General features: G+C 37.0%; 58 protein-coding genes and 2 pseudogenes (1 of these 60 running past the window's edge). 22 read left to right on the top strand and 38 right to left on the bottom strand.

The window, feature by feature from the left end; all coding sequences use genetic code 11:
- From ACFQRG_RS03520 to ACFQRG_RS03505, 4 genes are all read right to left on the bottom strand, one after another.
- On the bottom strand, positions 1 to 186 hold the 5' portion of the coding sequence (locus ACFQRG_RS03520; RefSeq protein ID WP_380963656.1) for a metal ABC transporter permease. It extends 666 nt beyond the left edge of the window; the window shows 186 of its 852 coding nt (coding positions 1-186); the start codon lies at positions 184 to 186; its stop codon lies off the left edge, out of view.
- 18 nt (positions 187 to 204) lie between these two features.
- Positions 205 to 1089, bottom strand: coding sequence for a metal ABC transporter permease (locus tag ACFQRG_RS03515; protein ID WP_380963654.1), 885 nt, complete (start codon positions 1087 to 1089; stop codon positions 205 to 207).
- Between the two features lie 121 nt (positions 1090 to 1210).
- The gene (locus ACFQRG_RS03510) at positions 1211 to 1969 is read right to left on the bottom strand and encodes a metal ABC transporter ATP-binding protein (protein WP_380963652.1); all 759 of its coding nucleotides are present in this window, start codon (positions 1967 to 1969) and stop codon (positions 1211 to 1213) included.
- A gap of 1 nt (position 1970) precedes the next feature.
- A complete protein-coding gene (locus tag ACFQRG_RS03505) occupies positions 1971 to 2945 on the bottom strand; it encodes a metal ABC transporter substrate-binding protein (RefSeq protein WP_380963650.1) in 975 nt (324 codons plus the stop codon).
- Between the two features lie 313 nt (positions 2946 to 3258).
- Here ACFQRG_RS03505 and ACFQRG_RS03500 point away from each other — a divergent pair, with 313 nt between their 5' ends.
- Positions 3259 to 3582 carry a DUF1516 family protein gene (locus tag ACFQRG_RS03500; protein WP_380963648.1) on the top strand — a complete coding sequence of 108 codons (324 nt, stop codon included), beginning with the start codon at positions 3259 to 3261 and terminating at the stop codon, positions 3580 to 3582.
- A gap of 70 nt (positions 3583 to 3652) precedes the next feature.
- On the opposite strand, the gene ACFQRG_RS03495 is transcribed toward ACFQRG_RS03500, so the two are convergent.
- Positions 3653 to 4240, bottom strand: coding sequence for a DeoR family transcriptional regulator (locus ACFQRG_RS03495; RefSeq protein ID WP_380963646.1), 588 nt, complete (start codon positions 4238 to 4240; stop codon positions 3653 to 3655).
- A 232-nt stretch (positions 4241 to 4472) separates the two neighbouring features.
- Between ACFQRG_RS03495 and ACFQRG_RS03490 the strand changes: the two genes are divergently transcribed.
- Together ACFQRG_RS03490 and ACFQRG_RS03485 are read left to right on the top strand one after the other, a co-directional pair.
- Positions 4473 to 6065 (top strand): copper resistance CopC/CopD family protein, encoded by a 1593-nt coding sequence (locus tag ACFQRG_RS03490; protein ID WP_380963644.1) that lies wholly within the window; start codon positions 4473 to 4475, stop codon positions 6063 to 6065.
- An 18-nt stretch (positions 6066 to 6083) separates the two neighbouring features.
- Complete coding sequence (locus ACFQRG_RS03485; protein ID WP_380963642.1) at positions 6084 to 6704, top strand: YcnI family copper-binding membrane protein; 621 nt, start codon at positions 6084 to 6086, stop codon at positions 6702 to 6704.
- A 165-nt stretch (positions 6705 to 6869) separates the two neighbouring features.
- On the opposite strand, the gene ACFQRG_RS03480 is transcribed toward ACFQRG_RS03485, so the two are convergent.
- From ACFQRG_RS03480 to ACFQRG_RS03460, 5 genes are all read right to left on the bottom strand, one after another.
- The gene (locus ACFQRG_RS03480; protein WP_380963640.1) at positions 6870 to 7787 is read right to left on the bottom strand and encodes a ketopantoate reductase family protein; all 918 of its coding nucleotides are present in this window, start codon (positions 7785 to 7787) and stop codon (positions 6870 to 6872) included.
- A 116-nt stretch (positions 7788 to 7903) separates the two neighbouring features.
- Positions 7904 to 8590, bottom strand: a complete 687-nt coding sequence (locus ACFQRG_RS03475) for an aspartate/glutamate racemase family protein (protein ID WP_380963638.1) — start codon at positions 8588 to 8590, stop codon at positions 7904 to 7906.
- A 305-nt stretch (positions 8591 to 8895) separates the two neighbouring features.
- On the bottom strand, positions 8896 to 9795 hold the full coding sequence (locus ACFQRG_RS03470; RefSeq protein ID WP_380963636.1) for an SDR family oxidoreductase: 900 nt from the start codon (positions 9793 to 9795) through the stop codon (positions 8896 to 8898).
- 192 nt (positions 9796 to 9987) lie between these two features.
- A complete protein-coding gene (cuyA, locus tag ACFQRG_RS03465) occupies positions 9988 to 11013 on the bottom strand; it encodes a D-cysteate sulfo-lyase (protein WP_380963634.1) in 1026 nt (341 codons plus the stop codon).
- A gap of 33 nt (positions 11014 to 11046) precedes the next feature.
- Positions 11047 to 12534 carry an amino acid permease gene (locus ACFQRG_RS03460; RefSeq protein WP_380963632.1) on the bottom strand — a complete coding sequence of 496 codons (1488 nt, stop codon included), beginning with the start codon at positions 12532 to 12534 and terminating at the stop codon, positions 11047 to 11049.
- A 331-nt stretch (positions 12535 to 12865) separates the two neighbouring features.
- Here ACFQRG_RS03460 and ACFQRG_RS03455 point away from each other — a divergent pair, with 331 nt between their 5' ends.
- The 5 genes from ACFQRG_RS03455 (at position 12866) to ACFQRG_RS03435 (ending at position 17525) form a co-directional block, all read left to right on the top strand.
- Positions 12866 to 13426 carry a TetR/AcrR family transcriptional regulator gene (locus tag ACFQRG_RS03455; RefSeq protein ID WP_380963630.1) on the top strand — a complete coding sequence of 187 codons (561 nt, stop codon included), beginning with the start codon at positions 12866 to 12868 and terminating at the stop codon, positions 13424 to 13426.
- Between the two features lie 75 nt (positions 13427 to 13501).
- Entirely contained in the window at positions 13502 to 14689 is a 1188-nt protein-coding gene (locus ACFQRG_RS03450; RefSeq protein ID WP_380963628.1) for an MFS transporter, read from the top strand.
- 79 nt (positions 14690 to 14768) lie between these two features.
- Positions 14769 to 15206 carry a GNAT family N-acetyltransferase gene (locus ACFQRG_RS03445; protein ID WP_380963626.1) on the top strand — a complete coding sequence of 146 codons (438 nt, stop codon included), beginning with the start codon at positions 14769 to 14771 and terminating at the stop codon, positions 15204 to 15206.
- Positions 15207 to 16045: 839 nt separating this feature from the next.
- On the top strand, positions 16046 to 16693 hold the full coding sequence (locus tag ACFQRG_RS03440; protein ID WP_380963624.1) for a hypothetical protein: 648 nt from the start codon (positions 16046 to 16048) through the stop codon (positions 16691 to 16693).
- A gap of 19 nt (positions 16694 to 16712) precedes the next feature.
- Positions 16713 to 17525 carry a hypothetical protein gene (locus ACFQRG_RS03435; RefSeq protein ID WP_380963622.1) on the top strand — a complete coding sequence of 271 codons (813 nt, stop codon included), beginning with the start codon at positions 16713 to 16715 and terminating at the stop codon, positions 17523 to 17525.
- A gap of 54 nt (positions 17526 to 17579) precedes the next feature.
- Here ACFQRG_RS03435 and ACFQRG_RS03430 read toward each other — a convergent pair whose 3' ends face one another.
- Positions 17580 to 17894 carry an ATP-binding cassette domain-containing protein gene (locus ACFQRG_RS03430; RefSeq protein ID WP_380963620.1) on the bottom strand — a complete coding sequence of 105 codons (315 nt, stop codon included), beginning with the start codon at positions 17892 to 17894 and terminating at the stop codon, positions 17580 to 17582.
- A 349-nt stretch (positions 17895 to 18243) separates the two neighbouring features.
- On the opposite strand from ACFQRG_RS03430, the pseudogene ACFQRG_RS03425 reads away from it, so the two are divergent.
- A pseudogene (locus tag ACFQRG_RS03425) lies at positions 18244 to 19148 on the top strand (aldo/keto reductase).
- Positions 19149 to 19192: 44 nt separating this feature from the next.
- Here ACFQRG_RS03425 and ACFQRG_RS03420 read toward each other — a convergent pair.
- Positions 19193 to 19741, bottom strand: coding sequence for a helix-turn-helix domain-containing protein (locus tag ACFQRG_RS03420; RefSeq protein WP_380963618.1), 549 nt, complete (start codon positions 19739 to 19741; stop codon positions 19193 to 19195).
- Between the two features lie 99 nt (positions 19742 to 19840).
- Between ACFQRG_RS03420 and ACFQRG_RS03415 the strand changes: the two genes are divergently transcribed.
- Entirely contained in the window at positions 19841 to 20566 is a 726-nt protein-coding gene (locus ACFQRG_RS03415) for an AzlC family ABC transporter permease (RefSeq protein ID WP_380963616.1), read from the top strand.
- On the top strand, positions 20563 to 20886 hold the full coding sequence (locus ACFQRG_RS03410) for an AzlD domain-containing protein (RefSeq protein ID WP_380963614.1): 324 nt from the start codon (positions 20563 to 20565) through the stop codon (positions 20884 to 20886). Before ACFQRG_RS03415 ends, ACFQRG_RS03410 begins: the two co-directional genes overlap by 4 nt.
- Positions 20887 to 20976: 90 nt before the next feature.
- Here the strand turns inward: ACFQRG_RS03410 and ACFQRG_RS03405 are convergent, their stop codons facing one another.
- The 3 genes from ACFQRG_RS03405 to ACFQRG_RS03395 form a co-directional block, all read right to left on the bottom strand.
- Entirely contained in the window at positions 20977 to 22482 is a 1506-nt protein-coding gene (locus ACFQRG_RS03405; protein WP_380963612.1) for an MDR family MFS transporter, read from the bottom strand.
- Between the two features lie 181 nt (positions 22483 to 22663).
- The gene (ilvA, locus tag ACFQRG_RS03400) at positions 22664 to 23923 is read right to left on the bottom strand and encodes a threonine ammonia-lyase IlvA (protein WP_380963610.1); all 1260 of its coding nucleotides are present in this window, start codon (positions 23921 to 23923) and stop codon (positions 22664 to 22666) included.
- Between the two features lie 426 nt (positions 23924 to 24349).
- Positions 24350 to 24601 (bottom strand): hypothetical protein, encoded by a 252-nt coding sequence (locus tag ACFQRG_RS03395; RefSeq protein WP_380963608.1) that lies wholly within the window; start codon positions 24599 to 24601, stop codon positions 24350 to 24352.
- A gap of 448 nt (positions 24602 to 25049) precedes the next feature.
- Here ACFQRG_RS03395 and ACFQRG_RS03390 point away from each other — a divergent pair, with 448 nt between their 5' ends.
- The gene (locus ACFQRG_RS03390; RefSeq protein ID WP_380963606.1) at positions 25050 to 25268 is read left to right on the top strand and encodes a YjcZ family sporulation protein; all 219 of its coding nucleotides are present in this window, start codon (positions 25050 to 25052) and stop codon (positions 25266 to 25268) included.
- Between the two features lie 294 nt (positions 25269 to 25562).
- Here ACFQRG_RS03390 and ACFQRG_RS03385 read toward each other — a convergent pair whose 3' ends face one another.
- The 5 genes from ACFQRG_RS03385 to ACFQRG_RS03365 all read right to left on the bottom strand — a co-directional run bounded on the left by ACFQRG_RS03385 (position 25563) and on the right by ACFQRG_RS03365 (position 30393).
- Positions 25563 to 26876, bottom strand: a complete 1314-nt coding sequence (locus ACFQRG_RS03385; RefSeq protein WP_380963604.1) for an amidohydrolase family protein — start codon at positions 26874 to 26876, stop codon at positions 25563 to 25565.
- A gap of 117 nt (positions 26877 to 26993) precedes the next feature.
- Positions 26994 to 27917, bottom strand: coding sequence for a type I pantothenate kinase (coaA, locus tag ACFQRG_RS03380; protein WP_380963602.1), 924 nt, complete (start codon positions 27915 to 27917; stop codon positions 26994 to 26996).
- Positions 27918 to 28057: 140 nt separating this feature from the next.
- Positions 28058 to 28324 carry a hypothetical protein gene (locus tag ACFQRG_RS03375; protein WP_380963600.1) on the bottom strand — a complete coding sequence of 89 codons (267 nt, stop codon included), beginning with the start codon at positions 28322 to 28324 and terminating at the stop codon, positions 28058 to 28060.
- 173 nt (positions 28325 to 28497) lie between these two features.
- Positions 28498 to 29655, bottom strand: coding sequence for an SGNH/GDSL hydrolase family protein (locus tag ACFQRG_RS03370; RefSeq protein ID WP_380963598.1), 1158 nt, complete (start codon positions 29653 to 29655; stop codon positions 28498 to 28500).
- Positions 29656 to 29958: 303 nt separating this feature from the next.
- Complete coding sequence (locus tag ACFQRG_RS03365; RefSeq protein ID WP_380963596.1) at positions 29959 to 30393, bottom strand: hypothetical protein; 435 nt, start codon at positions 30391 to 30393, stop codon at positions 29959 to 29961.
- A gap of 216 nt (positions 30394 to 30609) precedes the next feature.
- Between ACFQRG_RS03365 and ACFQRG_RS03360 the strand changes: the two genes are divergently transcribed.
- Positions 30610 to 30726 carry a YjcZ family sporulation protein gene (locus ACFQRG_RS03360; protein ID WP_380963594.1) on the top strand — a complete coding sequence of 39 codons (117 nt, stop codon included), beginning with the start codon at positions 30610 to 30612 and terminating at the stop codon, positions 30724 to 30726.
- 75 nt (positions 30727 to 30801) lie between these two features.
- Here ACFQRG_RS03360 and ACFQRG_RS03355 read toward each other — a convergent pair whose 3' ends face one another.
- From ACFQRG_RS03355 to ACFQRG_RS03335, 5 genes are all read right to left on the bottom strand, one after another.
- Entirely contained in the window at positions 30802 to 32004 is a 1203-nt protein-coding gene (locus ACFQRG_RS03355) for a prolyl oligopeptidase family serine peptidase (RefSeq protein ID WP_380963592.1), read from the bottom strand.
- 159 nt (positions 32005 to 32163) lie between these two features.
- Positions 32164 to 32958: a PepSY domain-containing protein gene (locus ACFQRG_RS03350; protein ID WP_380963590.1), complete on the bottom strand. Its 795-nt coding sequence runs from the start codon at positions 32956 to 32958 to the stop codon at positions 32164 to 32166.
- Between the two features lie 104 nt (positions 32959 to 33062).
- Positions 33063 to 34421, bottom strand: a complete 1359-nt coding sequence (locus ACFQRG_RS03345) for a sensor histidine kinase (RefSeq protein WP_380963588.1) — start codon at positions 34419 to 34421, stop codon at positions 33063 to 33065.
- Positions 34422 to 34423: 2 nt separating this feature from the next.
- Positions 34424 to 35113: a response regulator transcription factor gene (locus ACFQRG_RS03340; RefSeq protein ID WP_380963586.1), complete on the bottom strand. Its 690-nt coding sequence runs from the start codon at positions 35111 to 35113 to the stop codon at positions 34424 to 34426.
- A gap of 116 nt (positions 35114 to 35229) precedes the next feature.
- Positions 35230 to 36537, bottom strand: a complete 1308-nt coding sequence (locus tag ACFQRG_RS03335) for a hemolysin family protein (protein ID WP_380963584.1) — start codon at positions 36535 to 36537, stop codon at positions 35230 to 35232.
- 201 nt (positions 36538 to 36738) lie between these two features.
- Between ACFQRG_RS03335 and ACFQRG_RS03330 the strand changes: the two genes are divergently transcribed.
- A complete protein-coding gene (locus ACFQRG_RS03330; RefSeq protein WP_380963582.1) occupies positions 36739 to 37323 on the top strand; it encodes a YitT family protein in 585 nt (194 codons plus the stop codon).
- Between the two features lie 30 nt (positions 37324 to 37353).
- Here ACFQRG_RS03330 and ACFQRG_RS03325 read toward each other — a convergent pair whose 3' ends face one another.
- Entirely contained in the window at positions 37354 to 37965 is a 612-nt protein-coding gene (locus ACFQRG_RS03325) for a lysozyme family protein (RefSeq protein ID WP_380963580.1), read from the bottom strand.
- A gap of 40 nt (positions 37966 to 38005) precedes the next feature.
- Positions 38006 to 38203, bottom strand: coding sequence for a WYL domain-containing protein (locus ACFQRG_RS03320; RefSeq protein WP_380963578.1), 198 nt, complete (start codon positions 38201 to 38203; stop codon positions 38006 to 38008).
- Between the two features lie 321 nt (positions 38204 to 38524).
- Here ACFQRG_RS03320 and ACFQRG_RS03315 point away from each other — a divergent pair, with 321 nt between their 5' ends.
- On the top strand, positions 38525 to 38722 hold the full coding sequence (locus tag ACFQRG_RS03315) for a hypothetical protein (protein ID WP_380963576.1): 198 nt from the start codon (positions 38525 to 38527) through the stop codon (positions 38720 to 38722).
- A gap of 252 nt (positions 38723 to 38974) precedes the next feature.
- On the opposite strand, the gene ACFQRG_RS03310 is transcribed toward ACFQRG_RS03315, so the two are convergent.
- A complete protein-coding gene (locus ACFQRG_RS03310) occupies positions 38975 to 39262 on the bottom strand; it encodes a hypothetical protein (RefSeq protein ID WP_380963574.1) in 288 nt (95 codons plus the stop codon).
- Between the two features lie 247 nt (positions 39263 to 39509).
- The gene (locus tag ACFQRG_RS03305; protein ID WP_380963572.1) at positions 39510 to 42227 is read right to left on the bottom strand and encodes a calcium-translocating P-type ATPase, SERCA-type; all 2718 of its coding nucleotides are present in this window, start codon (positions 42225 to 42227) and stop codon (positions 39510 to 39512) included.
- 169 nt (positions 42228 to 42396) lie between these two features.
- Here ACFQRG_RS03305 and ACFQRG_RS03300 point away from each other — a divergent pair, with 169 nt between their 5' ends.
- Positions 42397 to 42627 carry a hypothetical protein gene (locus ACFQRG_RS03300; protein ID WP_380963570.1) on the top strand — a complete coding sequence of 77 codons (231 nt, stop codon included), beginning with the start codon at positions 42397 to 42399 and terminating at the stop codon, positions 42625 to 42627.
- A 182-nt stretch (positions 42628 to 42809) separates the two neighbouring features.
- On the opposite strand, the gene ACFQRG_RS03295 is transcribed toward ACFQRG_RS03300, so the two are convergent.
- The 4 genes from ACFQRG_RS03295 to ACFQRG_RS03280 all read right to left on the bottom strand — a co-directional run bounded on the left by ACFQRG_RS03295 (position 42810) and on the right by ACFQRG_RS03280 (position 46524).
- Positions 42810 to 44315 (bottom strand): spore germination protein, encoded by a 1506-nt coding sequence (locus ACFQRG_RS03295; RefSeq protein ID WP_380963568.1) that lies wholly within the window; start codon positions 44313 to 44315, stop codon positions 42810 to 42812.
- A 285-nt stretch (positions 44316 to 44600) separates the two neighbouring features.
- Entirely contained in the window at positions 44601 to 45626 is a 1026-nt protein-coding gene (locus ACFQRG_RS03290; RefSeq protein WP_380963566.1) for an NADP-dependent oxidoreductase, read from the bottom strand.
- 119 nt (positions 45627 to 45745) lie between these two features.
- Complete coding sequence (locus ACFQRG_RS03285) at positions 45746 to 46042, bottom strand: ArsR/SmtB family transcription factor (RefSeq protein WP_380963564.1); 297 nt, start codon at positions 46040 to 46042, stop codon at positions 45746 to 45748.
- Positions 46043 to 46104: 62 nt separating this feature from the next.
- Entirely contained in the window at positions 46105 to 46524 is a 420-nt protein-coding gene (locus ACFQRG_RS03280) for a GNAT family N-acetyltransferase (protein WP_380963562.1), read from the bottom strand.
- 341 nt (positions 46525 to 46865) lie between these two features.
- On the opposite strand from ACFQRG_RS03280, the gene cyoE reads away from it, so the two are divergent.
- The gene (gene cyoE, locus ACFQRG_RS03275) at positions 46866 to 47759 is read left to right on the top strand and encodes a heme o synthase (RefSeq protein ID WP_380964940.1); all 894 of its coding nucleotides are present in this window, start codon (positions 46866 to 46868) and stop codon (positions 47757 to 47759) included.
- A 216-nt stretch (positions 47760 to 47975) separates the two neighbouring features.
- Here the strand turns inward: cyoE and ACFQRG_RS03270 are convergent, their stop codons facing one another.
- From ACFQRG_RS03270 to ACFQRG_RS03260, 3 genes are all read right to left on the bottom strand, one after another.
- Positions 47976 to 48440, bottom strand: a complete 465-nt coding sequence (locus ACFQRG_RS03270) for a GNAT family N-acetyltransferase (RefSeq protein ID WP_380963559.1) — start codon at positions 48438 to 48440, stop codon at positions 47976 to 47978.
- A 297-nt stretch (positions 48441 to 48737) separates the two neighbouring features.
- The gene (locus tag ACFQRG_RS03265) at positions 48738 to 49532 is read right to left on the bottom strand and encodes an ABC transporter permease (RefSeq protein WP_380963557.1); all 795 of its coding nucleotides are present in this window, start codon (positions 49530 to 49532) and stop codon (positions 48738 to 48740) included.
- Positions 49525 to 50163: an ABC transporter ATP-binding protein gene (locus tag ACFQRG_RS03260; protein WP_380963555.1), complete on the bottom strand. Its 639-nt coding sequence runs from the start codon at positions 50161 to 50163 to the stop codon at positions 49525 to 49527. Before ACFQRG_RS03260 ends, ACFQRG_RS03265 begins: the two co-directional genes overlap by 8 nt.
- A 363-nt stretch (positions 50164 to 50526) precedes the next feature.
- Here ACFQRG_RS03260 and ACFQRG_RS03255 point away from each other — a divergent pair.
- Both ACFQRG_RS03255 and ACFQRG_RS03250 read left to right on the top strand, forming a co-directional pair.
- Positions 50527 to 51287, top strand: a pseudogene (locus ACFQRG_RS03255) (MerR family transcriptional regulator).
- Positions 51288 to 51450: 163 nt separating this feature from the next.
- Complete coding sequence (locus tag ACFQRG_RS03250) at positions 51451 to 52578, top strand: MFS transporter (protein WP_380963553.1); 1128 nt, start codon at positions 51451 to 51453, stop codon at positions 52576 to 52578.
- A gap of 236 nt (positions 52579 to 52814) precedes the next feature.
- On the opposite strand, the gene ACFQRG_RS03245 is transcribed toward ACFQRG_RS03250, so the two are convergent.
- Both ACFQRG_RS03245 and ACFQRG_RS03240 read right to left on the bottom strand, forming a co-directional pair.
- A complete protein-coding gene (locus ACFQRG_RS03245) occupies positions 52815 to 53153 on the bottom strand; it encodes a DUF5362 family protein (RefSeq protein WP_380963551.1) in 339 nt (112 codons plus the stop codon).
- A 217-nt stretch (positions 53154 to 53370) separates the two neighbouring features.
- Positions 53371 to 54162, bottom strand: a complete 792-nt coding sequence (locus tag ACFQRG_RS03240) for a GNAT family N-acetyltransferase (protein WP_380963549.1) — start codon at positions 54160 to 54162, stop codon at positions 53371 to 53373.
- Positions 54163 to 54546: 384 nt separating this feature from the next.
- On the opposite strand from ACFQRG_RS03240, the gene ACFQRG_RS03235 reads away from it, so the two are divergent.
- The 3 genes from ACFQRG_RS03235 to ACFQRG_RS03225 all read left to right on the top strand — a co-directional run bounded on the left by ACFQRG_RS03235 (position 54547) and on the right by ACFQRG_RS03225 (position 56869).
- Positions 54547 to 54993 carry a GNAT family N-acetyltransferase gene (locus tag ACFQRG_RS03235; protein ID WP_380963547.1) on the top strand — a complete coding sequence of 149 codons (447 nt, stop codon included), beginning with the start codon at positions 54547 to 54549 and terminating at the stop codon, positions 54991 to 54993.
- A gap of 435 nt (positions 54994 to 55428) precedes the next feature.
- A complete protein-coding gene (locus tag ACFQRG_RS03230) occupies positions 55429 to 55881 on the top strand; it encodes a hypothetical protein (RefSeq protein WP_380963545.1) in 453 nt (150 codons plus the stop codon).
- A 505-nt stretch (positions 55882 to 56386) separates the two neighbouring features.
- On the top strand, positions 56387 to 56869 hold the full coding sequence (locus ACFQRG_RS03225; RefSeq protein ID WP_380963543.1) for a hypothetical protein: 483 nt from the start codon (positions 56387 to 56389) through the stop codon (positions 56867 to 56869).
- Positions 56870 to 57671 lie beyond the last annotated feature (802 nt).

Raw genomic sequence — 57671 nt, 5'->3', positions numbered from 1 at the left:
GACAGCTGACCCAATTGTCGAGCCAATCGCAATCCCGGCCAGGTTCATTTGCGAAAGCGACTCGCTAATATGCGGCAGTCGTCTCGCAAAGATAAAAACGCCGACTAACGGTGTCACACATCCTACTATGATGCCTACTAAAAAGGCTGTTTTCATAAATGACAAATTTTGAAAGAACTCAATCACTTGACTTCCCACCAATAATTAAAATTTAACAGTTTTTTCTGTAGAATATTTGACCGGTTTTGAGTGACTTATCGTTTGAACGATTTTTTTAATCAGCAAAACTATCATAAATACTAAAAAGGCAATAACAACAATTGTTCCTCCTGTTGACCAATTAAAATTATAAGAAATCACCAGGCCGGATAATATATCAAACTCGGCAAAAATAATAGAATAAATGAACACTTGTTTAAAGCTTTTTGCCAATTGCATTCCTTTTGCGACCGGAATTGTCATCATCGCTGAAACGAGAAGGACGCCGACAATATTCATAGTGACAGAAACAACCAAAGCAATTGTAACCGTAAATAAAATTTCTACAACCTGTCTGCCCCGTTTAGAAACCAGTGCCCCTTCCTCATCAAATGTTAATGTCAAAAGCGGCTTATAACATAAAATCACAAATCCTAACACAAAAATGAGCACGATCAACACAACGATAAAATCTGTTTTAGATATTGTGACCAGGCTCCCGAATAAATAGCCGAATAAATCACTATTAAAAGCATTCGCCAAACTAATAAAGACAACACTTAACCCGATTGCCGATGCCAGTATAATAGGAATGACAAACTCTCTATAATAAGGATACAGTTTCATCAAGGGACGGATGCAAAATGAACCGAGTACTGAAAATAACATGCCGATATAAAATGGATTTAAAAAATTTAGAAACGGGAGGTACTTTTGTAAAGCAAGCCCCGCGGCAATACCTGACAAAGCCATATGTGACATGCCATCAGCCATTAAAGACATTTTACGCAAAACAATAAAAGCACCAATAACAGGACATAAAATGCCGATAAGTATCCCTGACAAAAAAGCATACCGTAAAAAATCAACTTGTAAAATTTCTAGCATCATTGTATTCACCCTTCTAATAGTAACAAAGCAACTGCCTGACTGCACTCCATTGCAGCTTTGCGACGAGAAGCGGTCATACTCCTTTGAATAAACGCAGGCGAAGGAGCAAAGTTATTCACCCTTAATGATGGTGTTCAAGCAATTCAAAATGCTGTCCGTAAGCATCAGACAAAATTTGTTGCCTGTTCATCTCAAAGTGTTTAGGATCTCCATGATAATAAAGGCGCTTATTGAGACAAAGCACTTTATCTACCTTGTTAGTAATCGCACCAATGTCATGAGAAACAAGTAAAATAGCTAACTTTTCTTTATGCATTGATTCTATTAATTCATAAAAGGCATTTTCAGATTTGGCATCAACGCCGACTGTCGGTTCGTCAAGAATGAGCAGCTTAGGATTCCGGACAAGCGCTCTGGCAATAAAGACCCGTTGCTGCTGTCCGCCCGACAGCCTGCCGATATTTTGTTTAGCATAATCCTCCATACCGACTTTCTCCAGCGCTTCCCAAACTTTTTGCCTTTCTTTTTTGCCAAACCATTTATAAAATTTCATTTGACTGTAAAGTCCCATTGAGACGACTTCAAAGACAGTCGCCGGGAAACCAGAATTAAAACTATTTGATTTTTGCGAGACATAGCCTATCCAAGACAGTTTTCGAAATTTTGAAAGAGGTTGGCTGAACAGCCGAACCTCTCCGCGATTCGTTTTAAGTAAACCAAGTATAATCTTAATAAGCGTTGTTTTTCCTGAACCATTCGGCCCGACTAATCCGACAAACTCACCAGGTTCAATTTTAAAATTAATATTTTCAAGTACAGGTTTTCTATCATAAGAAAAAGATACATTCTCTAAATCTAACACAGGTGTTTCAAACGTCATTCTATTCACTTCCTAAAGCGATTTTCAAGCTTTTGAGATTCTCCCTCATAATTGAGAAATAATCTTCACCTTTCTTTTGCTCCGCTTTTGTTAAATTTTCTATAGGATTCAATGTCAGCGGCTTGGCTCCGATTTTATCCTCAACCATTTTACCGATTTTTGGATTTACTAATGTTTCGAACATAATATAGTGAACGTGGTTCTTTTTCGCAAAGTTAATGATTTGCTTAATTTGTTTTGGACTCGGTTCCTCATCTGGTGAAATTCCTGAAATCGGCACTTGTTTTAATCCATATCTGTCAGCTAAATAGCCGAATGCTGCATGTGACGTAATAATATTTTTGTTTTTTACATTTTTAAGCGCATCTTTATATTGTTGATTTAATTTATCTAACTTTGTAACCAAGGCTTGATAATTTTTCTCATATTCTTGTTTCCCTTTTGGATCAAGCTTGATAAGTTCTTGTTCGATTTCCTTTGCCATCTGTTTTGCCCTGACCGGATCTTGCCAGAAATGAGGATCATCACTGCTTGCAGGGTGATGTTCGCCATCTTCTGAAACATTAGCTGCATGTGTTTGTTGTAAAGTTAATAAATCCATATGCTTGCTCATATTTAAAAATTTTACCTTTGATTGGTTAACAGAACTTTTTGCGTCATCAATCCACGATTCCATGCCGCTGCCGTTATAAATTAACAGGTTAGCAGTGGATATTTTTGCCATGTCCTTCGGTGTCGGCTCATAGGAATGCGGATCTGCTCCCGACGGCAGAAGGTTAGTCACGTTAGCCCTATTTCCCGCAATTTCTTTAGTAAAGTCATAGATTGGGAACGTACTGGTCATGATTGATAATTTTTTATTTGATCCTGAACTCGATTGATTTCCGTTATTATTTTTTTGGCTGTTGCATCCGGTCAAAACAAGGCACATAGCTGCTGCCAATACGACGATTGTACTTATCAATTTTTTAGGCATGACTTTCCCTCCAGCAATTTAATTGATTTCTATGTAAAATCATTTTTCATTTCTAAATCGGAAACGTTACGATTTGTAGTTTAAAATTTTTTTAGGGATTAGTCAATATTTATTTTTAAAATGCCGGTTCAATCTGTCATTTACCCTCTTTAAAATATGACATAAATTTGTTTATATAGTGCCTTTTTGTGAACAAACTTTATATTTTTGAACAAATTAATTGATTAATTAACTGCTAACCAATAAAATCAAAGTATCTCCATGTGCTTTTTTACATAGTTTTTTAAACAAAAATGATTGGAGGATAATTCATATGCTTATTCATATGCATGGTGATTCATGGCCAGTTCTGATTATTTTATTTTTATTAAGTGTCATTTTCAAAAAGCAAAAAGTAACTCTTTGGCTGCAACGCTTGTTCTATATTATTATGGTCGTATCCGGTGTTATGATGCTCGCAAGTTTCGGTTGGCCGGGTCTTTTCATTATTAAAGGCATCTTAGCGCTGATATTAATCGGATTAATGGAAATGATTGTCGTCCGTACAAAAAAGCAAAAACCAGTTGTCGGTTTTTGGATTCTATTTATCATTATTTTAATTATCATTTTGCTGATTGGCTATCATGTCATCGGTTAATTAAACGAATGATTAGAGCTCGCCTGCGATTGATATTCCGCAGCGGGCTCTTATCATTGAAACAGCCATATTAATTTGTCTTGCAGCCTTCACGGCTGGAACACATGTAATTTGCAACTTCCTTAATAACATCATCATAGTTCATATAACGTCCCCCGAAACCTTTTACAAATCTTTTTGCATGACTGGAAGCCCCAAATGTTAAAATTTGCGGATGACAGCAGCCGACTTGAAGCTCAGGTTCCACAACATATGATGCAGAAAATACACTGATTGTTGTATTTAAAAGAAAATCGTAGCAAATCCCTTGAGTTACCGAATCATTTAACTGGTTTAATCGAAGAAGACCGCAATGGGCACAGCAGGCGACTTCCATTCCGCCATCTTTTTTTATTAAGCGAACGCTTAACCGTTCATGAATTTTCCTATAGCAATAAACACAACGGTCATGGACAGCCCTTTCCTCTTCCTTCCACTCAGGTGAAAGCGTAATACCGCCAAATGTCTTAACAACGGTCCCTTCATCGATAAGTGCCTGTACATCACGGTGAATGGTCATTTCTGAAACATTTAACCTTCGGCTGAGTTCTGATATTTTCATATCCTTTTGCTCTTCAATCCATTTTTTTATCAGCTTCTGCCTCTCGATAGGTAACATAATCTGACACTCCCTTAGTATGTATCCTTTTTTGAGGATTTTAAAGAAAGTATTTCCAACTTCTCGTCGAACCCATAGCAGTTTCTGGAAGAATCCTCTAACTGTCATAGCATCTTCACACTTTTTAGTTTTACTTTCATAAAGATGATTTAAAATAAAGTTATAGTTTGTTATAGTTTGTTTGATTATAACATATCAGCTTATTTCTTTCTTAGGAGGTGAAACCATACTCATGGCTTTAGCCGGCGATAAATTTTTTAAGCAGTCTTGGGCTAAATTTCTTGTCAGTCTGCTAATCTTAATTTTCTTTTTCCTGCCCGGTTATCATGCAGGTGCCCATGCCAGCCTTGTCCAAGCATCACCTGACGCTAACAGTCAATTATCTAAGGCCCCGGCAAAGATTAAGTTGACTTTTAATGAAAGGCTGCAAAAAGAACTATACTGGATTAAATTATACGATCAAAAAGGCCGTCCAGTCTCCCAAGAAACAACTCATATGTCAAAGGACCAAACGACATTAACGTTAAAAGTCCCAAAACTCAATAAAGGTACATATACCGTCAGCTATCATATTATTTCAGCGGACGGTCATCCTGTTGAGTCATCTTATCTTTTTTCAGTCGGTCATGTCAAAATGAATGAAAGCGCAGCAACAACCGCAAGCCAAGACCAACATCAGCATGAATCTATAAGCAACGCTTTGTTGCGAGCTTTTTATTATTTTCTATTACTGTCATTAACCGGATGGACCTTCTGGCGATTAGTGACGAGAAGACGCGATTTCCCAATTCATGAGAAGGCGTCGGCCTGGTTCAAATATATTCAAGGTTTCTTTGCCCTGGCAGCCATTTCTTTAGGATTTGTTCAATTAATGAGTGCCGCTGACTCTTTAAGTTTAACATCAATTGGACATACATTATTTTACACAAGCTTCGGCATTTCGGTACTTATGTTGTTTTTCTTAGCGGTTACAGCGATTTGTCTTCGTCAATTAGCGTGGTTTGACGCCGCTTGGATCATTATTGCTGTTATTTATGAAGGATTTAACGGCCATGCTTTATCTTTTAAGCCGGCGGCAATTAATGTCATCCTTGATATTATCCATCTTTTTGCGGCAAGTATTTGGATAGGCGGTCTGTTGCTTATTATTACACATTGGCGCAAAGAACAACTTAAGGATTTTGTACCGTTGTTTTCAAAAGCGGCATTTATCAGTCTCATTGTCCTTGTTGTAAGCGGTGTTTGGACAACGATTAACTTTTTGCCAAGCTTGACCGATCTGTTTGTAACGACTTGGGGGATTTTACTTCTCATAAAAACCGGTTGTGTCGTACTTGTTTTTGTTGTTGGTGCGCTTCTTAAGGCTCAATTGAAAAAACGGGATTCCAAAGGATTTAGGCATTGGTTTAAATATGACTTTTCGCTAATGGTCATTATTGTCATCATTGTCGGCGCGCTGACCTATTCCAATCCGCTGCTGCAAAATGAACCATTTAAGTTACATTCAAACAGAAATCAATTGAATATGACTGCAATGATTACGCCAAGGAATCCGGGCGTTGATAATACTTTCACCGTAACAGTTAAAACAAAGCATCATCTGCAATATGTACAACTGTACCTTAAACATTTTGGAAATACTGATATCCCTAAAGTTAGAGTTCCTTTAAAAGGAAAGAAAACAAATGGCATCTATACTTACCAAGCTCAAGGGTCATACTTATCCGTTCCGGGCAATTGGACTGTCGAAATTAGAATTATGAATGAAAATGATGACGAAACCGTATGGGATAAACAAATGAAAGTTTATCAAGTCAGTCAATAGAGGAGGTTTTATTTTATTATGAAAAAAATATTATCAATGCTAACGATGTTATGTATAACGGTATTTGCGGTTGCAAACATTGCAAGCGCACATGTAACGGTTTCACCTGATCAAGTGCCATCTAACAGTTACCAAGAGTTTACTTTTAGAGTGCCAACTGAAAAAACTATTCCTACTGTAAAACTTAAAGTCAGAGTTCCTAGTGACGTTGACGTTAGTTTAATTGAACCTGTACCGGGCTGGAAATACAGCCTCGAAAAAAATAAAGACGGTAAAGTGACAAACATAACTTGGACTGCCGAAGGCAAAGGATTATCTTCAACTGAATTTGGTGAATTCAGCGTTATGGGTAAAGTCTCACCAAAGGCAAAAAAAATAGAGTGGAAAGCTTATCAAACTTATAAGGACGGCAGTGTTGTCAAATGGATTCAAGAAGCAGGCGGCGATAATCCTGCTCCAGTAACTAAAGTTGTTAAAGGCGGCGCTGAAGGAGATGGACATAACGCTGTAACAAGTGATAATCAGGGTAATACTGCGGCAAAGGACGCCGGCAGCCAATTGCCATTGTACCTATCAATAGCAGCTGTTATTATTAGCATCATCGCGTTTATAATCAGCCTTGCAAAAAAGAAAAAATAATTTATATCAAGTGCCAGAAGTTATTTAACTTCTGGCACTTTTTTTGTGTTTAAAAACAGGATTTCTTGATTATGAAAGGATTTCCGCTGTTTATGAGCGACTTTTCCGCTAAAAAAGGCAACATCATGTCGATGTTGCCTTTTTTTAATGAATAGATAAGGTAAGTTAATTCCCTTTTTCAAATGGCTTTATCACTGCATATAAAGTTTCGATGACAGGCAGAGCGATCTCTTTTTGTTTAGCTAATCTCAATGCACCGCCTTGCAGATGCTCAACTTCAAGCGGCAATCCTTTTCTTCTATCCTGATGCATTGATGAAGTTGCTTCATCAGGAAGTTGACTTAACTGGTTAACGCCATTTTCAACATCCTGATCAGATATTGAAGCATCGTAAGAATTTGCCAGCATCTTCATTTCATTCAGGACTTTCTCACCTAATTGAAAGGTTGATTGATGTTTGCGTATTTGTCCTATTGGAAGGTTGACGGCAGTCGTAATGCCTGAAAATGCTGTGATAAACATATACTTTTTCCATAAATCTTGTAATATATTACCACTCATACGCGCTTTCATATTAGCATTTTCTAAAGCTTCATTTAATTCATTGCATATATCATGTTGTGCAGGATCGAGCGGTCCAAAAATCAAATCATGCGAACTTGATGTATGAACAACATGTCCTTTTTCATCAAGTGTTGCAATGATAAAAGCCAGGCCGCCTAATACAGCTTCTTCACCAAGTTCCGCTTGCAGCTGATGAATATGTTCGATACCATTTAACAAAGGTAAAACTTTCGCGCCTTTATTAACGAATTTCTTTAATTGCGGCAAGGTTCCCTCCAAATGGTAACCTTTCACAGCCAATATTACAATATCGCACTCTCCCGCTTCATCAGGATCAGTCACAACACGGGCGTCTTCTAACGTATAATCCCCTTTTACACTATGTATGACCAGACCATTTTCCTTAATTTGTCTCGCTCTGTTTTTACGAACGAGAAAAGAAACATTCGACCCTTTTTCTAATAACCTGCCGCCATAATAAACGCCTAATGCCCCGGCTCCGATAACTAAAATATTCAACTCCAGCCACTCCAATCATTAACATAGAAGTAACCCTAGCAATACGTAAATCTAAGCTAAGGTTACTTCAATATTATACTTTCTCGTCTTTTTGTCCAGCAAAATTCCCTGAGACCTTATCTTAATGCGTCTTCAACAACTTTTTTCACATGAAGATTAGTCGTATTATAAATTGGTACTTTAACATCATCTTGGCTGATAAAATCTCCTTCAGTATAGCCGATAACTATGCCGTCAGCACCTTTGTCAACCAGCTTTTGTATCACTTGAAGCGTATCCTGCTTTTCCTTTTCAGAAACCTTGCCTTTGCTTCGTTCACTTAAAATAATGTCATGGATCAAATCCCTGTCTTCCTCATCAGGTATGATAACTTGTAACCCAAGTTCATTTAATTTTTCAATATAAAAAGTATCCTCCATTGTATATATCGTTCCGACAAGACCGATTGTTCCCGCGCCTTTATTTCGGCATGCTTCAACAAGCGGATCAATAATATGAAGTACCGGAATTGAAATATGATGTTGGACCAAATCTGCTACTTTATGCATCGTATTTGATGCGATTATAATAAGGTCCGCACCGCCCTGCTCCAAAATTTGTGCAGCCTGGGAAGTTACCCGTTCTACTTGATCCCATTTACCTGCTTCAAGATAATGATCGATGTCCTCATAATCCAAACTGTTTATAAGACATCTTGCTGAATGATTACCGCCTAATTTTTGATTAACAAGCTGATTTATTCTTTGATAATAGGCAACTGTTGACTCCCATGTCATGCCGCCAATAATACCGATTGTTTTCATCTATCGTCACCTCAAAGTTGTTTTTAATATAGTAGTCTATGCAGGACTATTTAAATTTATATCTTGGAAGATTTACAAAATCGAGTTATTATGAAGTTCGATGTTACCGTATGAAAACCCTTTCTTTTTGAAAATTTTATTGTAAAATTAGGGAATGTTTTTGTTATAAAGAGGCATACTAACCCATTCCCTTATCTAAATAAAAATAAACTTAATACGCCTTAATAAGATCTTTTTCGTTCATTTTTATAATAAGTTTGTATTCTATCAAACTGTTAATATCCTTGTTAAAGAAACATTTTTTATCAAGAACTGACCATTGTTCCGCCGTTCACATGCAACACTTGGCCGGACACATAAGCTGAATCATCAGAAGCAAGATTAACATATGTTGGCGCTAGTTCAAACGGTTGGCCTGCCCGCTTCATTGGGGTATTGTATCCAAATGTCTTCACATGTTCTGCAGAAAAAGATGAAGGAATTAATGGTGTCCAAATCGGCCCTGGTGCAACAGCATTAACACGGATACCTTTTTCAACTAAAGATAGAGCCAATGAACGTGTAAATGAGACAATCGCCCCTTTGGTGGATGAATAATCAATTAAATTTTTTTCACCTTCATAAGCTGTTACAGATGTCGTATTAATAATTGTATCGCCGGAGCCAAGATAAGGCAGACCGGCTTGAGTCATATAGAAATATGAAAAAATATTCGTTTGAAATGTCGTGATTAATTGCTCAACTGAAATATCAAGTATGCTTTTTTGAGGAAATTGAACGGCACAGTTATTTACAATAATATTTAAGCAGCCAAATGTTTCTATTGTTTCATTGACCGCAGCATACGCCGAGCTTGGATCCCTTAGATCTTTTCTTAATAATAAACAGCGCCCGCCGAGAGATTCCACCCTTGATTTAGTCGTTTTGGCGTCCTCATCTTCATATAAATATACAATAACAATGTCCGCGCCTTCTTTTGCAAACGCAATACTTACAGCACGGCCGATGCCGCTGTCTCCTCCAGTCACAATAGCTACCTTGCCCTTTAACTTTCCGCTCCCCTTATAATGAGGATTCTCTGCAATAGGCGGCGGATTCATTATATATTCCAGGCCAGGCTGTTTGTTTTGGTGCTGCGGCGGAAAAGTCATGGGAATATCTTTGCATTCTGTTTTTTTACCGTAATATGGATATTGGGGATACATTTGTGGCTCCTTTCCATAGGCATTCGTCTATGGTTAGGATATTCAATTTAGTGAGATATGTTATACCGAATATTTAATTTGCTCATGTTTAGATTGGTAATAAAAAGTAAAATCACTCCCCCGAGGTTATATCCGAAAAGGGAGTGATCTTCAGCGTTTATTTCAAAAAACGGACTATCATTTACTTTTTTCTTAATTGCAATCTGCAGCCATATCAAGCTTTCCCAAAAACGTTGAGGTATAGGAATAAAGCGCTGGGGTACCTCCTGTATGAATAAATAAAACATTTTCACCCTTTTTAAAATAACCATGGCGAATCAAATCAATCAAACCGGCCATTGCTTTTCCGGTATAGACAGGGTCAAGTAAAATGCCTTCAGTCCTGGCTGTAAGCTGAACAGCTTCAACCATTTCCGGTGTTGGAATAGCATAACCGGACCCTACGTACTCCCCAAAACAACGAACAGTATCTTCTGGTATCCGATTAGATAATCCCATGAATGAATATGTTCTTTCAATCAGATCACGAACTAAATGTTCTTGTTCTTCTTGTTTCCGGCTGACATTGATGCCGATAACACGGGTTTTGCTCACGTCTCCGCTGAAGCCGGCTACAAGGCCAGCCTGTGTTCCGCCGCTTCCGCTTGGTGTGACAACATAATCAAAAGTTGTCCCTAAATGAGACATTTGCCTGATAATTTCTTGCGCACAATTTACGTAACCGAGTGTACCAATTTCATTTGACCCTCCGACCGGAATCGGGTATCCCCTCCGGCCGGCTTTTTCTAAATCCGCACACAGTTCCTGCATAGCCTCTCCAAGGTCATGCCCCTCTGATGTTATTTTAATCTTCTCTGCACCTAATAAGTGATAAAGTAAATTATTCCCGCTGGCATTTGGATTATAAGGGCTGTAATCTGTTTCTTCCAAAACAAGCTGGCATTTCATTCCTTCTTTTACGGCTGCGGCAAGTGTTAAGCGGCAGTGATTTGATTGTACCCCGCCGCATGTAATTAAGGTATCCGCTCCTTTTTTTAGAGCGTCCGCTGCAAGGAATTCAAGCTTTCTTGTCTTATTTCCTCCCGCAGTAAGCCCGAGAAAATCATCTCTTTTAATAAAAATATCCGGTCCTCCAAGTACATTTGAGAGATTTTCCAGTTTTTCTATCGGCGTCTCATTTAATGTATATTGTCTTTTAGCGTATTTACTTAGTTCCATGATATCCTCCTAATTTTCATCAAATTCAAAGAATTATTCATTGTACCCAAAGTCGCATTCTTTCAGCGGTACAACCTTTGTTTTCTTAACAAACTTATAGATAAGCCATGTCAAAATAAATAAAGGCAGACCAATATATGATACTAACAGTCCTTGCCAGTTTACAGACGAACCAATGAAAGAGGTATAACCTTGGCCGACAATAATAACCAGACAGACAACGAATGAGAAAATCGGTCCAAATGGGTACCACTTTGCCCGGTAAGGCAAGTCTTTGAGATCTTTTCCTTGCGCGATGTAGGCTTTACGGAATCGATAATGACTGATAGCGATTCCTGACCAGGCAATTAACCCTGAAAGACCTGACGCATTAAGTAACCAGTTATAAACAACACCGTTACCGAAAAATGATGAAAGAAATGCCAAAAAGCCAAACGCCGTCGTTAAATATAGTGCATTCGTCGGCACACCCCGTTTATTAACCTTCGCAAACAGCCGGGGTGCATTTCCGCTCTTAGCTAAAGCAAACAGTGTTCGGGTTGAAGCATACAAAGAGGAATTTCCTGCTGATAAAACAGATGTCAAAATAACAGCATTCATTACAGACGCCGCAAAGGCTAATCCGGATCGTTTGAATACTAGAGTAAAAGGGCTGACGGCAATATTATTAACGCCCGATTTTAGTAGATTCGGATCCGTATAAGGAATCAGCATGCCGATAACAAAGATTGCCAGAATATAAAAAAGTAAAATTCTCCAAAATACACTTCGTATTGCTTTTGGAATATCCTTAGCCGGATTTTCGCTTTCACCAGCCGCTACACCAATCAATTCGGTGCCGCCGAAAGAAAAACGGACAACCATAAAGACGGCTAATAATCCTAAAAGCCCCCCATGAAAAGGTGTCCCGCCTTGCATAAAATTCTTTGTACCGACGGCGTGTCCGCCAAGAATGCCAAAGATCATGGCAACACCCATAATCAGAAAGACGATGATCGTGACTACTTTGATGCCGGCGAACCAAAACTCTGATTCCCCATATCCTTTTGCAGAAAGAATATTAAGACCAAATATTAGCGCCAAAAAAAGGATGCTCCACAAAAGTGTCGGTGTATTGGGAAACCAATACTTTATGACAAGTGTCCCGGCAGCAAGTTCGGCAGGAATGGTTGTCGCCCAATTGTACCAATAGTTCCAGCCGAAAGCGAAGCCAAGCGCCGGATCAACAAAACGCCTTGGATAGGTTTCGAAAGCACCGGCTACAGGTATTAAAGTCGTCATTTCCCCAAGACTTGTCATGATAAAATAAACCATAACACCTATGATGGCATAAGCAAGCAGAGCGCCGCCCGGACCCGCTCCATGGATCGTCTCGCCGCTTCCTACAAACAGCCCTGTGCCAATGGCACCGCCAATCGCGATCATCGACATATGCCGGGAACGTAATCCCCGTTTTAAATTGTTTTTGCCATTGTTTTTATCATGGAATGTTTCATCTAAGAGATTGTCAGATTTATTCATATTTCCCTCCTTAACCCTTTTATTGTATTTTGAATTAATAGATAACTTTTGGTATTTTTAACCCCCATCTTCTTTATACTCTTTTAAAGTGATCAACATCCTCTTGCCTTTTTTACTTTTAAAAATAGGCTGAATATATTTTCATTCGACAAAACTTGCGCTTTATCCTTCTTACGTTAATATAAAAGAAAAAATGATAGCTGTTTGTACAAATTATTTGAAAAGATTTACTTTATTTCGCTTCTTGAAAACTTAATGCCGGTTTGGTAAAATATGTTCATACTAACAAAACTAAAAAAGTTTATTGAGTTTTCCATTCAGGAGGATTGATATGAAAGATCGCATTATGCATGGGTATATTGAGGAAATTAAAGATAAAGGCATGAAATTTACAATGGATGACCTTGCTGGGCGGCTTGGCATAAGTAAACGAACGCTTTATCAGCATTTCTCCTCAAAAATTGATATCCTGGAAGCCATTATTGAACAAACCTTTTCAGATGTTGATGAGCAAACGAAAAAAATTGTTGAAGATGACAATTTAACCTTAATAGAAAAAATTAAGGGTGTCATTACCGTTGTACCTAATCATGTTGAATTTCTTGACTTAAGGGTTCTTGATCAAATGAGGAAGTATTATCCTGAACAATGGAAAGTTGTTCATGCCGGATTAAATGATTGGGATGACCTTAGATTACTTATTGAAAAAGGAATTCAAGATGGCCTTATTAAGGATATGAATGTCGATCTGATTATGAAGTTAATGATTGATTCTACAAATTCAACCCTTGACCAGCCTTTTTTTATGAAGAATAATATCTCTGTTCAAGAAGCATTATCATCTATTGTCGATATTTTATTGTACGGATTAGCAGTTGAGAATAAAAGATAAACTTTTATTCTTTTCTTTTATCACTTGAAAACTATGAAAACAAAAATAGTTTTTTCTAGACTTAGAGGTGGAATTGTGTTTTTCAAAAAAATGATGAACCGGCAGCAGCTGCTTGGTTTATGTATTGCTGTTACTATTCTTTTTCTGGATATGCTGCTTTACAGCCTGATTATCCCGATGATTCCTTATTTAACGAAGACGTTGGGCGCTTCTTCAACAATGATAGGACTTCTTGTCAGCAGTTATGCTATTGGACTTTTGATATTAACGCCTTTATTTGGACCTTTATCTGACCGTATCGGCAGAAAAATACCATTAATATTCGGGTTAACAGTTCTTATCATTTCGACATTGCTGTTTTCCTTTGCCCATACAATACCAGCGCTGATAGCCGCCCGCTTTATTCAAGGGGTTGCCGCAGCGGCTAACGTTTCCGCTGCTTTGGCACTTATTGCTGATCTTTTCCCTAAAAAGGTTCGCGGGACGATGATGGGCATTGCCGTAACGGGAATATCAATCGGCTTGCTTCTGGGAGCGCCAATCGGCGGTTCGTTATTTGATGCCGGCGGCTACATGATGCCATTTTTGGTGATCGCGGGAATTACTTTAGCCATTTTGCTGATCATTTTATTTACATTAACCGAACCATCACATAACAAAGAAAAAACAACAAGCGCCTTTACATTTTTACGTAATCCAATGGTTATCTTTGTTATTCTTGTTGTACTTTTATCCGAAGCAGCGGTATCCTTATTGGAACCTGTGCTCCCTGTATTTTTAACCGATCAGCTTCATCTTTCAGCCTCAACGGTTGGACTGTTATTTGGCGCTATGTCCCTGTCATACGGATTAGTTTCACCGTTATCGGGTGCATTATCGGATAGATTTCATCCTTTTGTCATTATGCTTATCGGCCTGGCGTGGTCGGCTGTTACAATCCCATTAATGATTGTTTCAAAAACACTTTGGCAAGAGGCAGGTGCAATGATCCTCGTTGGTGCCGGCGTTGGCTTTGCTTTATCACCGACGCTTGGTTCATTGGGGAAGGTTGTTGACCGGGAAGGAAGCTCTTCTTATGGAGCCGCCTATTCTTTGTTTAATATCTTTGATTCTATCGGCATGATGCTTGGCCCATTAATCGGCGGAGTACTTGCAGATTTACTGACTGTAAAAGCATCAATGCTCGTTGTCAGCGTGACGTTGCTAATCTTTGTAGCTTTACTCTCAGGCATGCTTAAAATAAGAAGAGAGCGAATCATATAATTAAATTTGTAAACATTAAAGAAAACTTGGCTGGTACCAAGATATACTTTCTGATAGTACAAGAAAGCGAGATGGAAGAATGACCCTCCAAATACGTGAGGTTAATTCAAACAATTGGCGTATCATCGCCGCATTATCAGTTTCGAAGGATCAACATGCATTTATAGAAAGCAACAGCTATTCTCTTGTTCAATCAAAATATCATCCTGAATGGAAATCCGTTGCCATATATGATGGGAATACCCCAGTAGGCTATTGCATGTACGGAACCGATATAGAAAAGAACCAAATTTGGCTTGACCGTTTCATGATAGATCAGCATTACCAAGGCAAAGGCTACGGCAAACAGGCTATTCCCTTGCTCATTGACTGTATAGTAGAAACTTATCAGTGCGATCGAATCTATCTGAGTATTCATCCTGAAAATTTTGCCGCACAAAAGCTTTATGAATCGTTCGGATTTAAGCTTACCGAAGAGATGGACTTTGGTGAGGCTGTTATGGTTTTTGATACGTAAATACTATTAATTAAATTTAGCACACGCGCCCTTGAAGTGTTCAAGGGCGCTTTTTGCACTTTGGTAATTGCATTGCATGCTATAATTTATATTAAACTAAAAATAGAAAGAGGTTTTTATTTGCTTATATCATTTATCATTACGTTAATTCTTATTGTTATTCTTTATTTTGTCGGAAAACCGTTAAGGTCAGATCATTACGTTTATCATTTCTTTAAAAAAAGCTGGGTGTACATTCTTCTTTTAATCATTGAAATATTTGCCACTATTCTTTTATATTTTATTTTTGGATCCAATAACTTTTTCTTATTTATTCCTTTCTATTTATATAATTTTCAATGCCTTTTTCTTATTTTCGAAATTATTCCTGCTATTTTTTTCGATGAACATAAAAATATACGTGCCGTTTTCCGTCTCATAATATCCTTAATATTTGTTATCTTTCTAGCTATATTAAGTATAATTACTCCTTTATCGATTGCGCCTTGACAATCATTTAACTTTTTTTTTCAACGTATTGAAAAACTTTTTAAATTGCTTTTCTTTAATACATAAGTAATTAATAAACTCATATTCTTTTCCCTTAATATCTTTAACAAGAATTGAGGGACAAGGAATATTAATAACGGAAAAACTTTTGCTTTTGAATTGAACTGTGGATATTTCGTTTAAAGGGATAGTGTTGTTATTTATTTTGACTTTATGATCATCAAAAAAGATTGACTGACGCATCCCTTTAAAGCCGGAAATGGAAAAAGGACTTTGAAAAGGCAATAAGTCGCAGTACACAGTTTGGCGGACTTGGCGTATTACTAACAAAATCCGTTAAGTTTAATGAAATGGAAAATAATAGATGGTCATATAGTTCAAAGGATTGGTTACTTAAGAAAAATGGTAAATATTCAAATCCTATAACGAAGACGATTGACCGTTTTTTAAAAGCTGAACCTAAAAGATTCCCAGCACGTTATTTACATAAATTAGGCGGATTTAATAAGGGTTACTCTAATCCAGCAAACTATGTAAAAGGCCATTTACTTGGGTTGCCGGCCAATTCTACTTCGGCAGGCATAAAAACAATTACCAAATCCGTTGTAAGACGATTTGGTCCTATAAATGTTGGTGCAACAGCAATAGGTGAATCCTTTTCCCTTATTAAAAAAATTAATAAAGGAACAGCAACCTACAAAGATGGTATTGTATTTGCTACAAATACTGCTATTAAGTCAACTGGAACATATGTCGGAGCTGCTACAGGGGCTGCTGCATTATCTTGGGCCGGTCCTCCCGGAGTTATTATAGGTGGTATGCTTGGCGGGGCTGCAGGTGGATTTCTGGCAGATAAAGCAGCAAAAGGAGTAGAACATGTTGTCCGACATTTTCATGAAATAGTTGCCGAAGTAAAAGATGTTGCTAAAAATGTTAAAGAAAAAGGAAATGAAATATTTAAAAGCAGTAAAAAGTGGGTATCAAGTTGGTTTCATTAACCCAAAAAGGAGCATATAAATGGAGAACAAGCTTGTATTATCAATTGAAGAACTTGGTTTTTGTTTAATGTTATGCGGATATGAGGAAATCGCTGCTGGCTTAATTAAGCCAACTTTGGGAGAGAAAAAAGACAAGATTTGGGAGGCTATTTTTGAAACAGCTTCTCATGGTTTATTATCTAAAGGACTATGGAATGTATCTAGACAGAAAAAAGGTGATATACCTTTAAATGAAGAATGGATTTCATTTTTTAATACTTATGTTCATTCAAAAAAAATGTTCAGACTAACAAAAAATGAAAACGATGATCTAGAAATTTTAATGTTTCATCAAATATCTGAATATGAATGGATAGCACACCGTGTTATTCATCATATTTGTCACGAGTTTTCAATCGTTAATCAATCTGAAATTTTTAATGAGATTAATCACTTTTATGGTATAACACAATTAGACAAAAACAAAACAGAGAAGATACATATTTCAAAAAAGGATTTCAAACAAATGGTATTATTGACCGAAAAAGGAAATATAGAAGAAAACACTTTTGAATCTATTTTTAAACATACAAAAAACAAACAACTTATCCAAAGTTTTTTATATTCATTGAAGTCAGGTAAAAGGAGATTCCCTGACAATTTATCAGTTTCATATATCCCAAGTCTTCAAGAATATCCTACAATATTGGATGTCGTTTTTATTTTGAAAGAGGAAAAACAATTGTGGGTTATTTCACAATTTGATCAATATGAAGGGGAGCCAATTTATTTAATGCTACCTACAATGGAAGACTGGAAAAAAATAATATTACAAAGAATAGAAGCAAACTAATTTTAAGCTTATATAAAACATGACTGGTCAAATTTAATCACTTGTCATGTTTATTCAATGCTCATACTTCTTCAATCTTAACTTTTCTTTTTTCAATTTATTGATCATTTCTTCTATATTTAAACTCCGTCTGCCAATTTTTAGTGAATGGTTTAATTGGCTGACATGAGGCTGTTTTAGTATTGCTTGTTCAAGGATTTTAATATCCCAAAAGACTTCCCTTTTATTTGTGTCGGCAATTTTCTTTTTATTTGCTATTACAATAACTCTTTCAAACTGATTAACAACAAACTCCATATCGTGAGTAATCGTAATGACTGTTTTTCCTTCTTGATTTAAAGTCTCTATAATCGAACCAAGTATATTCATTGATAAGTATCTTGCTCGGTAGTTGGTTCATCGAGAATAATCATATTTGAAGCCATTGCTATAATAGCAGCAATAGTTACAAATTTTCTCATTGAATAAGGTAAATTATAAGGATGTTCTTTCAAAAATGGACGATAATAATTATACAGAATACAAAAAAGAACTTTGTAATTATCACTCTTTTTCTTCACATTACACCACAAGAATTCTGTCGCTGCCCAAAAATAGACGGTTAAAGCCGTCTATTTTTTTAATCGTAAATTTATGAGCTAAGTACTTTATAAGATTAATTTATTTAGATATGATTAACCTAATTAACCTAATTAAGCAAAAGAAAGGAGCAATAGTTATGGAAAGAATACAGCTGGCCGATGACTTAACTTTCTCAAGAATTATTCACGGGTTGTGGCGTTTGGCAGATTGGAAACAATCAAAGGAAGAGACGCTGTCGCTTATTGAATTTTGCCTTGAACAAGGCATAACGACTTTTGATCATGCGGATATTTATGGCGGCTACACTTGTGAAAAATTGTTTGGAGATGCGTTATCTTTAAAGCCTGAACTGCGTAAAAAGATGGAAATTGTAACAAAATGCGGGATTGTTATCGAATCGGAAAATCGCCCGGAACACAAGTCACATCATTACAATACTTCCAAACACCATATTGTAAAATCAGTTGAGCAATCTCTTAAAAATTTACATACAGATTATATTGATGTTCTGCTTATTCATCGCCCTGATCCTTTTATGGATCCAGAACAAGTGTCTGAAGCATTTACTCAGCTTAAAAACCAAGGAAAAGTCCGCTATTTTGGCGTTTCTAACTTTAAGTGCGACCAATACAATATGCTTCAATCTTATTTAGATTTTGATCTGGTAACTAATCAAATTGAATTATCCGCCTATCATCTAGAGAACTTTGAGGATGGTACTTTAAATCTCTGTCAAGAAAAACGGATCCCGCCAATGGCTTGGTCCCCGTTAGCCGGCGGACAAATTTTCTCAGCTCAAGATGATAAGGCTATCCGGCTCCGGGATACACTTTATCTAAAATCGCAAAGGATATTGATGCTGATGGTATTGATGAAGTTTTGTATGCCTGGCTGTTAAACCACCCAGCTAAAATTATGCCAATTGTCGGTTCCGGAAAACGAACCAGAATTGAATCGGCAACAAAAGCATTAAATCACTCCTTAACATTGGATCAATGGTTTGAGATTCTGCATAGCTCAATGGGGCATGAAGTACCTTAAGTCATTCTTAAAGGGAAAGAAGGTTTTCTTTCCCTTAAAAAACATCATTCCGGATAATAGATTAGCATGAAAAAGCTTACCAATTCATCTGAGGAATTCGTATAATAGTGCTGCACAGTTGGTGTAAAATGCATGGCATCTCCCGACCTCAAAATATGTTCCTCTCCCTTAAACTCAACCTTTAATTCGCCTTCTTTGATGAGTATGTACTCTTCACCTAAATGACCTTCTGATGTATGAGCAAAACCGGGATTAAGAGTTACAAAGTAAATTTCAAACTTTTTTTCAGTATGATATGGAAAAACAGAATATACAAGATAATTTCCATCAGCATCAATCACAGGAGATAATTCTTCAATATTTATTTTAGTTACCTTTGGTTTATCCTCTTTCATAAATGATGAAAAGGAGACTTGGAGGCCGTTTGCAATTTTCCACAGGGTTGAGACTGTTGGATTTGATCTGCCCTTTTCAATTTGAGCCAGCATTGCTTTGCTTACCCCCGTTAATTCGGATACTTTATCTAAACTTAGCCCCCTGCTTTTTCTTATATGTATTAGATTATTCGCGATAATCTCTTGTATAGGATCCATTCCGTCCTCCTTAAAAATTTATTATTGTTATTATAACACAATTATTGTACACTATAACAAACAATTGTATAACATAACATACAACAGGAGGGGAGAATCGTGATTACAGAAAAGGAGTTGGTCCATTCAAATGAAAAACTTCTTACCTTTAAACAAGGGGTCAAAGATTGCATACCGACATGGTTAGGATATATCAGCATTGGCTTTGCTGCCGGGATAGTTGGGGTATCTTCAAAGCTGAGTATAGTAGAGATAGCTTTATTATCAGGACTCGTTTATGCAGGTGCATCGCAATTCATTATTTGTGCATTGCTTGCGGCCCACAGTCCCGCAATGGCCATTATATTAACAACTTTTATTGTGAACTTACGAAACTTTCTGCTAAGTGCAACGATCGCGCCTTATTTTACAAAATATTCTTTAGTAAAAAATTTAGGTATCGGGATATTCGTTACAGATGAGTCATTTGGTCTTGCCATGAATAAAATCGTCAAAGGCGAAAATATAAATGATCATTGGATGAATGGTATAAATGTTTCTTCATATATTATTTGGGTTGTTTCTTGTGTCATTGGAGCTGTATGCGGTAACTGGATTCCTGATCCAAAAGTTTTTGGTCTTGATTTTGCTGTAACAGCCATGTTTGCGGCACTGCTAATCTTACAATTACAAAGTATTAAATCATCTAAAATAAAGCATTACTTATCTTTAATCGCTTATATGATCGTTGCTATGATTATATTTTCCCTTTTTGTTCCTTCCCATTTAGCTGTTATCCTGTCAACATTAATTGTAGCAACAATTGGGGTGGTGACAGATAAATGAGTATCCATTTTTCAATTTTACTTTTAATACTGGGGTGTACATTAGTAACGGTCATTCCGCGCATCATTCCATTTTTAGTCGTTCGAAATGTTAATTTACCTGAACCTGTATTAAAATGGCTGTCATATGTACCCATTTGTATTCTGACCGCACTTGTTGTTGACAGCTTTATTATTGAAACGAATCATTCAATAAAAATTGACTGGACAGTCATCATCGTTATCATACCGACCCTAATAGTCGCTATACGGACGAAAAGTTTATCAGCCACAGTCATTATAGGTGTCATCTTAATGGCTATAGTTAGATTTTTTATTTAACATTACAATTCATATATGCAATGACGAAAAGCCGTTTAATTCATAAAACAAGTATAAATTATTTAAAAAGACGCCTTTACAAGACGTCTTTTAATTTACCATTCTTTTCTTCTCTTGCTGTGATTCCGATTCTAATTTTGGTAAAAAGATAGAAACGATCAATGCTGCGATTGATAAAATCAAAACAAAAACAAAAATGTCATGAATGGCCGATACTAGTATTTCTTTTAACGAATGGACAACAGAACCCGTCAGCTTGACGGCATCTTGGGGATTAATCAGCTCATTAAGCTGGCCGACACTCAGCTTTTCACTATGCGAATGATTATGTGAGCTGACACTGGCGTTAATCATTGAATTAAAATATGTCCCCATAATGGCAACGCCGACCGTTTGCCCTAAGTTACGGAAAAACATATTAGAAGCCGTAGAGGCACCGCGCATTTTCCAATTCACTGAAGCTTGAACACAAACCGTACAGAGTGTAATAAGCAATCCGCAGCCTATGCCTTCAATCGCTGTAATTAAATAAAATTGGATTTGTGAACTAGACACTGTCAGCATTGTAAACCATAATGAGCTAATAATAATAATAGCTGTCCCTAATATAGAGATAAACGTTGCCCCGCGGGTTATCAGCAGCCGGCTGCATAAAAAAGAACCCGCGATCCAAGTAATCGACATCGGTGTTAAAACAAATCCCGAGTTTGTAGCGCTATAGCCGAGGATACCTTGAACCCACATTGGCATATATACATTTAATCCCATAAGAACTGCACTTACCAAAAATGCAATCAAATTGGCAACAGTAATGATCCGTTTACGAAACAATTCTAAAGGGATAATGGGATCTTTCACCTTTTTTTCTACAAGTAAAAACAATCCGAGAAAAACAATAAAGATGACATATAAACTAATCATCCCAGGCGTCATCCATTGTCTGTCTTCACCGGCCTTTTGCAGGGCGTATAAGAGTGAAAAAATGCTGATGGCAAATGTCACTGCTCCCAAATAATCGATACTTTTCTTTTCCTTTTCAAGTGTCTCTTTTAATCCGAAACTGACCATCAACATCGTGATAATGCCAAAGGGAATATTAATAAAGAATATCCAATGCCAGGAAATCTGGTCAACAAAAAAACCTCCGACCAGCGGCCCGGCTACACCGGCTATGCCCCACATCATACTGATTAACCCAAGCATTCCTGCACGTTTCTTTGGCGGGAAAATATCACCAATGATCGTTGTACTGACCGGCATGATTGAGCCTGCACCGATACCCTGAATCGCTCTAAAGAAAATCAGCTGCCCCATCGAATGTGAGATGCCGCATAAAATAGAGCCTATTAAAAACAAAATGACACCGATATTAAAAATAATTTTCCGCCCGAATAAATCCGATAACTTTCCAAATATCGGTGTAGTAACAGCAGAAACTAATAGATAAATAGAAAAGACCCAGTTCATTAACTGAATGCCGTGCAAATCACTTACAATTTTCGGCATTGCCGTACTGACGACTGTTCCCTCTATAGCCGTTAAAAAGGTCCCAATCATTAGGCCGATCATAACAACATTTTTATTTGTTTTCCCCATAGATATCCCCCTCTCATTATATAATTGATAAATTTTACATTCGTAAGCAACAGATTAAATTCTAATCGAAATGACGCTTAATAGCAATAGAATTAGAAATGGCAGTTATACTATTAAACAAAAAAATGAACAGACGGCAGTTTAACTAACCGTCTGTTCCCGAATTTAATCTAAAAAACTTTTAAATTAATAAATTAAACAATTTCTGATCTTTATTAATTTCCATATAGGAAAACCCGTTTTCCTCCATACGCTGGATTAGCGGCGCATAATCTTCTTTATGTTTTAATTCAATGCCAACAAGAACGGGACCTTTGTCACGATCATTTTTCTTTGTATATTCGAAGTGTGTAATATCATCTTCCGCGCCCAGCACTTGAGTTATGAAACTTCGCAATGCGCCGGCACGCTGCGGAAACTGCACAATAAAATAATGTTTGAGCCCTTCGTGCATAAGGGAGCGTTCTTTAATTTCTTGCATGCGATCGATATCATTATTTCCTCCGCTTACGACACAAACAACATTCTTACCTTTAATTTCATCCTTATAATAATCTAACGCTGCGATCGGCAATGCCCCTGAAGGCTCGGCAATAATGGCGTTCTCGTTATATAAATCTAGAATTGTTGTACAAACTTTGCCTTCAGGAACAACGATAACATCATCGAGAACATCACGGCAAACATCAAAAGTAAGATCCCCTACTTTTTTAACAGCACAACCATCAACAAATTTATCGATCTTATTTAATTCTACAACCTTATCTTCCCCGATTGACCGCTTCATTCCCGCGGCGCCCGTCGGTTCTATACCGACTACTTTTGTATCAGGGCAGATACTTTTCATATAAGAACCGACACCTGATGCCAATCCTCCCCCGCCGATAGGAACGAAGACGAAATCGATGCTGTCTTCCATATCGTTTATGATTTCAACACCAACCGTTCCTTGACCTGTAATTGTCCGGTAATTGTCAAAAGGATGAATAAATGTGCTCTTTTCTTCTTCACACACTTTCATGGCCTCTTTGAAGGAGTCATCAAATGTGTCCCCGGTCAAAATGACTTGAACAAACGGCTCCCCGAAAAACTTAACTTGATTAACTTTTTGTCTCGGGGTCGTTGAAGGCATGAATATCTTTCCATAAACGCCGAGAATTTTACAGGAATAGGCGACCCCCTGTGCATGATTTCCAGCGCTTGCGCAAACAACACCCTTTTGCAGTTCTTCAGGAGTCAGGCTTTTCATCATATTGTATGCGCCTCTTATTTTAAATGAGCGGATTACTTGCAAGTCTTCTCTCTTTAAATAGACGTTGCAATCGTATCGTTTTGACAGCAAATCATTTCTTTGCAATGGTGTCTTAACGACAACATCTTTAAGTGTCTGATTGGCGATCATAATATCCTCGATGTGAATTTTACTTAGTAGTTTAGTCATGTTAAGATCCCTTTCTTATGTGATACTTAAAGTCAGTTCAAATGTTATTTATGAAACATTTTAACATATTGATTTTTTTTGAAAAGGATTGCAAGCGCTACCAAACTAAATTTTATTATTTTTTTATCTATTCTTTACTCTTTTGACATTTATATTGATTTAAATGGTAAATTTGTAAACAACCTTTATTGTTATCATTTGAAAATCCGGAACGAATAAAATAATCATTCCGAATTAACGCTTAATTATCATTTCCTAATTCTTACAACCACTCTAATATCCAGACTCATTATATTAACAGTTATTATCGTTCTATCAATACCGGACATTCGCAAGTTTGATTAATTAACAAAACTATCTCTTTGAAAGGGATAGTTTTTGCAATTAAAGAAATAGCAGAAGTCCCAAAAGACTTCTGCTTATCAGCTACTCCTCAAATTTCTTTAGTAGATATTTGATTGTTGCCACTGTGCCAATACCATACAAAGCATATTTAATCCCCGTTAACAAAACACTATAACTCAACGTACCCGCCTGCAGCCAGGAAAGAAAAACACCTAAACCGAGAGCTATGATCGGGATATAGCGATTTTGAATACGCGTTGCTTGATGGATGGCATATAGGACAAAAGCTAACGCCACATAGACCCCAAAATGAATGGATAATAAATCATCCATAAGAATCGCTCCCAAGCATATAAGGTTGAGGGTACAACTAGAGGAAGCTGATGATATAAAATAAAATATATAAAATATTTTTGTACCCTCATTAAAAATATATGCTAGTCCGTTGATAAAGGAGAGGGCCAAGCTAATAGGAGAGAAGTGGAAATCTACAAATATAAGCTATGAATCCATTAGAATTAATATTTCTCTTAATTAATAGCAGCGCTTTCTATTATCCGTATTATCACAATTACTTTTTTGTAAAAAATTACAAACCATAAATAAGATTAACAAAAATAGCAGCCCTGTCGATTGAAAAAGATAACCGTCAAATATTGCCCGGGAAAGGTTTGGGTCAATATAGGCATACGCACATTTACTAAAAACCGTTATATTTGCTCTATTCAGCATTTGTATCAGGGACATATGATACAGTATCTTTTTAAAGGAGTTGATTGTAATGGGTCACTTTGGTAAAGGCGGTTACGGTTTCCCTGGAGGATATGGAGGATATGGCGGTTATGGTTGCGGATGCGGATACGGCGGCTATGGATACGGTGGTTATGGCTACGGCGGCGGTTATGGATGTGGATGCGGTTATGGCGGAGGTGCCGGATTCGCGCTTATCGTCGTCCTCTTCATCCTCCTTATCATCGTTGGAACAGCTTACGTGTACTAAATTGACTGTTTTAAGGCAATATCTGCCTTTTTCATCTTTTTTTTAAAAAAGGCTTTCGTACAGTTGCGTTGAAATAACTGACGAAGGTCTTTTTACATATGTCAATTATTTTTTCTTTTTAATCTCTTTAAATATTACTCCAATAATAAAAACAAACGGAATGACGCATAAAAGTAATAGGAAGTTTACAATAATTGGCATAAAATGTCCTCCATTTACAATATAAAGATATGAAAGGAATGACCAGTTTATTTCAAAATGGCCATTCCTGCTTCTCTATTTTTTGAACAACTTTTAATAAGACAATGTCTTTTGCAGCCTATTAACCTCAAAGATAATCTTTTCCTCGTCCATCGTTATGCAGCTGCCGTCCCGTACAATTTCTTTACCATTAATGTAAACATCTGAGACATCTGAGCCGCGGGCTGCATATAACAGATGAGAATATGCTTCACTCAGCGGTTGAAGATGAGGCTTATCCTTCGCATCTATTGTTATAAAGTCAGCACATTTCCCCTCTTCCAGAGAGCCGGTATGTTCCATACCAATGGCTTCAGCACCTTTCCTGGTTGCCATAGACAATGCTGTTTCAGCCGTCAGCTTTGTTGCATCTCTATAAGTCCCCTTTTGCAAAAGAGCCGCTGTTCTTGTTTCTTCGAACATATCAAAGTTATTATTAGACGCCACACCGTCAGTTGCGATACCGACTTTGATCCCGGCATCAAGCATCCTGCTGACATCAGCCACACCTGATCCGAGTTTCAAATTACTAATCGGATTATGTGCAACCCTAACGTCATATTGTTTCATAATTTCCCGTTCTTCATCATTAAGAACAACGCCATGAGCCATAACCGTTGGCTGATCAAACAATCCGGATCGGCGGACATGTTCAACAGGACGCACACCATATCGATTTAGGATATCTTTTACTTCATATTCGGTTTCTGAAACATGAATGTGTCCCATTAGTCCATTTTCCTTAGCAATTCTGGCGCTTTCTTCTAATGCTTTTGGTGTACAAGAATATGGACTATGAGGAGCAACCATTGTTGTGAGACGTCCGTCTGCAAATGTTTTATAATTTTTTGCGAAACGTTCAGCACCATCTAAATTGTTACGTTGATCTTCCTCCGTACCAAGGCTAAAGATAGTAAATGAAAACGCCCCGCGAACACCGGTCTCGCCAATCGTGTGCATGACCGCGTCAACATCAATGCCATTAGGGTTAAACATATCAGAAAATGTTGTTGTTCCTGACTTCACCATTTCAAGTATACCAAGCTGTGTGCTGATTTGTGCTATTTCGGTATTAAACTGTGCTTCAAGCGGCCAAATTCTTGTTTCTAACCATGGCTTGAGCAGCATGTCATCGCCAATTCCCCGCAAAATTGTCATAACAATATGTGAGTGAACATTAACGAGGCCGGGCATGACCCATTTTCCGGTTAAATCAATGACTTTTTCTGCACTTTTTAATTTCTCTTCATTTTTTGGTCCAATATACGTGATTTTATGATCTTCAACGATCATCATGCCGTTTTCAAAAACATCACTTTCATGATTCATTGTATAAAATGTCGCATTGACATACGCTGTCAATCCCATAAAGTTTTCCTCCAAAATCTATGATATTTCAACATTATAATACAAAAAATGATTGCAGAGAAGTTATTGACTGCAATCTATTATTGGATTATGATAAGTTATAATCTATTTAAAATTCTATAATTTACGGCACTTTATCTGATAAACGGAATGGTTCCTTCCTTTTTCTAAAATCAATTGAGCACGGACTTTAGTTGGCAGGATATTCTTTTTAAGGTTGACTGCATTAATTTCTGTCCAGATTTGCCTGGCAATACGGTCTGCTTGTTGAGGTGATAAATTAGCATAACGATGAAAATAAGATTTTGGATCTTGAAAAGCGGTTTGACAAAGTTTATGAAAACGCTCAATATACCATTCCGTAATATTTTTCTCTTCAGCATCTACATAAATAGAAAAGTCAATAAAATCTGATACGAACAATCTTGGCATTGATCTTTTCCCTGATCCTTTTGTTTGCAATATATTGAGCCCTTCAACAATGACAATGTCCGGTTCATGAACAACTTGAATTTTATCAGGGAGTATATCATACACCAGATGGGAGTAGACCGGTGCCGTTACTTCCGGTCTGCCGGATTTTATATCTGCTAAAAAGCGAATGAGCCGCTGTATATCATAACTTTCTGGAAAACCCTTTCTCTTCATCAAACCGCGTTGTTCTAAAATATGGTTAGGATACAAAAAGCCGTCTGTTGTTACTAAATCTACTTTAGGATGACCTGGCCAACGGGCAAGTAAAGCCTGAAGGATACGAGATGTTGTGCTTTTTCCAACAGCTACACTGCCGGCAATGCCTATCATATATGGCACCTTTGGAATATGACTGCCAAAAAAAGAGTTAGTCATATTGTACATGTCTTGTTTTCCGGTAACGTATAAATTTAAGAGTCTTGATAATGGAAGGTATATATCCTCTACTTCATCAAGTGATATATTTTCATTTATTCCCCGCAACTTATTTAACTCACCTTCTGTTAACGGAAGCGATATGCCAGCGCGTAAACGCCGCCAATCTTCACGTTCATAAGTTATATACAAAGACGGGGTCTGACCCTGTGAACTGTGGATAAGTTTCACCTCCAAAACTTCACATTTTCTTTTATTATTCCTTTTTTTCGAATGTCTATTAATGGGGCCAAAAGAAAAAAGAGACTCCTTATTAGAAGTCTCTCAATGGATTATTTATTTTCCGGTTCCTTTTCTGCCTTTTCTAACGCAAATTTAACCGTTGCAACTGAACCTACACCGTATAATCCGTATTGGATCCCTTTCAATAAAACATGCGGTGTAACGTCCCCCGCTTCAAACCATGCAAATAAAAATCCTAAAATAACCGCTACAATCGGGATATAACGATTATGTATCCTGGTGGCTTCATGAATGGCATATAAAACAAATGCTAAAGCAATATATGCCCCAAAATGGATGGAAAGTAAATCTCCCACAGTCTCTCCCTCCTTTTGCTCATAAAAAGCTCTTCTTATGAATGTATGTATCCGGGTTACTGTTTATAACCCATTTAACAATAGGAGGGAAATTCAAATTTTATTTGTTTAAAATACCAACTATCGGGCAAAATGGAAATGACTATGAAAAAAAACCGGGTGCATGACCCGGCCTACGATTTTTTATGAAAAAGCGAGTCATATTGACTGTTTCTCATTAAATAGTTGAATAAATGTTGACTTATTATTTTACTTCCGAGAGCATCCGGATGAATTCGGTCTCCCATTAAATTTTTACTCTTCGCTTCTAAGTAAGAATGACCGATGGCATCTTCATTGGATATATAGCCCGTATTATCCTTATCGGCATATTGCCTTAAGACTTGCCGATATTGTTTCAGCCTGGTATTATCCCCCAAAATGGCGTTTGGAGCAATTAACAATATGTCTGTTTTTTCTCTATTAAAAGGTTCAAGATAATTTGTTAAATCTTTTTGATATTGACTTGCAGTTAAGAAACGGCGATCATTCATACCCGCGTTCAGCATTAACAGCTGCGGGTTAAGCTCTTTGAGCCATTCATCCATCATATGATTATCAATGAGTGCATGCCAGGCCAAATGGTCGCCGCCTTGGCCAATCCGGCTAAGTGCTACACCTTTATTGTTTAGAAACTCCCCGCCAAAAATGGTAACTTTTCCGTTAATATGGGAAAATTCTAATTGTCCATTATAAATATTTTTCGGAAGGTTAATGACTCCTAAACTGATATGCTGGCTGTTTGTTTTTACAGTTAGTGCTTTGTCACTCTGCCTATAACCCACATTAAAGCTTCCGCCATGAGGCTGTTTTAAGTAAAATATTTTCCCGTAAGTCCAATTCCATCCTTTCGGAAATTTAACCGTCATCCAATTTAACCAGCCATTTGTAGTATACATTCCTTTTAAATCAAGGCTGTATTGGGACGGATATTGCCCGGGGGTCAGATCGTTTATCTCCTTCATCCCATAAGAAAAGTGAAAACTGCCATGTTCTTGTTTAAAGTAAATGCTGTCAAACGGAACATATCCCGGACCGCCATTACCAAAGTATTTATGCATTCTTGGAATAAAATCATCAAGGTAACGGCTTTTTTCTTTATGATAAATTGGACCGTTCGTCAGGCTGTCAATACCCGCTAAAATTAACATTGGTCTTTGTTCGGAATTAGCTGATACATCCTCGCTTGATGATTCAACCGGGCTGTAAAAAGCAGATTGGATAAAACCGATAATAATAACTACAACAAATACAAAGACTAATGGCAGGCCAATTTTCTTTAATTCTTTCATAATAACACCACGCATTGTTATTCCATGTCTACTGAAATTACAGTTACATGTCTAATTGTATTTTGTGCAAATTAAATTTGGTCCACGCTGATTAATTAATACCAATTAAGTCCTTATTATAAATCCATTAAAGCTAAATTGCTATGAAATTTATTCGATTTTTGTAACAAAAATGTAAACAAAATTCTAAACCCCCACATGAACCTTAATCGGACCGAAAAATTGGTTATACCCCCTTTTTTAATCCCAAAAAAATCAGCCGGGTGCTTATCCCGGCTGATAACCTTTTTTTAAAGTATTTTTTTAATACCAATACCCTCCATACCATGGTCTTGGCCGCCAATAACCGCCGTATCCATATCCGCCATACCATGGTCTCGGCCAGTAGCCTCCGTACCCATATCCGCCATACCATGGATAGTAAAATGGGAAAGCCCTTGTTTCGTCTGGATTTATTGCCTCTTGGGGCAAATATTGATTAGTTGGATTTCCTCCGTAAGAAGGGCCCTCACCTGGATATCCATAATCATTCATCAAGTTATTTCCGCTGCCATAGTCATTACCGTACCCATTCATACTTCCATAATCATTCATAAAATGATTTACACCGCTATAATCATTTCCATATCCTGACATACCGCTATAATTATTTGGATAACTATTTACGTTAGTAAAGTCATTATCATACCCATTTTCGTATCCAAAACCTGCTCCATCACTTATAGGGATATTTTCCATATCATTACCTCCTCAATAGTTAAAACCCCATGTCACTGATAATATATGACGACAGTCTTAATCCGAGCAGGTCCACTTTTTTTTAAATTGAAAAAGGATGACAGCATTAAGGAAGTTATCCCCCTTAAAAAATTTTAAAAACTGAGTTTTTGTCCTATACGAAAAGGCCAGGCTGACCATAAAATATAGTACATCGTAACAAAGGTGGTGAAAATTATGGGTGGCTGCTGCGGCGCTGGATACGGCGGCGGATTTGGATACGGTGGCGGATTCGCCTTAATCGTAGTCCTCTTCATTTTGTTGATTATTGTTGGTGCTGCATGGTGCTGGTAAGTGAAAACTTCTTTATCCGCAAAATGAATGGCGTCAATAAAACGCCATTCATCTTTTTTAAACATTTTGATAAATTTATTTTGTGAAAAGCCTGCATTCAGAAGGGGCAAAAGACTCAATTGTTTCATATATACCCGATTCAGGCGGTAATATATTTCTTTCAGCCCATTTTTCTAAATGATATAGAGCAGCTTCAAAGTAAGGATGTACGGTCTGTTGCTTGCCCTGATTTGATTTCAACAAGCCATCAACATGATTGCCCCGTGGGATTTCGTAAAGCCGGTGATTTTTAGAACATCCTTCATGTTCGACCATGTCATTGTATGCCTTCGCATGATAAGTAAAAGTAATCAAACAGTCCCAATTCCCTGCAACAGATAACAGCGGCTTGGTTAAATGCCCATCATTGGCGAATTTTTTTATATGCTCCTGGAGTATGTCTTCTCTTTCTTGATATGGATATATCAGTGGCGAAGGGTCACGCAGCCAATCATTGTTCCACTCCATTTTGAAAGGCTCCCAATCTGGATCAAGATTTCTGCCATATAACCAAAGAGAAAAGACCCAATAAGTCATAAAATATTGGTGCCAGTAGGGTTCAGAATCTGGATGGAGCCCAGCTTGCAATAGTTTGTCATAGGCTATCCGGCGATCATGACTTGTTCTGTCACCACGCCAGTTAGCAAAAATAGGATATTCTTGAATGAATTCTGGCAAACAAGTAAGAAGATGCGGACTTTTAGGATGCCAAAACACGCCTGACCAATCAACACCGCCGGCAAATAACTCTGGATAACGCTCGAGCATGGCTCTCGTTATATACCCTCCATTACTAACCCCTGCAATATATGTATATTTTGGTGCTGCACTATAAGCTGATGCAACCATTTCCATTGCCTTTAATGTCAATTGATGATAATGCTGTATCCATTCTGTCATTTGTCTATTCGGATCCCTAAGCACCAGTTTCGGGGTTCCTTTGTCACAAGCTGCATAGGCGTAACCTTTTTGCATAACAATATCACTTAGCAATAAATCCATAGAAAATTCATTGCGAACCGCAGGCGTAGCGCCAATAATAAGCTTTCCATTCCAAACTTCTTTGTCTGGAAGTCTGACAACCGCTTGGGCCTTGCCAATTTGACCGGCCCATTGTTTTCCCGGAACAGATTTTTCAACTCGCGGATACTTTAAAACTAAAGATGCGGCATCGGCATTTACACCAATTCCCCTTGTTGTTAGGTCTTGTACTGTTCGATAACTATGATTGGCTGACACAATATTCCCTCCCCGGTATATTTTATTTTTATATAACAATATACCTCCAGACACTATTAATCAAAACATAAAATAAAAAATCTGTAACGATTCTTTTTTACAAATTAAAGTTGCCGTATAAATGACAATACAGCATACGGCAACTCTTCTGTGAGAAAATTAATCATCTAATTCCATTTCAAGCAGCTTCCCTGAATTAGCGTCTATTTCTGCCTTATAGATAGATCCATCTTTCGTTTTAATTTTAATTTTATAAATGGTTTTGCCATCATCATGGTCTATTTTACTGCTAACGGCTTTACCGGTAATATTGTTTTCAGCTATCTTTATGGCATCCTGCTTACTGATTTTCACATGTCCATTGGTTTTTTGATCTTGATAATCTTGGTCATCGTCAGTATTTTGGTCGTCATCGTTATCCTTATTTACTGTTGAATGGCTTAAAATATCTCCTGAATTAGCATCCATAACCACTTTTAATTTGCCATTGTTTTGGTGAATTTCAAATTCATAAACTATTTTTCCTGAAGGCTGTTTTTCTAATTCAACCTCGCTTACCGTTCCGTCGTATTTCTGTTCGGCAATTTTGACAGCTTTTTCGATTGATAAATCTGTCTTATAGTCGGCCGGATCATCATCTTTATCGGTCTTTTTATTAATGACTTTGCCGGTATTCGCATCCATTTTAATGTTTAAGGTTTTGCCGTTGCCTTTCTGGAATTCTATTTCATAGACAAGCCTGTTCATATCATGGTCAAGCTCAACCTCTGAAATAACACCATCGTATTTTTGTTTAGCCGTTTCAATAGCCTTTTCCATTGGAATTTCAGCTTGAGCTTGCTGATATGTTTTTGGATTATTTGCCGCATGAGCCGGATTTTGAAGAGCTGCACCCCCTGCGATACCGAATCCGCATAATGCGGCTATTGAGAGTGTTAACATTTTCGTTTTCATCGTTTATTTCCTCCCTTTATGATTTCTAACTCAATCATAGCCGCATAATATGAGAAACAGACAAGAACCAGATTAAAATTTGATGAGAAAAATATGAATCTTCTTTAAAGGAAAATCGTGATGGCCGTTCCCTTACCTATTTGACTTTTCACTTCAATGTCACCTTCATGTTGTTCAACAATGGCTTTAGCAATCGATAAGCCGAGTCCGGTTCCGCCTGACCCTCTTTGTCTTGAAGGATCAACCCGATAAAATCGCTCAAAAATATTTTTTTGATTTTCCTCTGAAATGCCTATCCCTTCATCTTTAACAGTCAATGCGATCCGGCCATGTTGTTCTTTTAAGATGATGCCTACTGGTTTTTCACTGTATTTTAAAGCATTATCAAGTAAAATCATTAACACCTGCTTTAATTTTTGCGGGTCCCAGTTAACTCTTACTTGATCCTGATCGCTTTGAACCCAAATCTCACGATGATTAACCGTTTCGAGGGTACGAGCCAATTGTTTACAAAACGGAACTAGATCAAAGGTTTCAATTTGCAAGCTTTTTTGTTTTTCGCTTGAAGCAAGGTCAAGCATTTGATGTGTTAATTCCTTCATTCTAATGCTTTCTGAATAAATAGCTTCAATCGACTCTTGCCGCACGTCAGGATCTTCTGCTCCCCATCGCTTTAATAATTTTGCATAACTTTCAATAACGGTGAGCGGCGTTTTCAATTCATGGGAAGCATCAGAAACGAACTGCTTTTGCTTTTCAAAGTTTTCTTCTAACTGATCCATCATTTTATTAAAGGTGACAGCCAATTGGTACAACTCATCTTTTGAAGGGTTATTCATTTTAATTTTTTTAAATTGACCGCTTTCCTGTGTCGCTTTCATCGTTTGGGACAATAGGGAAATTGGTTTTAAGAGTAAATTAGATAACAATTTCCCTCCTATTAAAGATAGAATAAGAGCGATTAAAGAAGTAATAACGAGAATTGTTAATAAGAGCGAACTGTCTTCATAAACATTATCTAATTTAACAGCTAACTCAAGTGTGCCGATCACTTCACCATGATCATCATCATCATCATTTCCTATTTTAACCGGATAACGGGCAATAAAAATTTGATGATCATCCGCTGTCATTTGTTTCTTTTCCTCATCATTAACAACAACGGGATGAATATGTTCAAAATCATCATCATCCATGACTTGATGGATGACTTTGCCGTCTTTATTTATATAACGGACCATACCATCGTTAATTTTATAAGGTTTTAGGGCATTGCTGTCAGAATCATTCAGTTTAGATGGCGGCAAATTTTCGAAAATAATGTTTGCCTGGTTGGATAGAATATCCTCTTCCTTATCTATGGCAGAATGGACATACAAAAAATAAATAGCAATATTCGTTAAAAGCAAAATGATAAACAAAATGCCTGTTGAAAATAAATATATTTTAGACCGCAGTTTCATTGTCAGCTCTCCTTAAAGCAATAACCTACCCCCCGGACAGTATGGATGTAGGACTGATTAACACAAGCGTCAATCTTCTTTCTTATGTAACGGACATACACATCAACCACATTTGTATCTCCCATAAAATCATAACCCCATACTTGTTCAACAATTTGTTCCCGCTGCAACACTTGATTTGCATTTTCCATAAAATAAACAAGCAGATCGTATTCTCGAGGTGTCAAAGCCACCTCCTCTTTATCAATTGTCACTTCCCTCGTATCTTTATTAACTTTGATCTGTCCGGCTTGCAATATATTTGCTGCTGTTTTTGACTGCTTAATCTTTACGGTTCGCAGGCAAGCACGAATTCTAGCCAACAGCTCTTCGATTTCAAAAGGTTTCGTAACATAGTCGTTTGCTCCATGATCTAAGCCCGTGACTTTATCCGGCACTGTATCTTTAGCTGTCAATAAAATGACAGGCGTCAGATTTCCCGCCGCCCTCATTCGTCTAAGAACCTCAATCCCGCTCAGCTTTGGGATCATAATATCAAGTAAAATTAAATCCCACCTATCATTATCAATTTTCTCCATACCGATTCTTCCGTCACCGGCTGTATCCGTTTCATATCCCTCGTGTTCAAGTTCAAGGCTTAATACCCGGGCAATTTTTGCTTCATCTTCGATAATTAAAATTCGTTCGGCCATCTTACTCCTCCTTGTAATTCCCTTATATTTCTACAGTAATTTCACTATATAACTTTTGCTATTTTAAGATTACACTTAATTTAAAGACATGTAAAAAACACCGTCTCATGACGGTGTTAACCTCGCTGCTGTTCTTTTTCTTGTACTTTTTTCACTTCAATTCTTTTAATGCTGTGCAGATCAGACTCTATAACTTTAAAAAGATAACCTGCAAACTCAACAGTCGTTCCCTCTTCGGCCTCTAATTTTTCAGATAAAATCCAACCGCCGATTGTATCAAGATCTTCTTCTTCAATGTTAATATTTAATAACCGGTTAACATCGGAAATAAGAACCTTCCCATCAAGGATAACTGTGTCATCATTTACTTTTTGTATTTCCGGTTCTTCATCTATATCATATTCATCGCGAATATCACCGACAATTTCTTCAATAATATCTTCAGCTGTTACTATCCCAGCCGTTCCGCCATATTCATCAACAAGAACAGCCATATGAATATTTTCTTTTTGCATCTTTATTAACAGCTCACGGACCGGGGTTGTTTCCAACACCGAAACAATTGGCCGAATATATTTTCCAAGAGAGCGGACCTCTTTATTTAAAAAGTCATCAAAAATATCCTTAATATTGACCATCCCGACAATCCGGTCTTTATCTCCCTCAGCTACAGGAAATCTTGTATATTTTTCATCTTTAAGGATTTGGATGTTTTCTTCCATCGGATCATCTATATATAAACAAGCAATTTCCGTTCTGGGCACCATAATTTCTCTTGACATTTTTTCATCAAAGTCGAAGATTCTGTTCATATACTGTAATTCTAATTTATTTATTTCGCCGCCTTTAAAACTTTCCGATAAGATTAAACGAAGTTCTTCTTCGGTATGCGCATTTTCCTGTTCAGAAGCCGGTTTGAAACCGAATAGACGTGTCACTAAACGGGCGGCGCTGTTAAGCAGCCAAATAAAAGGAAAAGCAATACGATTAAACCAAATTAATGGAATAGCTAACATGAGTGTAATCTTCTCTGCCTTTTGAATAGCAATACTCTTTGGCGCCAGTTCCCCTAAAACAACACTCAGAAAAGTAATAACAATAAAACTGATAATAGCGGATATTGACCTGGATGCCGTTTCACTAAGATTGAAGAATTCAATTATTGGTTTGAGAAGATGGGAAACAACAGGTTCGCCGACCCAGCCTAAAACTAATGAAATAATTGTAATTCCTAACTGTGTCGCGGATAAATATTCATCTAATTGATTAACAATCTTTTTCGCTGCATTTGCTCTTTTACTGCCATTTGCAATGAGTTGATCAAGTTTCGTTGACCTGACCTTGACAATGGAAAATTCAGCGGCAACAAAAAACGCTGATAAAATAATTAAAATAATGACAGCAAATATACCAACTATGTCCAAATAAGCCCCCTACACAAATGTGTACGGGTTTCACCTCCATTGAACTTTCCTTTTTTATATTTTATTCTACATTAGTTTAATTTATTTTTAAAGAAAAGGTAAGCTGTACTAAGGTTTACTGATATTAATAAATAGAAGTACTCATGATTTCTTAAAGTTCCTCATAATATGATTTAAAAGCTTGTACAAACAGGTGATCAAATGATTGAAAAATTTCTTTCAATGATAATGGGAAGTATCCTTCTCTCTATAGGAATAGATGGCTTTTTGGTTCCCAATCATTTACTTGACGGCGGCATTATTGGCATTGGACTTATCTTAAAATATATTTGGGGTTTTAAAGTCGGCCTAACTATTATCATACTCAGTCTGCCTATTTATATTTTTGCATGGTTTTACAAAAGAAGCGTCTTCTATAATGGCCTCCACGGCTTATTAATATCATCCTTCTTTATGGATTTGTTCTCTCCCTTAAATTCTTTATTCCATATTCCTATTTACTTTGATGCTGTGATTGGCGGTTGTCTGGTTGGCATCGGCGTTGGACTTATGCTAAGAAAACAATGCAGCACCGGCGGTCTTGACCTGCTTTCGCAATTTATTGCTGAAAAGCTGTCCATCAATGTCGGCGGGGTTATTTTTATATTTGACGGGATTATATTATTGACCGGCCATAAAACCATCGGTGTAAACTTCTTTTACTCTGCTGTTGTTGTCCTGTTGGTTGCTCTTATGACTGTTTGTTTGACAATGGGGGCAACATTTGACAAAGACAATGCTTTTTAACTGTTGTCTGTCTAAATTAGTTATTCAGAATTACGTTGTTAAAGATTTAATGTTTTGCTCAACTTTAGTGCTGTAGGTAAAATCTCCATAACAATACGGATAACGAAAATTATCCTTATTGCCTCCGCAATTATAAACTTCAGGTTTTTTGCGGACTTGCATCATCGAATATTTCTTGGCCAATTGTTCTGTGTGCTTTCCTCCATGTTCTTTTACAAAATCAATATAACCTGTCCCCATGTTATAGGCTTGAATAATAGTTGGAAAATCAACATGGTTTTGCTGTCCATAAGTAAGCACTCTCCGAAAATGCCTAACGCCTATTGCCACACTTTGTTTTGGATTCTTGATTTCATTGGGCGAAAGACCTGCCGATTCCGAAGCCTGCATTGGATCCCCGCCCTCTCCATGGCTTTCCTGATCCATTAATGCTAAAAGCACATTAGTATATTTTTCAAGATGTTGTTTTTCCAGTTCATCTTGAATTAAAGGTTTATATCTCTTTACTTCTTCAAAACGGCTGTTTGTATTTATTGAGGTTTCTTTGGATGGATGATTAATGTTAATCATGAAAATTAAAGCGGCGAATAAAAAGAATGTTATTACAACCGCCGTTTTAACTGTCTTCCATATAGCTTTCATTTTTCTCTCCCGCAAATCTTTTAATCTCTCTTTAAACGAATTAACAGATGCCTTTTTGACTAACAGCTAAAATATTTTTAAGTAAAAAAATCCTTACACATCTGCGATTATAACAATATCCTTTCAAATAGTGGTCCGTGACGTCAATGATTTTAGCATGCCTTTGACTCAATTTACCGGCTTTATCTATATAAATGATCTCAATGACTTCACCGATGTGATTTTTTAGGTTCATCATTATTCTCCTTTAACCAGCCTTTTTATACATTATATACGAACATATGTTTTTAATACCAGAAAAATAAGAACATATTTTTGTATAAAATTTTGGAAAAGAATATGATGAAGTTTCTTTGGTCTGCTTATGCTTTTGAAACTTAGTTTACAACAATATTTGTCATTGACAATCAGATTAAATAACTAAAATACCTAAGACCTAAGACTGATTTTAGGGTTTTGTCAATAAATTTACTGGAAAGTAACCACTTGTTGTTTTATCTGTCTTAAGTATATTGAACTTACTAGATTACATATCTCTAATAAAATAAGGTGATTTTAATTGCAAAGAGACCTGACAGATGCAGAAAAAGAGATTCTATTAAAGATTTACGAGGAAAAAATGCTGATAGAGGATTTACTGGATCTTTATCAGCTGAATGATATTCAAAAGAAGATTATATTTAAACAATTGGTTTCTGTTTATAAAAAAGGTTGGCTTGATGGAACACAATGTTTAATAAATAACAAAAATAGATAGTACATAACGATTGAAAGATTGCTTTTCCAAACATAATTAAGCCGCTGGTTTAATTTGACCAGCGGCTTATTGATTGTCCGTATAAAGTGAAACTTCCATCAGTGGGGAGTTTTGTTCATCCCCCACTGATGGTTAGTTGAACTTATCGGGGTGTTATCGTCCGTTATCTCCCGCCTAAACGTCAGCGCTTATACTCAAGTTTTGAGGCGGGAGTTTTACGGACGGTTGCACCGGGATAAAATTTAAAATTCATTATTTGTCAATGGGAATAAAGTGATTAAACACACCTAAAGCGATCATCGAATCTTTTTTTGTTGATGTAATGTATACGGAAAAGATTCCATAATCTTTGGTTGTTGTTGTATTTCTAAGTGCTTTTTTGCTTATCAACGTCACAATCCCCCTGTCAACCTTACCAACGGGGGAGTCTGCAGTTTTTTCCTTCAACCAGCCGATATATTCACTTCTTGACGGATTTGTAGCAATGGCTATAACCATCATACATATTGTAATGAATAACAAAATGTTTCTCTTTTTCACATAACCAATCCCTTGAACAATTCCTGTTTTTTTCTAGTTATGCCCTGCTTTAATGATTATTATCCTGTCACCCATCAATAATTTACTAAGCTGATGCTGCATTCTATAGTCTCCGAAGCATGTTAAATGAAGAAAAGGCAGTTGAAGAATATCCTGATGCCGATATCCAAGAATTCGGTGAAGAAAATTATTAATAATTAACGCGGTTTCCCGATTAACATCGAGAAACCGCGTCATTTATAAAAATTTAAATTTTTGAATATGGGCTGGCACCCCAGCTTTTCTTCTTATCCTTAAATACTTGAAACCCGGATAGAGAAAATGTTGGTATAGCAGACATACCTATGACTAATAACCAATCACGTAAAGTTAACGGTACCGTATGGAACACCGGCTGAAGAACCGGAATATACATGACAACAAGCAGCAACAGAATGGAAGACAGAACAGCCAGTACAAGATAAATATTTTCAAACGGGTTGCGGTGCAACACTGAACGTTCACTCCGGCAGTCAAAAACATGGATTAATTGTGCCATGACTAAAGTAGAGAAAGCGATTGTTTGCGCTTGCACTAACTGATCGGGATTTTGTTTGAGAGCTATCCAAAAGGCTCCGATTGTCACTAAACCGATCAAAAATCCGCGGGAAATAATTTTCCAGCCAAGCCCACGTGAAAATACCCCTTCATCCGATTTTCTCGGTTTTCGTGTCATCACATCATCTTCAGCCTGGTCAACTCCAAGTGCCATAGCCGGCAATCCATCAGTAACGAGATTGACCCATAGAATTTGTATCGGTAAAAGCGGCAGCGGCAATGATAGCATCATCGCAAACAACATAACTAAAATTTCACCCGTATTCGAAGCAAGTAAATAGCGTATAAACTTCCTGATATTCTCGTAAATATTTCGCCCTTCTTCAATAGCTGCACGGATGGTAGAAAAGTTATCATCACTTAAAACTAATGATGAGGCTTCTTTCGCAACATCTGTGCCTGTGTTCCCCATTGCAATACCGATATTGGCCGATTTGATAGCAGGCGCATCGTTGACACCGTCACCTGTCATGGCAACAACATGCCCTCTTTTCTGCAAAGCTTTAACAATCTTCAATTTGTGCTCCGGTGATACCCGGGCATAGACGTAAATATTCTCCGCTTTACTTACGAGCTCGTCCTCAGTCATTTTAGATAAGGCAGAACCTTCGACAACTTCACCGTTATGCGGCAAAATGTTCAATTGTCTTGCAATGGCGCTCGCCGTTATGGCGTGATCACCGGTAATCATAATCGTTTTAATACCGGCTTTCTGACAGTCTCTAATGCTTTCTCTTACTTCAGGTCTCGGCGGATCGATCATACCCTGTAAGCCAATGAACGTTAACCTGCTTTCTGCTTGTCCCGCATTAGACAACTCTTGCGTGCCTTTGATTGGTTTATAAGCAATCGCCATTGTCCGGAGTGCCTGATTGCCAAGGGTTGTAATGGCTTCTTTTACTTTTTCAGTATGTTTGTTTTTAATCAATTGACGCTGCTTGTCCCAAAGTATAAAGTCGCATTTATTTAGTAAAACGTCCGGTGCACCCTTCGTGACAACAAATTTCTCACCTGTTTTTGTTTTGACAACAACACTCATCATCTTCCTTGTAGAATCAAATGGAAACTCATCAATAATATCAACTTCTTTTAATAAACTTTCTTTAGTAATCCCTGCTTTAAGACCGCTGACGAGAAGCGCTCCTTCTGTCGGATCCCCGTTCAATGTATATTCATCTTTGCCCTTTTCATCAATCAACTCTGCATTATTACACAAGACAGCATAGGAAAGCAGTTGATACAAAGTCTGATCATTTTCAGCCTTCACCTCTTTATTGTCTTTTATAAACTCACCTTCGGCTTTATATCCGCTTCCTGTCACATGCCAAGTGTTTCCTCCAGACCACAAATGTGTGACAGTCATTTTATTTTGCGTTAATGTTCCTGTCTTATCAGAACAGATAACTGTTGTACAGCCAAGTGTCTCAACTGAAGGGAGTTTCCTGACAATCGCCCGGCGTCTGATCATTTTTTGCACACCGAGAGCCAGTGCAATCGTTACAATCGCCGGAAGTCCTTCAGGAATGGCCGCAACCGCAAGGGAAACACCTGATAGAATCATCTTATATGGGTCGTGTCCTTCATACACTCCCGCCCCGACAACTAAGACTGTCAATGCCAGGGAAATGATTATAAGAATTTTACCGAGTTGCTCTAACCTTAACTGCAGCGGCGTTAAGAGCGTTTCTGCACTCTGAATTAAGTGAGCAATTTTACCCATTTCGGTATTCATTCCAGTACCCGTTACAATACCAATTCCGCTGCCTTGTGTCACCATTGTTCCCATGAATGCCATATTCTCCTGATCACCAAGCGGAAGATCCTTTCCATTTATAGCTGCAGACATTTTCTGGACGGGAACTGATTCACCCGTTAAGGCCGACTCTTCAATGTATAAACCTTTTGTAGAAAAAAATCGTAAATCCGCACTGACTCTATCCCCGCTGGATACCTTTATGACATCCCCAACGACGATATCTTTGGCAGAAACAGACTGCCACGAGCCATCACGTAAAATATTTGCTGTTGGAGCTGATAATTCCCGGAGCGCAGCAAGTGATTTTTCTGCTTTGATCTCTTGTATAAATCCCAGCACACCGTTAATTATGACGATGATAATGATTGCCGTCGCATCCAAAAATTCACCAAGCATTGCTGAAAGCACTGTAGCGGCTAAAAGAACAAGCACCATAAAATCTTTAAACTGTGAGAAAAACATTAGAAAAGCTGGTGTCTTTTTTCCTTCTCTTAACTGGTTATAACCATCTTGCTGCAGCCTTTTTTCATATGCTTCTTTGGTTAAACCTCTATTAATATTACTGTTTGTCTGCTTTTCTACTTCTTCATGCGAAAGTTCGTACCAGTTCATTCTCTCACCTCTCAAGTTAACTTATTGTACTATCAGATTATATGTAGCCATATTCAAAAACATGCTAGATTGATAGCTATTTTTTAATGCACTTTACCGAAAACTTTGTTACCGTTAAACTATCAGTTATAACACATCAAAAAGCAGTAAGAGGCAAGGGGATGATACTTTGACACACAAAATTGATGTAGAGCACATATCTAAGGAGATATTAGAACGAATTAACAAAACATATGAAGAAGAATTTAATCATGCCTTTGAGGAGATGAAAAATGCCCGGAAAGCGGGACAATCAGGACACGCAACCCTTCATTTTGAACAAATAGAAGCTGTAAGACGGCACTGTGAAAGGTTCACGGTTGAATTGATCAGCAGGGTTATTCAGGAGATTGCGAAATAGTTCTGGAAAGTCTTTTACAAAAATAGATTTTTTACATAAACAGCAGGATGAAGGGATTCATCTCTTCATCTCACTCCATTTTTTTGAAAGTTACATATTTTCAATTTCATACTAACTAATACTAACTAGTATAAATCAATAAGCAAAAGTGCGCCTTTAAGTAAAAGAGCGCACTTTTATAATCAGCTTCCTTTTCTTTTCTTTTTTTTAGGTGATAAAACAGTTGGCCGTCCTGAAATATCGATCATTGGCCTCCGAAGAATCACTTCTGATAAGCCATTTCTCCATTTAAATGGTATAAGCGGCCAAAGATATGGTACACCAAAAGACTTTGTTCTTGCCAATAACACGAAAATCGCGATAACTCCCACCAAAAATCCCCATTTCCTGCCAACAGATGTAATAATAAGCAGGCCAATCCTTACCATTTGGTTTGCTTCAGCAACTTCATATGAGGATGTAGCAAATTCCATAATCACCACAACAGCAATATACACAAGTACCTCAGGCTGCATTAAATGAATATGACTCGCAAACTGTCCAAATACAATAGAAGCAAGGATACTGACAGCTGAGCCTAAAACTGGAGGGGTATTTATAACGGCAAGTCTCAGGATATCAATAAATATTTCCCCTAAAAGTAGTTCAGCCCATAATGGCAGGGGGTAAGTACGATCTGCCCGAAAAAAGGTCATCCAAGATGGCACCCAATGCGGATACTGATTAACTAATAGGAATACCCCGGGCAAAAGGGTACTGCCAATAACAGATAATAAGATAATCCATCGCATATACGTTCCAAAAAGCGGATATGAATGATATTCATGCGGATGCTGCAGGTGTTGAAATAATGTAATAGGCGCAATAATGATTTCCGGGCTGTTATCCACAACTATTACGACCTGACCTTCAATTAGAGCAGTTGCAGCTACATCCGGCCGCTCTGTATAACGCACAATCGGGTATGGATTCCACTTTGTCTTCGCAATCCACTCTGTAACAGACTGTTCGCCCATACAGACGGCATCCGCAGGAATAGATTTCAGTCTATTACGGATGTTATCAACTATGTCTTTATTTGCAACATCGTCGAGATACATAAAACTAAGATCTGTTTGAGAACGGGAACCGATTTGCATGAGTTCCACCCGAAGACGGGGATCTCTTAATCTCCTGCGAATCAGAGCTGTATTCATCAACATTGTTTCAGTAAAACCGTCATGCGGACCCCGGATAAGCCGCTCGGTCATTGGTGCTTGAATACTGCGCATCGGGTAAATCCTTGTATCTATCAACAACGCTTGATCGTATCCCTCAATGAAAATAATGAGCGCTCCCGAAAGAATAAATCTTACCGCATCAAACATTTTTGGCACAGGTTGTACCTGGACAAAGGCAACATTTGTATTTAAGTAATCAGCCAGTTTTTCAAGTGGGAAATCTTTTTCTGAATTGGCGATAAACGAATGTATACTTGCTTCTAAGTTTTCCAGAATTAAAACCATATTCATTGTTAAGAAGTATCCATTGGTAGTGTAGGACATCATACTTACATTGCTAAAATTAAATGGTTTGGCTAGTACGTCCCAACTTGTTCCCACACCAATTAAATTATTCATATAGTCTACATTTTCTTTTAAATGAGAAGATATTTTAACCGACTTAATTTCTTCCATAAAAGTGTCCAAACAACACACAACCTATCTTTTATAAGTAATACCTGAACATTATTTACCTAATTATGCAGGATTATACAAAATAGGGATAGCGTCGTTTTTTTCAGGACTGGACCACAAGCAGTGCATAAATTGGCATTGAATACAAACTAATCTTCTATATAATTAGGTTTCGTAAGTCTCTACGTTCTATTAGTCAACATGTAAAGGATGCGTTCTTGATACTTCTCTGATAATACCGTATTTCATAACTTTTATGGCCTTACTTTTTATAGTTAGCGTATATTAACGAGCTCTCTATTTATTAGATGGCTCACTAACTTTAACAAGCTGTTTACCCAGGTTTTTACCTTCAAATAGACCAAGAAAAGCATCAGGCACATTTTCAAATCCTTCTACTATTGTTTCTTTGTATTTGAGTTTACCTTGTGATAACCATTCTGCAAGGTCTTGAATCCCTCGGGCAAAATCATTGCTATAATCACCAACAATAAAACCTTTAATCATAGAATGTGTTTTTAACAGTTTAGGTTGGATACGCGGGCCAAAGTCTTCGTTTTCATCAGCGTTGTAGGATGAGATTGCACCGCAAAGCGGGATACGGGCAAAATCATTCAAACAATTTAGCACTGCATCGGAAACACTGCCCCCAACATTATCAAAATAAACATCTACACCATTAGGGCAAGCTTCTTCTAAAGCCTTTTGTAAATGATCAGTTGTTTTATAATTAATTCCCTTATCGAAGCCAAGCTCATTCTCCAAATACTTAATTTTTTCATCTGACCCAGCTATGCCGACGACTTTGGCTCCTTTTATTTTTGCAATTTGCCCGACGGTTGATCCGACAGCGCCTGCGGCACCAGAGACAACGACCGTTTCTCCTTCTTTCGGTTGGCCAATATCAAGCAATCCAAAATAAGCCGTTAAGCCTGTCATGCCGAGGACACTTAAATAAGCCGATAAAGGAACATTTGTATTTTCTATTTTTCGAACAGCAGCAGCGTCCACGGTATTGTAAAGCTGCCAATTCAGTGAACCTTGCACCTTATCTCCGGCCTTCAGCTTCTCTGAACGGGATTCAACAATTTCACCGACAATGCCTCCTGAAATCGGCGCATTTATTGCATAGGGCTCAACATAAGACTTTCCAGCATTCATCCGCCCGCGCATATATGGATCCACTGATAAATAGAGGGTTTTAACAACAACCTGTCCATCTTTCGGTTTTTCAATTGGAATTTCACGAAATTCAAAAGTTTCTTTTGTTGGTAAACCTTCTGGACGGTTTGCTAAAAGAATTTGTTGATTTTGATTGTCCATTTAAAAAACTCCTTTTTATAAATGTTCTATGTTACTCAAAAATATAAACGTAAGTACATTTTATTTATATAGTTTTAAAACCATCAAACAATAAATTAAAAACGAAGGCTTTTTGGCGCTTATAGTGTAGCCAAAAAACCAGGTAAAAATTCTTTAAAAGTGTCCTCCTTTATTTTTATAAACTTATGCTGGCCGTCACGGCCTGCTCCAACCAAATCTGCTTCAGCCAAAATTTTAAGATGATAGGAAACATTGGACTTATTCATCCCAATAGCGCCTCCAATATCTCCGCAAGAATTTTTTATTTGATTCTTTTCATGATAAAGATAGCGGATAATTTCAATTCGCTTTACCTCAGATAATGCTTTAAGTATCTTTACTCGTTTTTCATCTAAGTTAGATTGTTTGATAGTCATATAACTATGTTAGTGTTCGACTTGAACCTTGTCAAGCATCAAACAAAAATAGGATTTATTTATTAATCTAAATATTCGTCTGTCAGCTTTTGATTTAGATATCTTGCCATTCCCGTTTTTATCTTTTTTAATCCAAGTTTCCGATAAAAATTCTCATTTCCCGTTGTAGAGATTAAATGTACACAGGAAACATCACTAAGTTCATAAAGGAGAAAAGTCATAATTTTTCTGGCTATGCCTTGTTTTTGAAAATCCCGATGGACGACAACATCATAAATAGCAGCGTTAAACACACCATCTGAAATCGCCCTTCCAAATCCAATGATTCTCCCGTCCAATGTTACTAGTGCAATGACATTACTTGCTTCAAAAATTTGTTTAATGATTTCATTTGTGTGCTTAGTCCAACCGACAGAATGATATACTTCCTTCATTTCATTAAGATTTGCATGAGAAAAATCGCCATGTATTTGTATGTCCATATTCTTTCTCCTTATATCATTTAACAGTTATTTATACTTTCTATCTGCTGAGGAAATAGTCCTTTTCTATTCTCCCATCATTAAATTCAACGTTAAATTCACTTTATAGGAATAAAAAAAATAAGAACCCGGATACTAAAATTATGGATGATTTTTCCGTTTTTGTACGACATTTATTTTTTACCAATAGTTTCGTCTAAAAGTGTTCAAAGCTTGGCCCGTTATTATTGGGTGAATTATGGTAAACTGATAAACGTTGATATTTTTAGGTAAAAGAAAAGAGGGAAACAATGCAAAGAGAAGTAAAGATCGACAAAAGTGTTCAAAAGGCCCCTCTAACGATGCCGAAACAAAATTCCTCAAAAATTTTGGCGCAAACTGTTAAGTCCGGGATTATTAAATCAAATTTAATTCCGATGTTTGCTGGATTGACATTGGCCTTATATACCTACCGGATTAGTCTGTTTGATAAACTTCCGGAAATCATATTTGCTTTGATCGGCTCGATTCTAGTCATAGGCGCGGCTGGCGCTTTTAATAACCTTTATGATCGTGATATAGACTCGGTTATGAAGAGAACAAAAAACAGGCCAACCGTGACAGGTACAATAAAGCCTAAGACTGTGTTATGGCTTGGTATCTCAATGACCGTTCTTGGACTGGCAGCTCTGACTTTAGCAACGCCTCTTGCTGGATTTTTAGGATTTTTGGGGTTGTTTTTTTATGTGGTCCCGTACACGATGTGGAGCAAGCGCCGGACCATTTATAATACCGAGATAGGAAGTATTTCTGGCGCAATGCCGCCCCTTATGGGATGGGCAGCTATTCATCAAGACATCACGCACCCTGCCATTCTCGGTCTTTTTGTCGTTGCCCTTCTTTGGCAAATGCCCCATTTCTATGCAATAGCAATCCGCAGGGAAGACGAATACAGAGCGGCAAAGGTCCCAATGCTTCCAGTAGTTAAAGGTGTTAAACGAACTTATATACAAACAAATATTTATTTAGTCGTTTTAATCGCAGTCAGCTTTCTTTTTGGATCTTTAAGCATCGGGATTATGTTAGTTTCACTTCTTTTAAGTGTTGTATGGCTTATTTTAAGCATTGTCGGATATAAAAAAATGGATTCCGAAAAATGGGCGAAATCAATGTTTATTTTCTCGCTCTTCCATAATGCTATCTTATTTTTGACGATTATTATTTACTCGCTTATCGGCATTTTCTTTTTGATGTAAAATTGTTTATGAATCAACGACAGGGGCGTTTAAGTGATGTTACTTAAACGCCCTAAATATGTATCTGGTGAAACAACTCGAACAGCTTGATTGTTATCTTTATTCTTGATCATAAATGACTCAACACCATTAAAAGATTTATCAATTACACAGAGCATCCAAGAACGTACCTTTTGGATATGATCATTTCATAAGAGAAATCCATACTCTCAGTTATTATACATGTTGGCTTGATTTCTCCATAAAAAGGAAAAGCGTATCTTCATTTTCAATTTTCCCAACTTTGTACCCTTTGTAGCCAAGTTTTTCATACAATGCGATATTCTTTGATGAACGGCTTCCAGTGAACAATTTATAGGACACATTTTTAAAGTGTTTTTCAATTTCCTCCATTAATTTTCTGCCTATGCCTTGATTTTGGTATTCTGGGTGTACCATAAGCTTGTTAATATTACACACGCCATCCTTCTCATAGGCTCTGACAGAACCTACAATTTTCCCATCTTCGACATACTTTAGCACAATGTTCTTTTCAAATGACTGCTCTACAATTGAAAGATCTTCATTCAATGGCATAATTGTATAATCATTGTATAATTGTGCTTCACTCATATATGCGAGTTTTTGTAAAGCTAAGATTTCACTTGCATCTTTTCGATTTGCTCGTTCAATCGTTCCCATTTTCTATCTCCCCTCTAAAAATAAATCCATCCGAACTAGGAATAGGTATCGGGCACCGTATTTCACCAATGCTTTAACAAGTCTAATCTGCGAGTACGATATATCTTCGGAAAAAGAAATGATTTTCCCTACGTCCTTACGAAATATATTCTTTTGTTCATTGTCCAAATCGATGTTTATAGGTGGACGAAAGCCTTCTTGCAACCGATCCGAAGACTTCTCTCCTAGCGATTTTAACTAATATTCTTGTAAAAGATCTTTTATCGGGACTTATACCGTTCGAACAATATTTTGACGCTAAACTATTTCTTGCCCGTCAACAAGCTGGCATCGTTTGTTAAAAAAGGTTTTATACCCAAGTTGGGTAAAAATCATAACCGTCAATGAAACGGCGCCGGCGATACCAAGAAGAATAATAATTTGGTATTCAATAGCTACTACCGGCGAGATGCCAGAAAGAATTTGGCCTGTCATCATTCCAGGCAAAAACACAATTCCTGTGCCAACCATTGAATTTATCTGCGGAAGAATAGCTGAATCAAACGCGTGGTTAACTATTTGCTTTGTTGCCTCCTTAGGGGTAGCACCAAGCATTAAAGCCGACTCTACTGAATCTTTTTGTACTTTCATACTTTCGATAAGCGTGTTAACGCCAAGGGTTATTCCTGTCATAGAATTCCCAATAATCATGCCGGCGATTGGAATAAAGTAACGAGGATCATACCACGGCGAAAAATGAATAACAACAAAATCGAAGAATAGTAAACTGATAAAAGTCCCGACTATCATAGATAAAGCTATAACCTTTTTCAAAGCACGTGAAATGTCGTTTTTGACACGTTTATAAATATTATAAATAGCAAACCCTTCCATAAGAAGAACAATAAGCACTGTAACAAAAGGGTTAGGATGTTTAAAAATATACATTAAGAGGTAACCGACGATGACCAATTGAAGCGTCATCCTGATTGAAGCAATTAAAGTCTCTTTCTCACGGGGGATTTTTCTTAATTTGAGAATAACTAAAAGAATCAAGATAAATAAGTAAGCTGCAAGCAGCTGCCACAATTGAAGGTCTATAATCTTATTCATGTTCGTCTCCCTTCATTGTAAATGGCCTGATATTGACTAAAACATCGCAATAACGGCGAGCCATGTTCAGTGAGTGCGTCACCATCACAACCGTTTTGCACCGCTCTTTAATTGTGTTAAAAAAGCCGTTCATAACTGCATCCTCAAGTCCTTCATCAAGGGCGGAAGTCGGCTCATCCAGCAAAAAAACCGGCGGATCCATCAAGAGTACACGGGCCAAAGCTAAGCGCTGCTTTTCACCTCCTGACAGCGTTTCAGCATTGTCTTCCAAAGCCTTATCTAAGTGAACAACTTCTAACATCCGTTTTAATTCCTGGTCACTGACAGGAGGCTTTTCTGAAAAATGCAACCCGATTAACAGGTTATCTTTTACTGTCTTAGCGTAAAGAACCGGGGTTTGCGGCAGCATAACTACTTGCCTTCTAAGTTCAACCGGATCATATTGTTCTATTGCTTTTCCATTAAGTTCAATCGTCCCTTCATCATAACTAGTAAGATGGTTAAGCAGTTTGAGCAATGTTGATTTTCCGCTGCCGCTCTCGCCAACGATCCCTGTTATTTTGGCATCAGGAATTTCAAGGGAAGGAATATTGATAATTTGTTTAAAACGGACACCTTTAAGTGTAAACAAAATTGTTCACTCCTGTCGTGTTAATACGTGAATTTAGAGAAGCAGCCAAATCCCTTTAACTCTAGGGCAGTCGGTAATAACCCACCCAATTTTGTTCAAAGTTTTTTAAGGCAATGATCCCCCTTTCTTCATTATATTCTGTTTTTGACTTGCCTCCTCCTTCTCGTCATATTTATCTAGAAAAAGCAAAGAATTTGAAATCTAAACAACTTGCATCTAAAAATTGCCCCTGCGTGAATTATCATTTGTGCGGCAAATTTATACTTTCTTAAAGTGCAAAAAAGGGCTTAAAAATTTAAATATATTCCCTTGACCCTCTCGTTACGTGAAAGTTTATGATTGATGTATCAAGGAGGGATTCATATGGCATACACCATTGGCAAGTTAGCGAACTTGGCTGGCATCAGTACGCGAACGCTACGTTACTACGATGAAATTAACCTGCTTAAACCTGCAAAAGTTAACGAGTCGGGATACCGTATATACGGTCAGGAAGAGGTTGACCGCCTGCAGCAAATTCTTTTCTTCCGTGAATTAGATGTTGACCTGGAAACAATTGTCGCTATCATGAACGATCCGCACTTTGACAAAGAGCAGGCGTTACAGAAACATCATAGTCAGCTCATACAAAAACGCAACCACCTTGATAAATTGATTGAAACGGTGGAAAAAACCATCGCTCATCTGAAAGGAGAATACCCTATGGAAAATAAAGAAAAATTTGAGGCCTTTAAAGAAAGCTTAATTGCCGAAAATGAAAAAAATATGGAGAAGAAATTCGTCATAAATACGGAAATAAAACCATTGATGAATCCAATGCAAAACTTCGAGGTATGTCCAAGGGCGATTTTACTGCCATGCAAGCTTTAGAAAAAGAGGTGCTTGAGCTCATTAAACAAGCCTACGAAGCAGGCGATCCATCCTCCTCCCTCGCACAAAAAGCAGCAGCAAAGCACAAAGAATGGCTTATGTATTCATGGCCAAATTATTCTAAAGAAGCTCATGCCGGTCTTGCTGAAATGTACGTCGCCGATGAACGATTTAAAGCTTACTATGATAAAGCAGTTAAAGGCGGTGCCGAATTTTTGCGGGATGCCATCCTAATTTTTACAGGGAAAAAATAAAACTCTTTTTCAAAGAATAACAGTTTTTTTAACGGCAAATGCTAACATTTCTAATCTCATATTTTCTTCCAATTATCACAATTAGTCTTTTTGCATTTATTAATAAAGGGAATTTGAAAAAACTTACGAGGTGAATGAATTGCAAGGAAGGTTAAGGTTATGTGTGAGTTGGATAACTTTATTTTTAATGGGGACTGATTTATTTGTAGTTTCTCCCCTTTTACCTTTTATTTCTAAAGAATTTGTGCTTAGTCCTGCATTAGCAGGATGGATGGTAACTGTATTTGCTGTAACCTATGCTTTGTCTGCTCCCTTTTTTGGATGGATTTCAGATAAAAAAGGACGAAGAAAATTTGTTACATTTGGCTTATTGCTATTTGTACTGGCGAATATTTTAACTGCCTATGCCCCTTCATTCCTATTATTAATTGTCAGCCGTATTTTAGTTGGCTTTTCAGCGGCATCCATCACCCCCACCATATACGCAATCATAGGCGATATTGCACCCCCAAGCCGAAGAGGAACATGGCTTTCTATTGTCATTTCGGGACATTTAACCGCTCTTTGGGCTGGAGCACCTTTTGGCACATTATTAGAACATTTTTTTGGTTGGAGATCTGTTTTTGTTGTATTGGCTATTTTGGGAGCAATATTGTCTGCTATAAATTTTAAAACATGGGCATCTATCCCTAATAAAAGCAAAACGAAAATTACAAGACAAGGAAATTCATCAAGAATACTTGGTTCAGTAAGTGTTACCGCCATTTGGGCGATTTCAATGTATTCACTATATGTATATTTAGGTTCCGCTCTCTATTCTGAAAATCATTTCAGTTCATCAAAAATTGCTGAAGCTGTCATTTTTTACGGTGTTGGTGCCGTTTTAGGCAGTCTTTTAAGCGGGAAATTAACGGATCATTTCGGGGAAACGAAAATTTCAAAGGTAACCTTAATCCTTCTTACTTTCATTCTTATTTGCTTAGGCATTTTTTTCTCGTATGGCGAGTTGGTTTATGTGTTTCTTTTTTTATGGGCGTTAGTTGGCTATGCAGGATTTACCTCATACCAAGCAAGACTAGCAATGGAATATCCATTAAAACGGGGAATAGCGATGGCTTGGAACAATACAGCTTTGTATATTGGTATTACAATTGGCTCTATGATAGGCGGATTTGTTATATCTAATGGAGGATTTCATTTATTACCTTTTGTTTCAAGTGCTGCAGTATTCATTAGTTTCTTAATAAGTTTACAAAAGACAAAGAAAAGTAAAAAAGCATCAGCTTTTTAAATTATTTAAAGAAACAAAAAGAGCAGCAATTTGTTCCTCCAATGATTGAACTTTTGACTTTAAGCAATTTTGTTTGACCTTTATGAAAAGAGGAAACATTCTTACTAAAGTGGACAGCAGTGCTTAAAAAAGAAACCTATTTTCCTCAAATTAGGAGAATAGGTTTATCATTATAATTTGTGATAGAATTGACAGTCACATACCGAAATGTTGAACGCAAGAAGCAGTGTGGCCATTTATAGTGATTTTCCAGGGTCAGTCCAGACAACCAGTACACGTGTATTGCATCGCTCACAGTCAAAGTTGTGAAAATCCGTCTCGATAAGATTTCTAAAAGCACACGCCGGACATTCAACTTTTTGGTAGCCAACAGCTGACATAATTAATCCCATGGCGCTAAGGATCATCGGATATCCTACAATGATGTCAATTAGCGTAAGACAACATAATGCACCAAGTAATATACCGAATATACCGATCAGGAACGAAACAATACGGCCGAGATAGCCAACGATATTGCCCCGCTTTTTTATCACTTCAATACGGCAGTAATTAGATTCAGCCTCTTTTTCCAAACCCAGTACCCCCATACTATGAAAATTCCCCTTAGATTAGATATATTTTAAAACGCATAACTTGATGCCTCTTTCTTACTTAACTGTTCAACATTTTTTAATTTTTTCACTTTTATGTATCGATCAGCTGATTTCTGAACAGCTTGATAGGCATAATCCTTTATAACTCGATAACAAAAGTTATATATGCGGTTGAATAATAAAATCTTTAATTTTATCAGTATGTATACATCATCCAGTATCCAATGTCTTCAAAGCCAATTCTCTTATAAATTGCGCCGGCTGCTGGGTTATCATAGAACAAACATAGTTCTTTTCCTTCAAGTAAAAGATCGCTGCAAAGCTTGAGCATACATTTGGTGGCATAACCTTTTTTCTTATAATTTTCTAGCGTAGCGACTCCAACAACCATTGCTGACAAGGAATTTTCCGCTGCCGTTGAGGCCGTTGATACCATTTTTCCATCTTCAATAATAAAAAATGAACGCGAAGTTCCATTTTTCAACTCCCGACGTTTTCTTTCTACTGTAATAGTTGAATCACTGAATTCTGGAATAGCGTTCAGTAATTCAACAAGTGCTTCTGCATCATCAGGAACTGCTTGTTGTACATTTGAAAAAGCAACATCATTTTTATTGACTTTTAATCTCGTACACTTAGCATAATAGGTTTGTCTTTTTCTTTTAGGTTGTTTTTCCAAGTATGGTTCAATTTTTTCAGTGACATCCTTTAATCCGGACATCATCTTAAAAGAAGGATCATTTGACATAATCTCGGCAAAACCTTCTGCATTAAAAGATTCTGTTACAAATGGTATATAGTTTTCCTCGTATTTTAACAAAACAGCAATAAGTTCACCGTTTTCGTTAAATTCTCCCCAAAGTTTTTGGAATTCTTGTTCATATCCGTATGCTTCAATATCACCAATTAAAAACAAGTTTTCAGCACTCTTAGTTTTTAACAAATTAAAGCAAACTTCATGATCATTTTTGTTTAGTCTCCTTATCATCGATCCCTCTCCCCTTATATTGCCAGCAAAAGTATTCTCATTATTTTACAATAAAAAAAGCTTAACGAAAAGAAATAGGTACCGCGACATTAGAGATTGTTGGTGAGCGTCTAAATTTAAATCCTAAAGAAGGAGAAGAAGTGCCCTTTAATTCCACATCAAATGATAAATGAATCTAATGGGGATGTAGAACTTTTGGTGATTTCTCAGCCTAATATATAAAGTTGACAGTTTTTTTGATGATGTTTTACAACAGTGCCTCATTACAGATGATATACTTAAAAAAATCAGCAAGGCATTCGAGATAAACTGAATGAAAATTGCCTTTAAACTTTTTGATGATCTAACTTTCGTTTGACTTTATTATTGAAGGGAGTTTTATTCGTGAACATTCGAAACACTAAAGAAGAAGATTATTATAAAGTAATTGATGTTTTAAATGATTGGTGGGGCGGTCGGCAGATGACTCATTTATTACCACGGCTGTTTTTTGAGCATTTTCAACCAACAAGTTTCATAGTTGAAGATGATGGCGTTTTATCCGCTTTTTTAATTGGATTTTTATCGCAAACAAATCCAAAAGAAGCTTATATACATTTCGTAGGTGTAAATCCCGAACTTCGAAAAAAAGGTATAGCCAAAGAACTTTATGTACTATTTTTCGCTAAAGTCCAAGAATTGGGCTGCAATACAGTTAAATGTATTACTTCTCCAGTCAACGAAGTTTCCATTTCATTTCATAAACGAATGGGTTTTTCCGCGACCTTAGAAGCCGATTACGCTTGTGCCGGACAAGACCGTATTTTGTTCTCTAAAACTATAGGTTATTAATGCTTCCTAATTATATATAAAAATGTCCAGTTATTTTCCAATGGACTTTGTGATGGGCAACGATACCATCATTCATTTTATTTAAAGTACCTTTTCGCTTTTAAAGAACTGCTTTTGCGTAAAAAAATTGGGAAAAAATTATAGTTAACTTAATTTGGGTGACCAAAAATGGGGAGTTGCAAAAGCTGTTTGTTTTATCTTTCATAAGATATATTGTGTATTCACTATACCAATTTAGGTGCGCTATTAGGCGTGCCTTTTTTCTGCTTCTTTCAAAAAATTGGCACTTTTGCTTATCATACTGCTTGAGAACCCGGTTATGAACGTACATTTCTCCTTAATTGGGAGCGTTACTCTATTTTTGTCCAATCTTTTTATATTAAATTGTCATACTTTGATCTCGTAAAGCAAATCTGAATAAGGGAGGTGATAATATTGTCAGCCGGAATTTTTTTTAATGGGTTGCCGAGCACCGTATTGATTGGAGAATCACAGCTGTTCCAGGTATGTCATACAGCAACTGAACCCGATTTGGGAACTGAAGTGGAAGTGATTATTACCCTAAGTAAACCTTCTCAGCATAATGATCTTAAAGTCAAAGTCTTCAATCCTCTTACACAATTATTTGAACCTATTACATTTAATCAAAATGGGGTCGCGTTCTTTGGACCTTTTCCATTAGAAAACATCTGTAATCAGGTTCAAGCCATTTTTGAAAAACTGGGAACGTATACAGTAACACTTCAAATGATTCGTGTAAGCGATGGCATGGAATTGGCAAGAACAATGGGGACAGTAAATGCTGTTCCATCGCCAAAAGAAATAAAAAACCTCGAACGTCGTCTTCGTCGCTGCGTGAAACGAAGGAAGAAAAATCAGGGGAATTAAAACGATGTATCACTTAGATTAACATTAGCCGTTAAAAGCACGAAGGTAACCCAAAGCCAGTCCAATTATTAAAATATCTCAATGAACACTGCAACAACAAAGAAAAAGCATCGTATATCATCCATAAGCTTGCCTCCTAAATAAACAAATATAGAGTTAGATCGGTAAAATTTAATCCTTGTAAGAAAATAATAAGTAGGCTTTTTTCGGCCTATTTATTTTTTTGGATAAATTAACTCTGTTCATTGTCCATATCACGCACAGGGTTAATTTCATAATTTAAAATAAAAGGGTGTGAAGTAAAATCAACTTGTGGAGAGGTAGGGTTCGCCTTTAATAATTGTGCTTTTTATCCTATTAAAATGTGAGAGCTTTTTCATGGCGACGTCGGTCTTTAAAGTAAAGATTATGAATTTCTTCAATACAAGCCTGCACTATTTTAAATTTAACACAGCCTTTTTCCATAAGTGCATTGTTTATTTTTACAAAAAAAGGGAGGCAACCCATGTTTATAAGTATTTTAAGTTTACTTTTGGTATTTATTATTACGGGTATGTGCATCTGCTTGATCTACGTCCGTGATGGTGAACTTCTCAACATTTCGCAGGCTCATTGTTTAGTCATGTCTTTAAGTACCATTATAAGTCTTACTTTAGGAACAATTCTCGCTACCTTAATTGACTATCATTTCTTTATCTCACTTTTGTTTGGTCTAGCATTTGGATTAATTATCGGAAAACCTTTTGGTTCCTTTGCGATCGTTGACGGAATGGTATCCGGGCTAATGGGCGGTATAATGGGCGTAATGGTTCCCATGATGGTTCACATTAATCAAGTTTGGTCAGTCCTTTTCATGGACATCATCTTTATAATCCTAATATCCATTAATTTAAAATTATTCTTACTCCTAACTGGAAAGGGAAAAGTTAAACGAACTTTACAAATTCCCCAGAAGGAAACAAAAGATAAATCCTTTAAAGGTTATTAGTAATTAAAAAACAATTTACTTTGAGCAACCGGGCGCGGCTATAGAGTAGCGAAATCGCGCCCCATTTAACATGCTCTAAAGAACCCCTTTTAATTTCAATCATGTTATTTCCCCTCTATTGAGTGACAAACAAATCCTTTTTTATTTCATTTTTCTTAAGGTAATTCCTTTCATTATTCTATTAATTAATCCGTATGCGGAACATTTTTATTTCAACAAGCCATTTTCGTATAAAATCTTTTATAACAGACCGAATTTGCCTGATATTATTTCTGAATATTTTAAATTTATTATTTCATTTTAAATTATTTTGTTGTAGAATAAGAACAAAGAACTATATGAGGAGTGATATTCAAGGCTATGTCAGTTAAAGTAGATAGGTATAATATCCTGTCTTATGAGTTTGAAAGGAAACTGGGACGGTCTTTAGATGAGAAGGAAAAAGTTTTCGTACATTGGCTGGTTAGTAAGGAAGAAACTGAAAAAGAAAACAGAATGGGAACATTCTGTTTTTGTGAAAAATAGTCAAATATAGGCTTTTTATAAAGGGATATTTTTTCCAACTCATTCGTTTGTTACTGTTATTTTAAGCAATTTCATAAAACGGACAAAATATAAAAACTAAAAGTGAGAAATAAACACCGTTTTATATGGTGTTTATTTTTTGGCTTAATATTTAGGCTCTATAATATTTGTTGGGGTATGAGAAAAATTAAAACAAAAAAATACACGCAAGCTCCTTAATCCTTTACACTTGAATTGTTCAGAAACAAGAGAAGGATAGGAGTTACGTGTATATGCA

This window comes from Scopulibacillus cellulosilyticus (assembly GCF_042665295.1).
Taxonomy (GTDB): Bacteria; Bacillota; Bacilli; order Bacillales; family Sporolactobacillaceae; genus Scopulibacillus_A; species Scopulibacillus_A cellulosilyticus.
This window is presented reverse-complemented; position numbering and strand designations above follow the sequence as displayed.

Bases quoted from the DNA above. Each gene is read 5' to 3' on its own strand.
- ilvA (WP_380963610.1), bottom strand. From the start codon at position 23,923: ATGACTAAACTACTAAGTAAAATTCACATCGAGGATATTATGATCGCC.
- ACFQRG_RS03285 (WP_380963564.1), bottom strand. From the start codon at position 46,042: ATGACTATCAAACAATCTAACTTAGATGAAAAACGAGTAAAGATACTT.
- ACFQRG_RS03305 (WP_380963572.1), bottom strand. From the start codon at position 42,227: ATGAACTGGTACGAACTTTCGCATGAAGAAGTAGAAAAGCAGACAAAC.
- ACFQRG_RS03390 (WP_380963606.1), top strand. From the start codon at position 25,050: ATGGGTCACTTTGGTAAAGGCGGTTACGGTTTCCCTGGAGGATATGGA.
- ACFQRG_RS03345 (WP_380963588.1), bottom strand. From the start codon at position 34,421: ATGAAACTGCGGTCTAAAATATATTTATTTTCAACAGGCATTTTGTTT.
- ACFQRG_RS03410 (WP_380963614.1), top strand. From the start codon at position 20,563: ATGAGTATCCATTTTTCAATTTTACTTTTAATACTGGGGTGTACATTA.
- cyoE (WP_380964940.1), top strand. From the start codon at position 46,866: ATGCCGAAACAAAATTCCTCAAAAATTTTGGCGCAAACTGTTAAGTCC.
- ACFQRG_RS03515 (WP_380963654.1), bottom strand. From the start codon at position 1,089: ATGATGCTAGAAATTTTACAAGTTGATTTTTTACGGTATGCTTTTTTG.
- ACFQRG_RS03510 (WP_380963652.1), bottom strand. From the start codon at position 1,969: ATGACGTTTGAAACACCTGTGTTAGATTTAGAGAATGTATCTTTTTCT.
- ACFQRG_RS03395 (WP_380963608.1), bottom strand. From the start codon at position 24,601: ATGGATGATTTATTATCCATTCATTTTGGGGTCTATGTGGCGTTAGCT.
- ACFQRG_RS03505 (WP_380963650.1), bottom strand. From the start codon at position 2,945: ATGCCTAAAAAATTGATAAGTACAATCGTCGTATTGGCAGCAGCTATG.
- ACFQRG_RS03365 (WP_380963596.1), bottom strand. From the start codon at position 30,393: ATGGAAAATATCCCTATAAGTGATGGAGCAGGTTTTGGATACGAAAAT.
- ACFQRG_RS03500 (WP_380963648.1), top strand. From the start codon at position 3,259: ATGCTTATTCATATGCATGGTGATTCATGGCCAGTTCTGATTATTTTA.
- ACFQRG_RS03455 (WP_380963630.1), top strand. From the start codon at position 12,866: ATGAAAGATCGCATTATGCATGGGTATATTGAGGAAATTAAAGATAAA.
- ACFQRG_RS03420 (WP_380963618.1), bottom strand. From the start codon at position 19,741: ATGGATCCTATACAAGAGATTATCGCGAATAATCTAATACATATAAGA.
- ACFQRG_RS03490 (WP_380963644.1), top strand. From the start codon at position 4,473: ATGGCTTTAGCCGGCGATAAATTTTTTAAGCAGTCTTGGGCTAAATTT.
- ACFQRG_RS03440 (WP_380963624.1), top strand. From the start codon at position 16,046: ATGGAAAATAATAGATGGTCATATAGTTCAAAGGATTGGTTACTTAAG.
- ACFQRG_RS03325 (WP_380963580.1), bottom strand. From the start codon at position 37,965: ATGAAAGCTATATGGAAGACAGTTAAAACGGCGGTTGTAATAACATTC.
- ACFQRG_RS03460 (WP_380963632.1), bottom strand. From the start codon at position 12,534: ATGAATAAATCTGACAATCTCTTAGATGAAACATTCCATGATAAAAAC.
- cuyA (WP_380963634.1), bottom strand. From the start codon at position 11,013: ATGGAACTAAGTAAATACGCTAAAAGACAATATACATTAAATGAGACG.
- ACFQRG_RS03405 (WP_380963612.1), bottom strand. From the start codon at position 22,482: ATGGGGAAAACAAATAAAAATGTTGTTATGATCGGCCTAATGATTGGG.
- ACFQRG_RS03470 (WP_380963636.1), bottom strand. From the start codon at position 9,795: ATGTATCCCCAATATCCATATTACGGTAAAAAAACAGAATGCAAAGAT.
- ACFQRG_RS03495 (WP_380963646.1), bottom strand. From the start codon at position 4,240: ATGTTACCTATCGAGAGGCAGAAGCTGATAAAAAAATGGATTGAAGAG.
- ACFQRG_RS03475 (WP_380963638.1), bottom strand. From the start codon at position 8,590: ATGAAAACAATCGGTATTATTGGCGGCATGACATGGGAGTCAACAGTT.
- ACFQRG_RS03240 (WP_380963549.1), bottom strand. From the start codon at position 54,162: ATGATAAGGAGACTAAACAAAAATGATCATGAAGTTTGCTTTAATTTG.
- ACFQRG_RS03435 (WP_380963622.1), top strand. From the start codon at position 16,713: ATGGAGAACAAGCTTGTATTATCAATTGAAGAACTTGGTTTTTGTTTA.
- ACFQRG_RS03485 (WP_380963642.1), top strand. From the start codon at position 6,084: ATGAAAAAAATATTATCAATGCTAACGATGTTATGTATAACGGTATTT.
- ACFQRG_RS03350 (WP_380963590.1), bottom strand. From the start codon at position 32,958: ATGAAAACGAAAATGTTAACACTCTCAATAGCCGCATTATGCGGATTC.
- ACFQRG_RS03320 (WP_380963578.1), bottom strand. From the start codon at position 38,203: ATGATGAACCTAAAAAATCACATCGGTGAAGTCATTGAGATCATTTAT.
- ACFQRG_RS03360 (WP_380963594.1), top strand. From the start codon at position 30,610: ATGGGTGGCTGCTGCGGCGCTGGATACGGCGGCGGATTTGGATACGGT.
- ACFQRG_RS03280 (WP_380963562.1), bottom strand. From the start codon at position 46,524: ATGGACATACAAATACATGGCGATTTTTCTCATGCAAATCTTAATGAA.
- ACFQRG_RS03270 (WP_380963559.1), bottom strand. From the start codon at position 48,440: ATGGGAACGATTGAACGAGCAAATCGAAAAGATGCAAGTGAAATCTTA.
- ACFQRG_RS03430 (WP_380963620.1), bottom strand. From the start codon at position 17,894: ATGAATATACTTGGTTCGATTATAGAGACTTTAAATCAAGAAGGAAAA.
- ACFQRG_RS03445 (WP_380963626.1), top strand. From the start codon at position 14,769: ATGACCCTCCAAATACGTGAGGTTAATTCAAACAATTGGCGTATCATC.
- ACFQRG_RS03290 (WP_380963566.1), bottom strand. From the start codon at position 45,626: ATGGACAATCAAAATCAACAAATTCTTTTAGCAAACCGTCCAGAAGGT.
- ACFQRG_RS03330 (WP_380963582.1), top strand. From the start codon at position 36,739: ATGATTGAAAAATTTCTTTCAATGATAATGGGAAGTATCCTTCTCTCT.
- ACFQRG_RS03265 (WP_380963557.1), bottom strand. From the start codon at position 49,532: ATGAATAAGATTATAGACCTTCAATTGTGGCAGCTGCTTGCAGCTTAC.
- ACFQRG_RS03385 (WP_380963604.1), bottom strand. From the start codon at position 26,876: ATGGGATTGACAGCGTATGTCAATGCGACATTTTATACAATGAATCAT.
- ACFQRG_RS03370 (WP_380963598.1), bottom strand. From the start codon at position 29,655: ATGAAAGAATTAAAGAAAATTGGCCTGCCATTAGTCTTTGTATTTGTT.
- ACFQRG_RS03340 (WP_380963586.1), bottom strand. From the start codon at position 35,113: ATGGCCGAACGAATTTTAATTATCGAAGATGAAGCAAAAATTGCCCGG.
- ACFQRG_RS03225 (WP_380963543.1), top strand. From the start codon at position 56,387: ATGTTTATAAGTATTTTAAGTTTACTTTTGGTATTTATTATTACGGGT.